Raw genomic sequence first — 56,796 nt, forward strand, 5'->3', positions numbered from 1 at the left:
ATTCAAAGGTGGAAAATTCCAGTTCGCAATGGCCCGAAAATCGGGGGGAAGGTCAAAAAAAACCGGTACGACAGTCAGAACCGGCCCGAAGTCGTCTCAGAGCTCCAGCCAGATACTGGATATCGAAGCAGCCGCAGCGCTTTCAGATGTCTTGCAGAAACGCGCTCCTTACACTGAGCGGCCTAAGAGGTATGTCGGCAATAGAAAGACTGTCCGACCATTCCATCGGGCAGATCCGAAAAGACGCTCAACGTTGCGCCACCTTTGCCCGATTGTAGAGTCTCCAGAACTTCTGCATGTGGTAACACAAAACCCACTTCCTTGGAGGCGGAGAACGGGCGTGGGCTGAAGAGAAATCCAAAAACTTCTACTCCAGTCTCAGTATCGAGTTCAGCTCCGCCATACAGAAGCACACCCGCCTCAATTGGGATCGGTGCAAAGCCGTTCTGGTGAAGCGCATAGCGTCCCGACGCCGATAGCCCGAACATGGTGAGCCAGCCCGGTTCCGTGACTTCAAGTGTGAAGCGTAGTCTGCTGCTGGACATGCATGCGTCGCCGGGTATCAGTTCCGCCCAGCCTTCATTCGCCTCCGCGATTTCTGCGCGCATCATGAGGTAGCCTGCCGGGGCGGCACGGTCTAGAACTGGTATTGGATAAGGCATAATAAGGTTTGCAATGCGCGTCGATGTTGCACCTAATCCTCCGATCCGCGCAACGGAAAAAACAACCACCAACGTGACCAAGATGATGGCAGCGCGAACTGCTAAACCGCTGCTTGCCCACTTGGCGGTCAGCCCCTTCAACACGGTGTCGAAAATACTTTTCAGCATTGCGATCAGCGGTACGCGAGCGGAAAGTCCGAGAAAGCCTTTCCTTCCAATTCGCGGATCGAGGGTTCTTGTTTGGACATGCCGCCTTCGCCCACGCTGTGCTCGACAACCATCTGGCGAGTGTAGTTGTACACTTCGCCGAGATCCACGAAATCGTCTCCGCTCTGTTCGAGCGCCGCGCCACGTAGTGCTTCGATAAGATAATGCGTAAATACCCCTTGTCCGAGTGAGTCATCCTCCCACGAGGTTTGATCACCCCGGCTCGATGTCATTATCACGCGGTTCGTGCTGTTAGAAAGTTGAACGCTCAGCAGTTTGTCCTGATCGACCTGGCCAGGCATTTGCAGGTCCCCTTTTGCTCCCTGGGGAACGAAGCCGCTTCGACAAGCATCTACAATTACAATGATGTGACCCGCCTTGCTGCCCGCTATCCACCGCTCAAGCGTGCGAAAATTGATCCCGGTTGTAGCGTCATCACTCAGCGAGTCGTGAAACATCAGAAAGTGCTCATTCCTTTCAATCGAATCGCGGCTGCCATGGCCGGAAAAAAATACCATAACCACATCGTTTTCGGTGGCATCGAAGAACAGCTTCTTCAAGCTTAGTTGCGCTCGGCGTTGCGCAGCTCGCCCACCGACCAGCAATTCGGTGTCCCAGGTACCCATCCGCCCGGATGCCAGAACGCCAGCGAAGGCGCGCGCATCGTCCTCGGCATAGCTGAGATCGGCCAAAATGCTCTCTGACGACGGTTTGTCTGGAAGCTCAAGATAGTCGTTGACGCCGATCAACAATGCCAACCTGCGCCGGTGCCGCGATAGAACACTTTCGGCTGGCGGTTCGATGTTTCGATAAACACCACCTTTGCTTCCGTCAGATGCCGCCACGTCATATCCGACTTCCAGATTTTGAGTAAGAATATTGTTCAAGCGCGCATAGGTTCGTTCAATCAGAGGGTCCACACCCTGGACGCTTTCGTACTGGGCAAGCCAAGCTACGAGTTCGTCCCGGTCAGGCGTCGGTCCAAGTTGTTCAAATGCCATCGTGGCCTGCAACCGCTTGGACAATTTGACGAGAGGGGGCGTTTTTTCGTCCGGATCATCCGAGGATTGAGATTGCTGTGTGCCATCCGAAGACGCGGATAAAAACGATACGGCGCGCGACATCGAGGCCACGGTGAATGGGATCTGAAGTCCATCGGTTTGCTGCACAACATTTCGACGCACATCCCTGAGGATTTCGCTGACGTCGCGTGCCGGGTCGCGAGAAAGAGCCTCCAGCAATGCCCCCGTGAAGGGGCTGTTGCTTCCACCACCATCTAGTGCGACACCACCCGGCGCCGTCGAGTAAACAAGAAAGCTATCAACTTTTGTACTGTCATACCGGGTCAGACCACCGGTTCCCGCTTCCGTTTCAAAGGGATTATTGCGGCAAGCATCAAAGATCCCAATGAAGACAGCCCCTTCAACATGAAGTGCGTCAACGACTTGTTTCATCGTGACGGCCTGGGCGCTGATCGCAGAGTCGTCGCAGCCATCAACCTCTCCGCATGTCAAATCCACGGGCAGCAAGTAGTTTTCACCGGAAATCGAGACGCCGTGGCCTGCATAGTAAAAAACAACCGTGTCGCCTGGACGAACTACTGCGTTGACCTCTTCGAGCGCGGTTCGGAACTCGGCGTTGCTACTGTTGATCAACAGCGAAACCTCGTGGCCCAGTCGGCGGAATGTGTCGGCGATGTCCTCAGCGTCATTCGTCGTGTTTTGCAACTCCGGGAGCACTTGATAGTCAGCGTTTCCAATTACAAGCGAGACAACACGCGAAGAAGCTGGCGATTGGCTTGCAGATGGCACGATTGCAAGCTTCGCTGCGACTTGTGAGCCGATCAGAACGAACAAGATAGTGAAGTACGAGCAAAGTGTTTTCGCCATAGTAGCCTCGCAATCCGCATGTTTTGAAAATATTGAGTAAGTGCGCATCGGTAAAGGAACTGTATCACACTTTGCCTGTTTTACCCGAAGCGCCATCGAAGGTGACGGCCCAAACCAGTCACTCGACCCAGAACTAAAGTGCTGCGATCGCAGGCCGCACTGCTGCCATTCGTCGTATGCCTAAGACGGAGCCGGGTCGAACTCACCATGATGTGTCGGGACAACCTATGGATAGCGCACTACCGCTTGCATAACCCGCTGCCAAACCCCAGTGAGTACTGGTTTGGACCGATCAATTCGACACTGATTTTTTGGTGAGTCTCTGAATGTCGCTGCCGACATCATCTGTCGTGAGCCACTTCTCTGATTATCGAACACTATCAAAAAAAGCAGCGCTCTCATCATCGGCAGGGAAAAAAAGTTCGATCTTAAGGTCATCGAGTGTCTCATCGGCGACCGTGCTGAACTGCGCGATGGTTCCGAAGAGCGAGAGACGCTGGCCGCCGAAACGATAGACTGTAAAAATAGATGGTCCGTTCACGACATCGCCTGAAGGTCGTGCCTGGGCCGCGAGGACTTGCGCTGCAGACTCCAATTCTGGCAGTCCGCCTGCTGTGGCGCTTTCGGCACGCAGGCGCAGCATCGTATAGTGCGCCACGTCCGGCCAGTTTTCCACGAGTTCCGCCATCAACGGGCTGGTTAGAAGTGTCAGAAGGCTCTGACCTTCTCCAAGGCCCAGCGGCGCAAAAAGCCGTTCGGCAGGGTCGTTCAACTTCACAATGCGCCAAAGGCGATCAAGAACCATCCCGGGGTACGGGGCGTGTTGTTTCAGCGTCCACGCGACCGCATCCCGGATCGGGGCCATGGCTTCATCGTCAAGCGGTGTCTTGGCATAACGCGGAGCGAACCCTTCGGCCCGCATCATCTGATTGCGGGTCTCCAGCGGAACATCCATGACTTCGGATAGGTGTAGGATCATCTCGGGGCTGGGTCGCGATCGACCGGTTTCCAGAAATGAGATGTGGCGCGCACTGACATCTGCCTCGACAGCGAGGTCCAACTGGCTCAGCCTTCGGCGTTTGCGCCATTCTTTCAGAAGATCGGAGTAGGGCATCATGAGACGACCCTAGCCCGGCCCCTGTCAGAAATCACTTACCTCCGAGGTAATTGCTTTGACTCACCTGCAAAGCGCATGACGGATGCAATTACATAGGAGAAGATCATGACCCGACAACAATCTTCAATGCGTTTTTCAGGCGGAATCCTTTTGGGAATAGGCGTGCTTTTTGCCCTTGCGGCGCTGCCATTTTTGCATCCGTTCGCTCGGATCTTCCTTCAGGTGGCCTATTGGCCGATACACAGCGTTCCGAATGATTTGGCGGTTCCGGTCCCCCTGTTGATTGGCATCACCGGCGGGCTGACTGCAGGGCTTGGGGGGATGCTCTGGGCATTGGGAACGCACGTCGCGCCGCTGTCCCCCGATGCTGCCGCCAAAGTGTCCCGGATTGTGGCCTGGACCTGGTTCTGCACCGACAGCACAGCATCCGTTATGGTGGGCGCTCCGTTCAACGTGGTGTTGAACCTGCTGTTCCTGGCCTTGATATTGCTGTCCTGCCGGCCACAACACGACCCTAAGGCCGTGTCGCTTTGAAGAGCTTCAGCGCGGCGCCATGAGACTCATGTGCCGGCCGCAGCACTGCGTCTCAGCTCAAAAACTGCTCAATCACGGAAGCCTGTTGCTTCTTCCCATTCGGATCGAGTTCGGTCTTGAAGCGTGTGAAGTTTTCAGCCCAGTCAGACGTGCGTCGCCGGATCGGAGGCTCCTCAGCCTCAACGCATTCCATGATGACTGCGGCCACCTCATCTGCGGTCTGATAAATGCCGCTACCCGCTGCCCTTGCCTGGGCTCCACCAACATACTTGTGCAAGATGGGCAGATACTCATCCTCAAGCATCCCGCCCGTCGCTTCGACGTGTTTCATGACATTTGCCGCGAATTCCGACTGAATGCCGCCCGGTTCAACCACAGTGAAGTCGATGCCGAAATTCGGGGTGACATAACTGGCCAGCGCCTCTGTGAAGCCTTCGACGGCAAACTTTGCTGCACAGTAGATTTCGTTGAAAGGCTGGCCCACAAGGCCACCGACCGAAGACACGGTGATCACATGACCTGACCGTGCCTTCCGCATATGCGGGATCACAGCCTTGGTGCAGCGCACAACACCGGTGAAATTGACATCCATAACCCAGTTTATCTCGTCTTCGGTCGCCTGCTCGGTGGTGCGAACATAGCCCGCACCCGCGTTGTTGATCAGCGTGTCGATGCGCCCTTCGGCTGAAATCACCCGCTCGACGGCGGCCGTCACACTCTCGCTGTCCTGAACGTCGAGTTGAAGGATGTCGAGGGCGGCACCCGCGTCGGCTGCCGCAACTTCAAGCCCATCCCGCTTCGAGAGATCGCGCATTGTGGCGTAGACTTTGTGGCCCGCCTTTGCCGTCTGAACCGCGATCTGCACGCCGAGACCGGTGGACGTGCCTGTGATGAGAATAATTTTGGGCATGGGCAGTTCCTCCGGATTGTGCATTCGACCTGTTTCGGCAGGAAACGGATTGTTTGCCAGTGGCTAAATCCGTTGCGGCTGTAATTAATGAGCAGTTACTCATTGTCAATGAAATTCGCGATCATCACTGAATGGCCGTCGCCTGTGGTGGCTGATAAGAGTAGAACGCGATCCAGAGGAGGCTGAACTTGGCGCGGCACAAATCAGGCGACAAACCAAAGGATATCCGCAAGGCAACTATTGAAGAAGTGGCGCATATCGGATCGACAGCCATTTCCGTCAACAAGATCGCGGCCCGCGCCGGGTTGAGCGTTGGAACCATCTATCGATATCATCGCAGCAAGGATGATTTGCTGTTTGCTGTCTTCCTAGATGTGAAGCGCGACATTCACTCCACCATGATGGAGGCAGCGGCCGAACATAGAATCGCGGCATCACGCCTTCGGGCGATGTGGTTTGCCTTGGTGGATTACGGCTTTCGTCTACCGAAAGACTTCCAGTTCGTCGAACTCATGAATTCGGAAACCCGCATTCAGTTCAGCGGCAATGAGAAACTCCGGCAAATTCAGGCGGAAGTCTTGGCCGAGATTCAGCAAGGCGTTGATGACGGGACATTGGTCGATGTGAACGTCAGAACCATCGAGACAGTGCTTGCATCACCTGCGATAACGTTGGCCCGACGCGTTGCATTGGGCCGGCAGGGCATTGAAAGCGATGAAGTCGAGAGGATATTCTCGCTGGTCTGGCGCGGCATCGCTCTGTCCGAAAGGCCGCCCCCCAAAGAGTGACCGGCGGTCTCTGTCGCTGTGATGTATCGGCGACTGCGGGAAGCAACGCGGCAAGGCGCCAAAGGCAGTTACCGAGGGTCAGCTATGGTCGCTCTCCCCGTAGCAGGCGGAGCCTGAGACGCCCTTGGTTTTTGGGATTGACGCAAGTCTGGCCTGCGATGTCGAAAAGCGTCGCCCAAAAGTAGGCCGCGTTGAACCTGGATTGCTTGGAGGACCGGACCGGTGCGGATCGGTTCACAACCAATCCGCCGCCGATCCGGCACCAAACATCTAGTTGAACCACCCGTCAACAATGGTCTTGTTTTGCTCCACCCATTTCGCAGCGAAATCCGCCGGGTTCTGCTTTTCGACGGCCAGGGCGAAAGTCATCGCGGTCAACGTGTCTGTGCTCAGGGTGACATTGGATAGCATTGCCGCAACCTCCGGAAGGGTTTCCTCAAGAGAAGTGGCATAGCTCACATGCAGATGCGCTGTGTCCCATGCAACGGCTGCACTCGACTTCTCCAGCCACCCCGGTGTCGGCGACGGCGGCACGATCACCCATTTCTTGGCGTCATGCTCCGGCTCCTTGAGGACGACAAGGTCGTGCGCCGCGAAAATATAATGCGGGGTGTAGCAGAAGAACACGATGTCCTTGTCAGCCGCAACCGCTGCGTCCACTTCGGCCAGCCCGGCAACCTCCTCCATGATTTTCAGCGTCATGGTTTTGTCGTAACCGTAGGATCGAGCGCGTATCTGCTCGATCGGGGTCGAGCCCCAGCCATCAGCACCGATCCACACCTCTCCCTTGCCGTCGCCGTCGGTGTCGAATTTTGCGGCCATCTCGGGATTTCTCAGCTCTTTCAGCTCTGAAATCCCGGTGCGTTCCGCCGTGCCCTTCGTGACGCACATCCCCTGCGTTCCCGTTGCACCGCTGGGATGCATTTTGACGGTCTTCTTGGCGATCACGTACTCGCGCCGCAGGTGATCCACGTTCGGCAGCCAGGCTTCCGGATGCACATGCATGGTTCCCGCATCGATTGCCTCGAAAACCTCGGTGTTGGATCCGTCCTGCAGCTCGACCTCCAGCTCCAGCCGGCTTTCGAGCGCGACCTTCAGGACATGCGCAGTCGCCTGAACGGACGGCCAGTTGGGGACACCAATGACGACATCTGCTGCCATTGCGGTGGAACTGATCGCCGTCATCGCGGCAGCGCAGCTAAATGCCAACAGCTTGCTAGATTGCATGTTTGATTCCTCCATGACAGTGCGCGACGGATAGGCTCAGATTATACACGACCAGGACGCCGGTCATTCAGCCGACACCGTTGGTGACGTAGTCGCGATACCGGCCTTTTCCCGCCGCCCGTCGTTGTAGATCGCTTTGACGATCGCAACGCATTGCAACACCATGACCAGCGAGAATGGCAATGCTCCGATGACCATCGCCGTCTGGATGGCTTTCAGGCCACCCACCAAGAGCAGCGCAGCCACAACAGCACCAAGAGCGATCCCCCAGAAGTAGATATGTGGGCGAGCTTTCGGGCCTTCATCCCCAGCCGCATTGATTGTGTTGACAATCAGAACCGCCGAGTCCGCCGTGGTGACAAGATACGTCATCAATAGGACCACAATCAGAACCGCCATCAGCCACGACACAACCTGGGATATCGGTGAAAGCATATAGTTGGTCATGGCAAAAATCTTGTCGCCATCCGGAGCTGCAAAGATTTCGCTGTCCGTCACCGTTTCAATGGAACCAGAGGCCACCTGCTCCATCGTCAGGTCGATTGCGGTGCCACCGGCCCATGTGAACCAGACAAAGCACATCAGGGACGGTACAATCATCGCGCCAAGGACGAATTCGCGGATCGTCCTGCCTTTCGAGATGCGCGCCAGGAACAGGCCGACGAACGGTGCAAACGCAATCCACCAAGCCCAATAGAAGACAGACCAACCGCCCTGCCAGCCTTCTAGTTTTGTCGCAACGCTATCGGGATTTCCATCGCCAGTCCAAACCCGGAAGCTCATGTCCGGCAGCGCGATCAGGTAATCCCAGATCCCCACGACCAGTGCCTTCAAGCCGAAGAAAGTCGAACCGAACAGCAGGAAGAACGTCAGAAGCGCAATGCTGAGGCCCATGTTGAGGTTGGACAGCCATTTGATGCCTTTGCCCACCCCAGACAATGCCGACAGGGTGGACGCAGCCATAATCGCGACAATTGCCACGAGGATACCCATCGTGTTCGCAGTCCCGGCGTCATTGGTCAGACCCCCGATACCAATCCGGGTCAGGCCCGAGACAAACTGCTCAACCCCGAACCCGAGCGTCTGGGCGACACCCAGGATCGTCGCAACAACCGCAACGATATCGACAATATGGCCGGGCGAGCCGGACAGACGGTTGCCAAACAGCGGGGTCAGAGAAGACCGCATCGTCAACGGCAATCCGCGCCGATAGGTGAAGTAACCCAGCGCTAGACCCGCAATAGCGTAACAGGCCCATGCCCCCAGACCCCAATGCAGGAACGACCATTTATAGGCCATACGGATGTTGTCTGCGGTTCCGCCATTTGTGATCCCTTGGATCACTTCCGGGTTGTTGTTAAAATGATAGACCGGCTCGGCAACTGCCCAGGTCAACATACCAACACCGATACCAGCGCCAAACATCATGGAAAACCACGAGAAATTGGAGAACTCGGGCGCATCATCCTCGGTCCCCAGCTTTAGACGACCGCCCGCAGGCCAGATGGCAAGACCAATGCAAACCAGCACGAACAGAGTGACCGTCCAGATGTACCAGGCGCCAAACGAAGACAGAATGAAGCCATTGATGCCATTCAGGACCGCGCCGGATTGTTCGGGAAAGGCAATGGCCCAAACCACAAGGCCGCCGATGAGAATCTTAGAGCAGATCGTCACCATCCGACTGAAGCCTTCATAGAACCCGCTGTCGGCTGTTGCGATTGGTAGCTCTGTTAGCGCTGGTTTTACGGCCATCCGCCCCTCCTGATGGTTTTCTCACGCCTATCGCGCAGTCGAAGTATATTCCAAGCAATCTCGTTTACAAAACGTGCTACAGATCTCGTGTAGTTTGCAGAGGGTCATTTGTTATGGCTGACATTAATACGGCTAATGGGAAGCTGCATCAGAACCTCCCCAACCTGTTCGCATTTTTTCTTGCTGCTCAGCACGGCAACTTTACCGGAGCGGCCGAGGAACTGGGGCTGACGCAATCGTCGGTCTCGCAGCGGATCAAGGGGCTTGAGGTCGATCTGGGGATTCTGCTCTTCAGACGCGGGCACCGGGGCGTGACCCTGACCAATGAGGGATTGCGCCTTTTGAAGGTCGTCGAACCCGCAATGAAACAGATGCAGAATTCGGTTGCCGCTCTGCTGGAGCGAAAACAAAAACCGCGAGTTCGTATATCGGCCGACTTTGCATTTTCCACGTTCTGGCTCCTGCCACGCTTGTCTCAACTACGCTCCGAATTGCACGACAAGGTAGAGATTCAGATATTGGCATCGCAGGTTCCTCCGCGCAGCGATGCGGATGATTGCGACATCACGATCCACGTCAGCGCCACACGCAACATGAAGGCGGATGACATACTCATACTTGAAGAAAAGGTTGCCGCTGTTTGCAGCCCCGGGTTCCTCAAGAAAAACGGCCCGATCAGATCGTCCCAAGACCTTTTGAAAGCTCAGCTTCTGAGCCTGTCACGCCCACCGTCTGCGGAATGGCAAACTTGGCAGGGGTGGTTTGAGAACCTCCGCATCGCGGACGAGCGCACCCACAATTATCTGAGTTTCAACAACTACGACATGGTCATGCAGGCGGCGGTGGCCGGAGAAGGCATTGCGTTGGGATGGCTTGGGTTGGTTGATGATCTGATAAACCAGGGCTCTCTGGTTCTGGCCTCGAAAGACGTGGTGATCAGCGAAGCCGGCTATGTGATGTCCCGAGACCGCGACAGCACATCCAAAGGCCCGCAAGCGGTGTTCGACTGGATTGTCAGTCAGATAGATGTTGAAAGGCCTTGATAAGGGCTCATGCAACGTGGCCACAAGGCTTGAGTGTCTTTCCACCTTCGATGTTCGGAAATAGCGAAAACCCGTCCCATAACTCACGGCAGCAGTCTTATCGGAAGCTCAGCTTGTCTGATGTCTGTTCTCGGCGCACGCCTATGTTGCATCCGCAAGATCGAATGTGGGTCCATTGCCTCACCAGTCCACGTCGAACTGGGTGACAATGTCCTGGACTGCCTGCTCGCTGAGACGATTGACGTGCAAGCCTTGGGTCAACAGGGTCAATTTGGCGGCTTCCTCCAGTTCTTCGATCGCGAAAGCAACCGCGTCGAGGTCTTTTCCGGCAACTACAGGTCCGTGGTTCGCCAAAAGAACAGCTGACCTTCGACCAGCCAACCCGCGCACCGCATCCCCCATCGCGGCGTCCCCCGGAAGGAAAAACGGCAGGAGCTTAACTTTGCCAAGCCGCATGATGGTATATGGAGTAAGGGGCGGCAGGACATTGTCCGGGTCAAGGTCTGGCAGCATCGACACCGCCACCGAATGCGTTGAGTGAAGGTGCACAACCGCTCCGGTCTGCGCGCGTGTGTCATAGAAGGCAGCGTGAAGCGGTGCCTCCTTCGTCGGCTTGTCCCCATCCAGATACCGCATCCCGGCATCCAGCCGGCACAGCCGCGCGGGTTCCAGAAACCCCATCGAGCATCCTGTGGGGGTCATCAGGAAAGACCCATCCGAAAGCCGCACCGAGATGTTTCCGGATGAGCCTGCCGTCAGCCCCCGATCAAACATGGATTTGGCAATCCTGCAGATGTCCTCGCGTGCGCGTGCCTCTTCGCTCAAAAGCTGGTCTCCATCAGATCAAGTGCTTTCTGGAAAAAATCCCGGTCCCCGAAATTTCCTGACTTCAACGCCAGGGCCATCGGAGCGTCTGCTGCGCGTACAACCGGCACACCCGAGGCAATGCGCGGGCCGATCACAAGCGCATGCACGCCCAGGCCCGAGACCACGGCGCCGGAGGTCTCCCCTCCTGCAACAACGAAACGTGTGACACCGCGGTCTGCCAGAGCAGCCGCACATCCGGAAAACAGGGTTTCGATAGCGTGCGCCGCAAGTTCCCGGCCATATTTGTACTGAGCCTCGCGCACGACATCCGGGTCAGCCGAGGAATAGACCAAAGGCGTGTCCGACTGCATCAAAACCCAGTCCGCCAATCCCTCTGGTGTGACATCGCCGGCAATCGCGGCGTCGGCCGTCACTTCGTATGCCGGGTTCCTTGTGCGAAAGGCCTCGACCTGTTCGCGGGTGCGGCGGGAACAACTGCCCGAGATGACAACGCCCGGTCCGGTGACAGGCTGCCAGTTTGGCGTACGCGCTGATGCGCCGAAGTTGGCCGGCAACCCGAGCGCGATGCCGGAGCCGCCACACAACAGCTTGTGCCCCTTGGCGGCTGCGCCGATGGCCAGAAGATCCGCGTCATGGATCGCGTCAATGATCGCCATCGCCGCCGTGTCAGAAAGGTTTGACCTGATCGCCTGCGCACCCTGAGACACTGCATGCAACGGCACATGCGCGACAGGCCAACTGGTCTGCGCCGCAAGAACGCGGCGAAGATCGGCGTCTGTCATCGGCGTCAGCGGATGATCCTGCATCCCGCTTTCGTTCAGCAACCGGTCGCCGACAAACAGATGCCCCTGGTACACACTGCGCCCGTTTTCCGGGAACGCGGGGCAAACAATAACCTGATCCGCTCCAAGCTCTTCCGCCAGAGCCTCAAGAACAGGGCCAATGTTGCCCTGCGGTGTGCTGTCGAAGGTTGAGCAGACCTTGAAAACGATTTGCTCGGCACCCTGTTGGATAAGCCATCTGCATGCCGCGAGACTGTTTGCCACTGCGTCCGTGACCGGCGCGGTTCTCGACTTCAAGGCGATCACGCCCACGTCCAGCGCCGGGTTCGCTGTGGCCTCGGGAACCCCGATAAACTGGGTCACGGTCATGCCGGCCTCTGCGATCGTCAATGCGATGTCAGAGGCGCCCGTGAAGTCATCGGCGATGACACCCAGCTTCATACCTCGATCTCCGCGATCGGGCCAGGATCGAGGCGATAGATATGTTCGGCCACACCTTGACCAAAGACGCGGCGCACCATCGGGTCGTGGCCAGGGACAATCAATTCCCGGCGGCTGGCCAGGCTTTCCAGCATTGAAAACCCTTTCAGCATGTCCTCAAGATCGACCACGATGGGAAAGGGTTTCCGCAACCACAGGTTTTCATAGTAGTGGGCCGCATCAGACGCGAGCACCATCCAACCGGCCTGAGTGCGCACCCGCACCGCCTGCAAACCACGGGAATGGCCGCCGATGCAGTGCACCGTAACGCCGTCCGCAATCTCGGCATCGCCGTCATGAAAGGTCAGTTTGCCGGAATACAGCCGTCGCACAGCCTCACACACATGTCCCGCCGAAAAGGGCTCTCGCAAGGTATCGTGGCACATGCAGGGACCGGTCGCATATGCCATCTCGGCGGCTTGCAGGTGCAGATGCGCGTTCGGGAACAGGCCAAGCCCGCCGGCATGGTCATAGTGCAGATGCGTCACGATGATCTCGGTTATGTCCTCGGGCACCAATCCCAATGGGGCAAGTGCCGCGCGCGGGTCCAGACGGATCGGGCGGTTCCGCAAAGCGGCTTCGACATCGTCATAGCCTGTGTCGACAAGGATCACGCGATCGCCGCGGCGCAGCAGCCACATGAAATAGTCCATGTCATGCGGGGCATCGTGGTTGTCATCGAAGATGAAACTGTCCTTGCGGGTGCGCGCATTTCTGTCCGCGTACCTGACCGCGTGGATTTCCCAATCGCTCATCGGATCACCTCGCCAAACACCCTGACCTGTTTGTCTGCAACCAAATCTGTCGCCGCCTTGTCGAAGGCCAGAAAGTGCTCGGTCAACAGATGAGCGTCAAACGCGGCCCGGTCATCATAAATCTCGTAGAGAAACACCTCGGCCCCATCGCGGCAAACATCGAACTGCTGACACCCCTGCTCCTCTGCAAGCGAGACACGCGCATTTTCGACCACGAGCGGCAGAAACGCATCCATTCGGCCAGGGTGAACCCGAAAAGTGACGGTTACGGCAAACATCACAGCAGTCTCCGTTTGAGCGATCCGAACATGCGGCGCGCGACGGGAATTTGGCCAAGTATAAGTGCAGCGTTCAGTGCCAGCAGAATGCCGGCGCCCGGCCGGGATACGAATGCGAGCGGATCGCCATCGGACAGATAAAGCGAGCGGCGGAAGGTCTCGTCGAACAGCCCGCCCAAGATGACCCCGATGACCAGTGGCGCAATCGGGTATTTCATGAGGCTCATGAAATAGGCCACAAACCCGACCCCCAGCATCAGGTAGAGATCGTTGATCCCGCCGCCGACAGAAAACGAGCCGATGGTGGTCAGCACCATGACCACCGGCAGAAAGACGGTCTGGGGAATGCGCAGGATCTTGATGAAGATTCGCGCGGTAAACAGGCCGAGAATGAACATGGTCAGCGAGGCCAGCACAAGGATCGCCACGACATGCAGAATGATTGCAGGGTCGATTGTTGGGCCGGGAATCACGTTGTTGATCTTGAACGCGGCCATCAGCGCCGCCGCTGGCGGAGAGCCCGGTATGCCCAGAACCAGCAACGGGATCAGCGCACCTCCGATACAGGCGTTGTTTGCGGTTTCCGATGACAGCAACCCTTCGAGCGAACCCTTGCCAAAGTTCTTGCCATCCTTCGAAACGGTTTTGCCGACACCGTAGCTGACCCATCCGGCAACGTCCTCTCCCACCCCGGGCAGGGCGCCGACGCCGGTACCGATGACACCCGACCGGGTAATGGTTGGAAGGTGCCGCCGGATAGCGGGAAGGTTGGGCAGGATGCGGCCCTGCAATGCGACCGAGCGGCCAAGCTCCATGTGCCGCAAGCCCTCGATGATCTGGGGAACGGCAAAGGCCCCCATCAAAACCGGAACGACCTGAAACCCGGACAGCATGTAAGACCAACCGAACGTATAGCGCGGTTCAGAGAGCAGCGGATCAAGCCCAACCATGGCCATTGCCAACCCGATCAGCCCCGCGATCCAGCCCTTGATCACCAGATCCTCGCTCATCAAAGTGCCCGAGAGCAGTATCCCAAAAAGGGCGAGCAGAGCCTTTTCCGGGCTGGCGATGTTCTGGGAGATGAGCAGCAACACCCAGACAAATACCAGTAGTGCAAAGGTCCCGATCAGGGTGCCGATGAAACTCGCCGTTGTTGTCAGGCCTAGCGCCTCTCCGCCTCTGCCGGATTTCGCCAGCGGGTAGCCATCCATTGCCGTGGCCGCCGAGGCCGCCGTGCCGGGGATGTTCAACAGGATTGACGGGTATGACCCCCCGTAGATCGCGCCGACATAGGCCCCAAGCAAAGCGATCAAGGAATAATCCAGCGGGATCTTGTTGCCGAAAAAGCCGGTCAGGATCGTCACCGCCAGCGTTGCGGTCAACCCGGGAAGCGCACCGAACGTGATCCCGAGGAAAACGGAACTGACCAGATAGAGATAGGTCAGAGGATCCAGAGCAACTGCAATGAAGGCGCCTCCAAAACCGCTGAGCTGGGAATAGACGAACTCCATCTCAGCGGCTCCAGAGCGGTTTCAGCGAAACGTAGTAGTGATATTCGATCTGTTCGAAAATCAGCCCGCCTCGATTGGGAACGTTCTGCCTGAACCCGAAGGCCATCACACAGACGAGGATCAGCGGCGCGGCGACAGCGATAGCTGGAATGACGCGTGCCACCCGGTCGCCACGCCCTTGAACCAGCGCCCAGAGGGTGAGGCAAATCCAAAGCGCAAGTGTCACAAGGTCGTCATCGTGCCGCCCCCAATCGGATTGTGGCAGATTGCGCACCACCGCGTAACTGCCCGCAAATGCGACAACAGCCGCCGCAAGGCTCATTCTGCGCGCATGCCCGTGGTGGTATCCGAAAATCAGGGCGGTGATCAGCAGGCCCGAGGCGAGGATGAAATCCACCCGGGGAACCAACCCGACAATGTAGAAAAAGAGGATCGCCGCCAAGGTTGCGAACCGATGCGCCTCTGCCCGGTTCCAGCCTATGCCCGCCGCAGACAGCGCGCTGCGGGCCCCGCCCTCGCGAATAGAGATCGTGAGCAGAACCAGCGACAGAACCAGCAGACCACCGAAAATCCCGAGCGGCACCAAAGCGGCCGAATTGTACCAGTCCGCGCCGCTTACCCCCGCCCGGTTGTGACCAAAGAGGGGAATGAACGTGGTTCTCCAGATAAAGAAGGCAGCCACCCCAAAAAGAAACAGTGCCGCCCAGAAATCCTGGGCGCGCATCACTGCCTTGTTATCGGATGAATTCACGAAACCCTCCCCTTGAAGTGGAGAGGGCCAGTTCGCGGCCCCCTCCACATCCTTGCCTGCGCGTTCTTAGGGTTTTTCGATGCCCAGGGTTGCCGGATCGACCGTGGCCGCGCCCAGTTCCTGAAGCGTGTAGGCAAATGTGCTTTCCAGCGTCGAGAACAGTTTCTGCGCTTCGGGGCCGTATTGCCCGCCGACATCGTAGTTGTTGGCGGCGGCCCACTCGGCCACGGTTTCAGACGCAATCGCCTGCTCAAACGCAGCGCCCAGCGCGGTCTTCACATCGTCCGATGCAGAGTTATGCACCGCAAACCCGATTGCCTGCTTGAGCGGCAGATACTTGTCCAGCCCGTCGTAAATCGAAAAGGCCGAGGGAACGGTCGTGCCCGCGATCTCCACCGGATCCGGCGTAAGCATGGCCAGCGGTTTGAGTTGCCCGCCTTCGATCAGGGCGGCTTGTTCGGCCAAGGACGTCACGACCAGTGCAACCTCGCCCGCGATTGCGGCCTCTTGTCCGGGCGCCGATCCCTTGTACGGGACAAACTTGAACTCTGCGCCTGACCCATTCTGCAGCGCAAGAAGATTCAGGTGATGAATTGAGCCTGCCCCTGACGCCGCAGCCGGTATAGTCCCCGGTGCCGCCTTTGCGGCCTCCACCAGTGATTCGAGTGTGTCGTAGGGGCTGTTGGCCGGAACCGAAATCAGATCGGGCGAGCCGCCAACGATGAATGGATACCAATAGTCGAATTTCTTGTCCCAGCCGCCCTGGACCGCGGCAGTGACATTGGATTCCGAAAGTCCAACCAGAGTGTAGCCATCGTCCGGCTGGTTCATCACATAGACCATTCCGTTTGACCCGGCGACGCCACCGGTCTGATTGATGACGTTTATCGATACAGGAAGATGTTTCTCCATCTCTGCCATGATCATGCGGTTGATCGTGTCAGTCCCTCCGCCAGCACCCCAAACGACCGCCGTCGTGATGTCGCGATAAGGGTAGTCCTGCGCCATGGCGGCCCCTCCGGTCAGCCCGGTGACCAGTGTTGCCAGCCCCGCAAGCTGTGCAATCGTACGTTTCATTTTTGTCGCCCTCCCGATTTGTGCGTTTATTGTTGCATTCATTTGCGTATGCATTAAGCAATGCATTGTCAATTCGTTTTGACGCGGAGTTGGTTGAAAACCTGCCTGCACGGACATCAGAGAGGGGCGTCGGACATGTCGGGAAACTATAAAATCGCGGTATTCGACGGCGACGGGATCGGCCCGGAAATCACTGAACCGACAGTGAAAATCCTGAAATCAATGTCCGAGGCAGCGCAGAGCTATGACCTGCGCTTCACCTATGCGCCCGCCGGGGCCAGTCACTATGCGGCAACAAACGAATCTCTTCCGGAGCGCTCACTGGAAATCGCCCGACGGGCCGATGCGATTCTGCTGTCTGCCATGGGTCTGCCCGACGTCCGCTACGAAGACGGCACGGAAATTTCCCCGCAGATCGACCTGCGCAAAGCGCTGAAGCTTTTTGCCGGCGTGCGCCCCGTAACAGTACGCACCGGTCAGGCCGGGCCCCTCACCTTGCCGGAGGGCCGGGAGATTGATTTTGTGCTTATTCGCGAAAGCACCGAAGGCCTGTTCCACTCTCAGGGCTGTGGGCAGGTGACAGAAACCGAAGCCCGCGAGACCTTGCTGATCACGCGCGACGTCTCTGAAAAACTGTTTCGGTTTGCCTTCGATCTGGCAGCCGCAAGAAAGAGCAGCGGGCGTGGTCCCGGCCGCGTTACCTGTGTCGACAAGGCAAATGTATTCCGCGCCTTCGCCTTCTTTCGGGGGTTGTTTGACGCGGAAGCCATGCGGCGCCCCTCAATCGTGGCCGATCACGCCTATGTGGACGCCGCAGCCCTATGGATGGTTCAGAAGCCGTGGGATTTCGATGTACTCGTGACCGAGAACATGTTCGGGGACATCCTGTCAGATCTGGGCGCAGGGCTGATGGGGGGGCTTGGACTGGCGCCGTCAGCCGATATCGGGCTCGACCACGCCGTTTTTCAGCCTTGCCATGGCTCGGCCCCGGATATCGCCGGTCAGGGCATTGCGAACCCGTTTGCGATGATGCTCTCGGCTGCCATGATGCTAGACTGGCTCGGGTTGAAACACGGGAACACCGAAATGCAATACGATGGAACCCGGTTGCGGCAGGCCGTCGAAGCCGTGGTGGCAGAAGGGCGGGTCCTCACCCGTGACCTCGGCGGAAATGCCAGCACGCTTGCTGCTGCAGACGCGGTTACTCAGATGATGAGGGCATCATGACCACGCGCCTGAAAGTTGCCTGTGTGGGTGCGGGGTACTTCAGCCAGTTCCACTACGGCAGTTGGTCGCGGATCGACCGGGTCGAGTTGGTCGGCTCGTGCAATCGCGACATCGAAAAGGCGCGGGCGACCGGATTGCCCGCGTATGGCGATCTGGCGACCATGCTCGAGGATAAGCGCCCGGACATACTGGACATCATCTTGCCACCGGTGGCTCATGCGGATGCGATCCGCACCGCCCTGGGCGCGGGCGTGAAAACTCTGATCTGTCAGAAACCGTTTTGCCTCGACAGAGCGGAAGCGCAAGAGATGACGGCCCTCGCTGCCGCGCGGGGTGTGCGCATCGTGGTGCACGAGAATTTCAGGTTCCAGCCGTGGTACAGGGCGTTGAAAACCGCCCTTGACGCTGAGATTCTCGGCGACCTGCATCAGCTGACCTTTCGGCTGCGCCCGGGTGACGGTCAGGGGAGTGATGCGTATCTGGACCGGCAGCCGTATTTCCAGCAAATGCCCCGCTTTCTGGTGCATGAGACCGCCGTTCACTGGATCGACACGTTCCGGTTCCTGCTAGGTGATCCGATCGCCGTTTACGCCGATCTGCGCCGGTTGAACCCCCATATCGCCGGAGAGGACGCGGGTTATGTAATGCTCGATTTTCCAAAGGGCGTGCGCGCCTTGTTCGATGGCAACCGGCATCTGGATCATGCCGCGGACAATCATCGCCGGACAATGGGAGAGGCTCTGATCGAGGGCTCGGACGGAACCATCCGGCTGCTCGGCGACGGATCGCTCTGGCAACGCCCCTTTGGGACCGAGCTCGAGACGTGTCTGCTGCCGCCTGATTGCTGGGACGGATTTGGCGGGGATTGCGTACACGCCTTGCAAAAGCATGTGGTTTCAGGCCTTCTGGATGGATCCCCGATGGAAAACCTCGCAGAAGACTACCTGCGCGTCATCGACATCGAAGAGGCAATCTATACCTCGGCAGAGACCGGACAGAAAATTTTGCTGGAGCCACATTGAAACACCAGGACGTCAAACCGCAGTCGAACACTCAGCGCGCGGTTCAGGAACTGCGGCAGATGATTTTCACCGGCGAGTTGCCAGCAGGCTCGGATCATCTGGAAAGCGAGCTGGCGGTTCAGCTTGGGATGTCACGCACCCCAATTCGCGAGGCCGCGCTCATGCTTGAAAGCCAGGGGCTGCTTGAGCTCCGGCCACGCAAGGGCGTGCGTATTCTGCCCGTGTCGCCCGAAGATATGTGCGAGATCTACGACGTTCTGACCGAGCTTGAAAGCCTAGCCGCTCGACGCGCTGCGGAAAGATCGCCCTCGCCGGCTGAGTTGCAGGCCCTGGCGCAGGCAATCGACGACATGGAAAATGCCCTGACCCAGCACTCACTGGAAGATTGGGCCGAAGCGGACGAGCGGTTTCACCGGGAACTGGTCCGTTTGGGCGGAAACTCCAGGGTACAGTCCATTGTTGCGATGATGAGCGATCAGGTGCGCCGCGCCCGCGCCGTCACACTGTTCATGCGGCCGCTTCCGGTGAAATCCAACGAAGACCATCGCCGCGTTTTCGAGGCCATCCGGTCCGGCCGGGCCGATGAAGCCGCGTTCGTCCATCATGCCCACAGGCAAAACGCAAAAAAACTGATCATTGACCTGCTTGAGAAGCACAAGTTGAGCAGAGTGTGATGTTGTGGGCCGTGGAGCTTGAAAGGCCGCAAGGACGCCGGCGTGCAGACCCTCTCAAAGAAAGCCATTAACCCGCTATCGAGAGGCGCCGGCAATCAGCCCAAGACAGGCGTCATTGCCGGCAGATACCGCTCCCAACTGCTTAACAGCCAATCACCGCGCAAATTCTGTTGCGGTAGGCGGCATTCGCCTCGCTTTCGATGCTGGTCTGTGCTGGCGCGGCCACCGGTCCGCAGCTGAGTTCATAGCTTTCGCTCAACCCCAAATTCACGCATTCCGAGATGCTCCACCCGGGCGGGATATCGTTTAGGTCCACGTCATTCCATTTCGGGTGACCCACTTGTTTCAGGGTCTGGAATTGTTTGACGATGAGGTACGCCATATCTGAGACGGCCTGGCAGCTTTGCCGATGATAGACGTTGCGCCCCGGGTTGTATTCGAAAGTCATCAGAACGGCCTTCACCGCAACGACATCGATGGCTTCCTGCTGGAACGGGTAGGTCCCAGCCTCGATCCGCGAAGGTGTGTAAACCGCTGCCAGTGTCGGATCGGTGATCGGCAACAGATGCAGTTTATCAGGGTCGATCTGGTTGCTCTGGAAAATGTTGGTGGGCGCCCCTGCAACGTAGAAAAACGCGTCGATACTGCCTTCAAGCAGCCTTTGCAGCGACGTGTCGGCATTGATGGTCAGGCGCTCGGCGGGGGTAACCCTGGCGAGATCAAGAACCAGCGAAGCGGTCAGAAAGGTTCCGCTGTCCTCGACACCGACCGCCACGCGGCGACCGTTCAGATCGGCCAATGAAGTGATTTCGCGCTTGGCCAGAATGTGCACCTCTTCGTTGTAAAGCGGGAATGCGATGCGGACGCCGAAAATGGCCCGGGCAATCTCGGGATCTTCGCTGGAATAGGTTTTCAGGTATTCCAGCACATCGCTTTGGACGATGCCCAGTTGGGTGTGGCGGCGTTTGCGCACTCCAAGGAAATTCTCCAGCGATCCTGCGCTTTCGCGGACGTTGAGCTCGATGCCACATGCTGAGGCAATATCACTCATATCACGCCCGATCTGGATATATGTTCCCGTCGGCCCACCTGTCAAAATGTTGCGCTCGAACGCCGAAGCGGACAGCGGCAGTACAAGACCCAAGGCCGCCAAAACCCCGCTTCTGGCAAGGACCTTCCCTAGCTTGATCAAACCCATTTTACCCTCCCTCAGAACAACAAAACCTAACAAATCTCTCCGGACCGAACCAAATGCAGCAGGGTCTGCCGGTTGATCTCTCCGGTGGCCGCTCTCAATGCGTCGGTCGCGCAAGTGCCGCTTGCCAAATCGGCGACAAGGCCATTGATGACTCCCTCGGGCAGGTCGTTCAGGCCCGGCGCACCGATCAGGATCGAACGGACAATCTCGATGGGGACGGCGGCGTTCGATGCAGACGAAGACACGACAGACGGTGTCGAACGCGCCGCCACCGTTGGGCTGGCCGCCTCTGAACCTTCCCGAGGTTGATCGGATTGCGGTGAGACCCGTAAATCGGCTTCGACCGCGCGGCGTTCCAACTCTTCCAGACTCGCCGTAAGGTTCGACAGTTCATCGCGGTAGGCGGCGGTTTGCAGACGCAATGACTCCAACTCGGCCCGCGCAGTCGCCGCGCTCAGCGTCGACTGCGAGAGATCAGCCTGATTGGCTAGGTGTTGCTGTTGAACAGCCTCGATTTCCTGAGTTGCGCTGACCTTGGCCGCTTCCAACTCGGCAAGCTGAGTGGCCGCTGTATCCCGCCGGGACTCGACCTCTGTTGCCTCGGCGGTCAGGCGATCCAGCTCTTCCCGAGCCGGGGCGATATCGCCTTGTATCGCGCGCAATTCGGCTTCGGCTTCTTCAACCTGGGTGTTCACGTCCGCCAAAGCTTGTGACGCCGCCGCGGTCTCGGTGGCGCTCTCGCGGGCTCCTTCAACTTCTGCGGTCAACTGGCCAAGCTCGGTGCGGCGACCATCCAACTGACGCAATAGCGCACTCAGCTCTTCTTCCGCCACCGCCGCGTCGTCGGAGGTCTGCTGAAGCGAGGCTACCACCCGGTCGCGCTCTTCGATTGCGGCTGCAGTCGTGGCCGCAGTATCCGCCTGCCGCTCGTCGAGCGCAGCAAGTTCCGATTGGGCGGTATCGCGTTTGCTGATGATCTCGGCAAGGCTGGCAGCCGCGCTGTCATGCTCAAGGCGAATGTCCTCCAGCTCCTTGGCCAGTTCCGACTTGGCTTGCGTGTCCGCATCGATTGCCGCACGAAGTTCGGCCCGCTGGCCCTCCAATTCGTCCTTCTCGGCATTCAGGTCGTTGAGTGTTGCGGCAGCCTCTGTGATGGAGAGCTGCGACTGCGCCAACTCGTCCTTCGACGTAGCGACTTCGTCTGAGAGACCGTCACGCTCCTGACGCAGTTTGTCGAGCGCCGCCGCCAGATCCTGCCGGGTTTGCTCATCCGCCTGCAGTTCCTCGGACGCCTCCTGAACTTTGGCGGTCAATTCAGCAAGCTCGGCCTCGCTGCGGGTAAGCTCACCGCGAGTGGACGCCACCTCGGATCGCAATGCTTCGAGGCTTTCCTGTGCATTCGAACGCTCCAAGTTCCCGGCGGCGATCTCGGCCCTAAGTCCCAGAAGTTCGTCGCGCGCCTGCACGATACCCTTTTCAACGGCGTTTTTGTCAGCAATCACTTCGCCAACGCTGGCCTCTTCCTGTTGCAGAGCGGCGAGTTCTTCCTGCAGTTCCGCCAAGGCGGTTTCCGCCGCTGCCTTTTCCTCGCCCGCTGTCTGGGCGGCACTTTCGGCGAGCGAACGTTCCGCCGACAATGCTGCAAGCTCGGCGGACAAGGCATCGCGGCGGTCGACAAGCTCGGCGAGCGCATCCTCGGTCTGCTCCGTCTCGGCCCGGATTGCATCAAGGCGGGTCTTGTTGTCCTCAAGCTCCGCTTGCGTTTCAGCAGAGGTAGCGCCAATTTCAGCGGCCTCCTCCTCGGCCAACCGCAGCGCCTCCGAGCGCTCCGCCTGCTCTTTCTTCACTGCATTCAGCGCAGTTTCGGTTTGCTCCAACTCCGACCGTGTCGCGTCCAGTTCCTGTCGCACACCGGCCAGGCTTCCTTCGGCGGCGTCACGTTCCTGCGTCAGTTGGGCCAGTCTCTGGGAAATCGCCTCGGACTCGGCGGCTTCTTCGCGAGCCTTCTCGATTTTTGCGGCAAGGTTCTCGAATTCCTCACGGCGTTTGGCAATCTCGGCGTCTAGTTCCTCATTCTCGGCTTGCGTATCCGAAGAGACACCTCTGGTGTGCTCCGATTCCGCAACAGCAACCGCGACCTGCTCAGCGGGCATTGGCAGACCCTGTTCCGCCTCGGCGATCCTATTCTGCAATTCGGAAATGCTCTCAGCACTTTGGTCAATCCCTTCTTCGACAGCCATTTTCTGGTCGTGCAGGATTTTTAATGCTTTTTCCGCCTCTGAAACACTGGCGTGAAGCGCCGCAATCTCTTCGCCCATCGCTTTCAGATCGGCATCCGCTGTCTCTCTTTGCGCCTGAATCGACTGAATCGATTGCTCTGCCGATGCGATCGCTGCCGCCGTCTCGGCGGCGTCCGTGGACAGGCCGATCTTTCTGGCAATCAGCACCTCCAACTCTTCCCGCAGCCGCGTCTCATCCTCTTGCAACCCGTCCAATGCGTCCTTGGCTTCAGCCTGCAATTCGGCGGCGGGCGCATCGCCGACATCTACACTGTTCTCAGGATCGCCTTCGCCTGCCTTGAACTGCTGAAGGTCGCCAACTTCCGCCTTTGCGGTTTCGATCTGGACGTTGAGTTCTGCAAGCCTAATGTTGGCCGCCTGTGCGCTGGTCTCCAGGTCAACGATCTCGGCTTGCTGCTCGGCCATCTTGGCCTCGTTCGCCTCGATTTCGGCAACCAACTGGCTCTCTGCCTCGTCCAGTTCGGCAATTCGTGATGTGAAACCCTGTCTCTCTGCGTCCACGTCTGCGATCCGGGCGCGCAACGCTGACAGATCGTCATCGGCCTTGGCAATGTCGCCGACCAATTTGTCTCTGTTGGATTGCGCTCGGGCGACGTCCTCTTCCAGCAAGGCAAGCGTTTTTCGCAGCGGGGAAACCGCCTGAGTCGATCCCTCGGAAATTGTCGCAGACTCTTCGGCGCCTTGTGCGAAACCGACAGGCGCCCCAATGCAAAGCCCTAAAACAAAAATAACCAAACAAAACAGCCGAAGCCGGAACATCCCTCCACTCTCCAAGCAGAAAAGGCGACACAAGCTTCTCACAAATTGTTGAAAAAGTCGAATCGTAACCGGATGGGCCGGAGCGTAAGGCGGCCACGAACCCGTGCTGATCCCGTTCATGGAGCCACACAAAAAACGGTCAATTTTGGGTTTAATCGGCGCTTTGAAAGCCCTCTCATCACCCACTGGTGAACACCTTCATGACCAATAATGCTATACCGTTCGGCCAGAAAACCCTCAGAATATGGGATACCGCCGGGCCACAAGAACGAGGTTTCATTTCGCCAGTTGGCAATCTAAGCTCTCGACTCCGGCGCTTACCGCTATTTTGGAGCCACCATGCGCGTCAGCGTAGGAATTGCTGTCACACTGCTCGTTGCCATCTCGATCGGCATGTCGACATCCGTTGTCCATTCGCTGTGGTGGACAACGGCGCGCGAAAACAGCCGGATGCTTGCAGCCGAAATCAACAGCCAGATCGCGAACACTGTCCGGATCGAGGTTGGGCTTACGCTGCGATCCGCAGAAGCCGCCTGGGCCGCTGTAAGAACCGTCTTTGTCCAGAACGTCATCACCACGCGGCAGGCCGACAAGCGAGAGTTCGTGTTTCTGTCGCAATTGCAGGCTCAGCCCAACATTTCGTGGATCGTCTTCGGCTGGCCCGACGGGGATTTCTTTGCCTCCCATCGTCTCGGCGATGACGGTCTTGAGATGATCGAGATCGACGATGAAATCCGGGATCGGATGCTGCGCATGGATCGCTACATCTTCATTCCCGGCGACATCCAGTTCGAAGAGCGGAACTTCTCGCCAACAACCTACGACCCGCGTGAGCACGCCTGGTATGGGAACTTCATCGAACGCGACGCGCCGGATTGGATCGAAGCACGCGGCCTGCCGGGCAGCGACAAGACGGCTTACGCCTTTGCCGGACCCGTCGATGTGAATCGCAGGCGGCAAGGCGTGTTGGCTGTTGTGATCGAAACCGACCGGCTGTCGCGTTTTCTCGCAACGCTGCAACCGGGTGAGTTTGGCGCAGCCTTCATCCTTGACGCGGATGGCGAAGTGATCGCCGTACCCGATCCGAACGCAGACGAAATCACTCCGGCCCGGATGGGAGAGGGTAGCTTGTACGAGGTTGCCAAGATATCCGGCGAGAAGTTGCTGGGGAGGTCAGGCGCACGTGTGGCGGCTAGTTCCACGATCCGGATCGTCAACGATGGCGTGCCCTATGCCGTCGCTTTGACGCCGCTGGGGTTCTATGGCTGGCGGGTTGCCACGGTTATTCCGGAATCGGCCTTCCTGTCGGGGTTCGACAAGACTTTGATGAACCTGATTTACGTGTTGGTTGGCGTGGTGATCGCGGCAACAGGCTTCGCGATCTGGCTTGTTCGGCGGGTCGTCTCAAACCCGCTGGCGCGCATCGTCGAGGACCTGAGCAAAGTCGAACGCTTTGACATTGAGCAGATTGAACGCCGGCCGTCCAAACTGTCTGAACTCGCCAACCTTTCCGCAGCGACGGCGAACATGGCGGCGGGCCTCTCGGCGTTTCGTAAATACGTGCCCACCGACCTGGTGCGGACGCTGGTGTCCGAAGGCATCCACACGCAGCCCGGCGGGGAAATGAAACAAATCTCGGTTCTGTTTTGTGACGTTGCTGGTTTCACGGGTCTGTCCGAAAAGCTCGGGCCGAAGATCGTCCAGTTGATGGAGCCCTTTTTCAGCGCCGCGTCATCTGCCATCGCGCGTAACAACGGCACGATCGACAAGTTCATGGGCGATGCGGTGATGGCGTTCTGGGGGGCGCCACGTGTGAACCCCGATCATGCCGAGAACGCATGCCGTGCCGCCCTGGATCTCGTTGCAGCGGTCGCGGCAACCGGCATCAAGGACGATGCCGGCCAGCCCTTGCGCATCCGGCTTGGGCTCAACAGCGGTGAGGCGCTGGTTGGCAACATCGGCTCGGACCAGCGGCTGAACTACACGGCAATTGGTGACGTTGTGAATGTTGCCAGCCGCCTGGAAGGCGCCAACAAGGCATATGGCACCTCGATCCTGATCGGCCCCGAGACACGGCGCGCCGCGGGCGACACTATTGTTGTCAGGGAACTGGACACGCTCGCGGTTTTCGGCCGAACCGAAGGGCTCGTCATCTTTGAATTGATCGCGATGGCTGATGGCTTCGAAGGGTCCCGCGATTGGATCGCGGCCTATGAAGATGGGCTTGCGCATTATCGGAACAGACGGTTCGACAAGGCGGTTTCGGCCTTTGAGGCGGCGGAAAGGGCACGCGGCGGTGATCCCGCCTCTGCCGTCATGAAAAGACGCGCCTCCGCCTTCCAAACTCAACCGCCACCACATGACTGGACGGGCGTCGCGGTTGCGGACACGAAGTGAACCCTCTTCACCGACGCCAAGGGGGTGTTGGGGCGGACTTCCGTTGGCCTGACCCCATGTCCTCGGCCATTTTCAAGGTCTGGACCTGCAATCGCAGGCGCTCCTCTATCCGAGTACGCCACCCCAGCCGAGGGTCCAGCACGCATTGTGCAGCCATCAGCCCAGCCGTAAGCCGCCGCACCGGTTTCCAATCGGTTCAGCGGACTGGCCACTATGGGTTTCACCACCCTGCCAATGCTACTAAGTTGTGCGCATGACGCCCCTCGCCCATATCCTGGCTCTTCCTGTGCGCGCCTACCGGTTGGTCTTCAGCCCGTGGGTCGGGTTCAATTGCCGATACCAACCCACCTGCTCTGCCTATGCACTGGAGGCGTTAGAAAAACACGGCGCGGTCAGGGGGGTGTGGCTTGCAACCAAGCGGATCGGGCGCTGTCATCCATGGGGCAGTGACGGGTATGATCCCGTCCCCGACAGCAAGGGCAAAGCAGCATCCGAAAGCCCGGATTGACGCGCGGCGCAAGGTTGTGACGAGCCGTCATCCTTGACCCGCATGATACACCCCGGGAAACTTGGATCAGGCAACCCCGAGGGTCCCATGCAATCCAAACCCCGAACCGCTCTTCCAACTCACGAAGTGCAAAACCAGCCGCCGGATCGCGGAGATTGCGACTTGTGGGCCTCGGACCAAGTGCTGCGTGAGAAGGTGACCCTTGCGAACGGTCAGGCGGAACCGCTGGCCTCGCTTGGCCGCACGCTGGGAACCATGGAACTGCGCGAAGCCGGACGCGATGCAAACCGGCATCCACCGGAGCTGAACCTGTTCGACCGGGGCGGGCGGCGACTGGATGAGGTGCGGTTTCATCCCGCCTATCACCGCCTGATGGAGGTCAGCCAGTTCGCGGGATACGCGGCCATCGCCTGGGAGGGGCAGCCGGGCGGGCACGCCACCCATGCCGCGATGGTTTATCTCGCCGGACAGGTCGAACCCGGTCACTGCTGCCCGATGACGATGACCTATGCGGCAATCCCGGCGTTGGCGGCGCAAGGCGGGGTGGCCGACATCTGGCGGGAGAAACTCATGTCCCGCCGGTACGATCCAACCACGCGGCCCATCGCAGAAAAACAAGGCGCCACCCTCGGCATGGCGATGACCGAAAAACAGGGCGGTTCGGACGTGCGCGCCAACACAACGATTGCCGCGCGGGATGGCGATCACTGGCGGCTCAAAGGGCACAAATGGTTCTGCTCGGCGCCCATGTCCGATGGGTTCCTGACATTGGCACAGGCGCCGGGGGGCCTGACCTGTTTCCTGCTGCCCCGCTGGCTCGAGGGTGAGCGTAACGGAATCCATCTCATGCGGCTCAAGGACAAGCTGGGCAACCGGGCCAATGCCTCGTCCGAGGTCGAGTTCCATGATGCGCTCGCCTACCAGTTAGGGGATGAGGGCGCAGGTGTCCGCACCATCATCGAAATGGTGCACCACACCCGCCTCGACACCGCCATGGCGCCAGCGGGACTGATGCGCGCGGCACTGGCCGAGGCACATCACTGGGTGAGCCACCGCAGCGCCTTTCAGCGGCGGCTGATCGACCAGCCGCTGATGCGCGCCGTGCTGGCCGATCTGACGCTGGACTGGGAGGGCGCACTGACCCTCGGCATGCGCGTCGCTCAAGCCTTTGACAGCAACACCCCCGAACAGCGCGCCTTTGCCCGCATCGGCGTGGCACTGGCCAAGTTCCTTGCCAACAAGCGCTGCCCGGTGGTCGTGGTCGAGGCGATGGAGGCGCTGGGTGGCATGGGTTATGTCGAGGATACCCCCCTGCCCCTGCTCTACCGCGAGGCGCCGCTTAACGGTATCTGGGAGGGGTCGGGCAATGTGATCTGCCTCGACATCCTTCGCAGCCTGGCCCGCGATCCCTTGGCCGCCGACGCGCTGCACGCCGAATTCCAGGCTGCCACCGGCACCGACCGCCGCTATGATACTGCACTGAAAGCGCATCAGGAACGCTGGCCCGGCCTTCCGCCAGAGAGCGAGGCGCGTTGGTACGTCGAACGCACCGCACTGCTGCTTTCGGGCTCACTTCTGCTCCGAAATGCCCCCGGTCCTGTTGCAGACGGGTTCATCACAACACGAATCGCAAATGACAGCGGCCGTATTTCAGGGTCTGTGTCCGGGCTCGATACCGATGCAGTCCTGTCGCGACTGACGGCGTGACGGTTTCACGGTTTTTCGAACACGATGACGACTTCGCCAAGTTCCACGCCGTATTTCTTCATATAGGCGCGGTTTAGAAGACGTCGGTCGGACAATAGCCACATCCAGTCGTCGAAAGCGACCCGGATGGTCCCGTCCGGCACTGGCAAGTCGATCCGGTATTGCCAGTTGAAGACATCGCCGCGCTCTTCGCCGCGCGCAACACCCAGCACTCCGGGCGCTGTCCCCTCCCAGGTTTCATCGCCCGTTTTGGTCAGCGTCCAGACCCGCTGTTCGGTCAGTCCGTCATGATAGGTAAAGTCCTCGGTTAGTGTCAGAACCTCGCCGTCCCACTCACCCAGAATGTCGACCTTGAACCGGCGCGACACGTTCCCGAAACGGTCCTGAAACTGGCCGTAAGCGGTTGTCCGGCCTTTAAAAAACTCTTCCAGGTTAAGCTCGCGCTCCGACAGTTTGGGATCGTCGAGTGACGGTTTTCCAATACAGGCAGTCAACAGAAACAGGGCGGTCCAGATGAGGTGGCGCATATCGTCCTCTTTCTTGCTGATACGCACAAACACGCCGGACGGTTCAATTCCCAGCGCCAGACCGGCCCTTGCCCGGTTTCGGCAAGTCTAGTACAGGCGGACCATGTTCGACGAACCCGAAGATATCCACCCGCTTTTCGCCGGCGCGCCCTCGACCACCGAGTTCAAGAAGCTGCGCAAACGCATCGTGCGCCAATCGCGCGAGGCGATCGAGCAATATGGCATGGTGGAACGCGGCGCGAGGTGGCTGGTCTGCCTGTCGGGTGGCAAGGACAGCTACACTCTGCTGGCGGTTTTGCACGAGCTGCAATGGCGTGGATTGCTGCCGGTGGAACTGCTGGCCTGCAACCTCGATCAGGGCCAGCCGGGGTTCCCGGCCACCGTGCTGCCCGAGTTTCTTGAACGCATGGGCGTGCCGCACCGGATCGAGTATCAGGACACCTATTCCATCGTCGTCGACAAGGTGCCACAGGGGCGAACCTACTGCGCGCTCTGCTCGCGTCTGCGGCGCGGCAACCTCTACCGGATCGCGCGCGAGGAAGGATGCTCCGCCGTGGTGCTGGGCCATCATCGCGACGACATCCTGGAAACCTTCTTCATGAACCTGTTTCACGGTGGGCGCCTTGCTACCATGCCACCAAAGCTGGTCAACGAAGAGGGCGATCTGTTCGTTTACCGGCCCCTTGCGCATGTGGCCGAATCGGATTGTGAGAAATTCGCCACCGCGATGAACTATCCCATTATCCCCTGCGATCTCTGCGGCAGTCAGGACGGGCTGCAGCGCCAGCAGGTCAAGCAGATCCTCGATCAGTGGGAAAAGAACGCACCAGGCCGCCGTCAGGTCATGTTCCGAGCCCTGATGAACGCCCGCCCGTCACATTTGCTGGACCCGAAACTCTTTGACTTTCAGGACCTTGCCCTGCAACCCGGCAAAAAAGACGAAAATTCCGACCAAATTCCGCATCTGCGTTAACGTCTGACTCAGACTGGTTTCCTAGGGTCGCTTGTGCGTGCTCACCGCCCAAGTGAAAGGCCGATGAAACCGATGCGGAAACACTCGCTGCTGACCCGATTTCGCCATCAGATCGTTCCGGTTCTGACCGGGCCACCGATCCTCGCCTTTCTGCCGGCAATCTCGCTGGGGGCGTTCTGGATTGGCGGTGAAGCGGCACTGCTGGGCGTTGCGCTGGGTCTGCCCCTGCTCTTCGCGCTGGCCGGGGCGCTAGGGGCATGGCCTGCGGAACGGCGCGTTCTGCGCGACAGCGTGACCGGGCTGATGCTGCGTGACAGTTTCGGAACGGTGATGGAGGACATGCACGATGAGGCCCGCGCAACAGGGCGCAAATCCACCTGTTTCGTGATCGAACTGGACGATTACCGCGACCTGGTGAACCGGCATGGCCAGAGCGCGGGCGATATGGTCGCCCAGCGCAGTGGTGAGCGGATTCTGGGCGCGGTTCGGGACAATGACGTGGTCGCACGTTTGGGCGACAGCCGCTTTGCCGTCTGCCTGTCACCTGTGCCGCAACTGGACCTGGAGCTTTGCATCCAGCTGGCGGGCCGTATTCAGAGCGCGGTTGAGGATCCGATCTCGCTGGATGGCACTGCTATTTATGTGTCTTGCTCGGTCGGGTTCTGTCAGCATGGCCGCGCTCCGACTTCCGGCGGTGCCGGTTGGCTGCAAGCAGCCTCTGCCGCGCTGATTGAGGCGCAGCAGCACGGCCCCTCTGCCATCCGCGCCTTTTCACCCGATACCCCGCGCCGGGCCCGATCTCAAAGCGATTTACGCACAGAAGTGTCGATGGCGCTGGAAAACGGGCAGATCCAGCCATGGTACCAGCCGCAAATTTCTACTGACACCGGCAAGGTGACCGGGTTCGAGGCGCTGGCGCGCTGGTCGCACCCGGTGCGCGGTATCCTGAGCCCCGACACCTTTCTGCCGTTGATCGAAGAGGCCGGTCTGATGGAGCGGTTGGGACAGGTCATGCTCTACAATGCACTGACCGCACTCAAGGCATGGGACAGTGCCGGAGTGGACGTGCCGCGCGTCGGCGTGAACTTCGCCTCGGACGAGTTGCGGAACCCGGGGCTGGTGGACCGCATCCGGTGGGAATTGGACCGGTTCGACCTGACACCCGACCGGCTGGCGGTCGAAATTCTGGAGACCGTTTTCTGCAATTCGCCTGACGATGTTATCGCCCTGAATATCTCGGGGCTAGGGGCGCTGGGATGCCGTATCGACCTGGACGATTTCGGAGCAGGCCACGCCTCGATCGCGTCGATCCGCCGTTTCGACATCTCGCGCATCAAGATTGATCGGTCCTTCGTTATGAAAGCAGACCGCGATCCGGAGCAACAGCGCATGATCGCGGCCATTTTGACGATGGCCGAACGGCTGGAGCTGGAAACGCTGGCCGAAGGGGTCGAGACCGTGGGTGAGCACGCGCTGCTGGCCCAGCTTGGATGCGATCACGTGCAGGGCTTCGGGATCGGCAAGCCGATGCCTTTCGACCAGACCCTCGACTGGATCGCGACCCATCAGGCAAAACTGCACGATACACCCCGGATCGGACGTGAAACCGGCTGAGCAATGTGGTTTGGCGGCAAAACCGCACGTTTTGCCCCAGGCCATCAGGGCGAATCCCCTTGACCTTTGGGCCCGCACTCTGTTGAACCCACCCTTGTCTCTTAATGCACAAGGTGGCTGTCCCCGATGGACGATCAGAACAAGAATCTCATCCTCGCAACCGCGCTCAGCTTTCTCGTGATCCTTGTCTGGTTCGTCTTGTTCCCGCCGCCGGAACCTGAGCAGGCACCACAGGAAACAGCTGTGACATCGACCGAGGGTGAGGTGGCTCTTGCGCCCAGCGCCGCCGACACGACCGCCGCCGGAACCACCGCCGCGTTGGAGGCCGAGGTCGAGGCAGAGGCCGAAGCGCCCCGGGTTAAGATCGACACCCCCCGCCTGACCGGCAGCATCTCGTTGCTGGGTGGGCGCATCGACGATCTGTCGTTGAAGGATTACCGCGTTTCGCTGGCTGAGGATGCAGAAATCGTCAAGCTTCTTTCGCCGGTGGGTTCGCAATCCGCCTATTACGCGCTTTACGGCTGGGCGCCGAGCGCCGGGCTGACCGGTCAGGATGTCCCGGGCCCTAACTCCGTATGGGCTCTGGAGCAAGGCGAAACCCTTGGGGTTGACAACCCCATCACACTTGCCTGGAGCAACGACAACGGCCTGACTTTCCGCCGTACCATCTCGGTTGACCCCGATTACATGTTCTCGGTGACGCAATCGGTCGAAAACACCTCGCAGGCGGGCGCCAGCATGGCCCCTTACGGCATCCTGGCCCGCCACGGAATGGGTGAGGATGCGGATCTGCCGGAGCTGAAGAACTTCTTCATCCTGCATGAAGGCGTCATCAACATGACCGACGGTACCCTGACCGAGATCGATTATGGCGATGTGCGTGACTTCGACATCGACCCGAACGAGCGCGCGCAGGCCGAGGTGTTCCAGGTCAAGGAAAACGGCTGGATCGGGTTCACCGATCACTACTGGATGACCACACTGATCCCGGCCGAGGGCGGCAACTTCAAATCCGCCGCCAAATACGATGCCCATCGCAAGATCTATCAGGCGGAAACGGTACTGCCGACGCTCACCGTCGCACCGGGTGAAACCGCCGAAGTCACCACCCGCCTGTTCGCCGGCGCCAAGGAATGGGAGACCATTCGCGAGTATCAGGATGAGGGCGTGCAGAAGTTCATCGATAGCATCGATTGGGGCTGGTTCTTCTTCCTGACCAAACCGATCTTCTGGCTACTGCACAACATTAACGTTCTGATCGGCAACATGGGCTGGTCGATCATCGGCCTGACGCTGATCATCAAGGCGATCCTGTTCCCGCTGGCGTTCAAATCCTACGTCTCGATGGCCAAGATGAAGGAACTCCAGCCGCAGATGGAGGCCCTGAAAGAGGCCGCCGGCGACGACCGCCAGAAGATGCAGCAAGGTATGATGGAGCTCTACAAGAAGGAAAAGGTGAACCCCGCCGCGGGCTGTCTGCCGATCCTGCTGCAGATCCCGATCTTCTTCTCGCTATACAAGGTGATCTTTGTCACCATCGAACTGCGCCAGGCCCCTTGGTTCGGTCCCTTCCGCGATCTGAGCGCGCCTGACCCAACCTCGATCCTGAACTTCTTCGGCTGGCTGCCCTGGGCGGGCCCGCAGCCCGAAAGCCTGATGGCGCTGATCTTCATCGGCATCCTGCCGCTGTTGCTGGGCATCTCGATGTGGCTCCAGCAAAAGCTGAACCCGGCTCCCACCGATCCGACGCAGGCGATGATCTTTGCCTGGATGCCGTGGGTGTTCATGTTCATGCTGGGCAGCTTTGCCAGCGGACTGGTGGTCTACTGGATCGCCAACAACACCATCACCTTCACCCAACAGTACCTTATCATGCGCAGCCAGGGCTATACGCCGGACGTGTTCGGCAACATCAAGTCCGGCTTCAAGCGGACGCCGAAAACCGACGACAAATGAGCGGTTCTGTCACCAGTCTCTGGCGGCATCCGATCAAGGCGCATGGCCGCGAAGCGCTGGACAGCGTAACCCTGATCCCCGGGCAGTGCATGCCCGGGGATCGCGTTTGGGCCGTGGCGCATGAGGCATCCAGTGCCACGGGGGCCGAATGGGCGCGGTGCAGCAACTTCACCCGCGCCGCCGGTGCGCCGCAGTTGATGGCGATCTCGGCCCGCAGTGAGGGCGACAAGCTGGTGCTGACGCATCCCCAGCGCCCCGAACTGGCCTTCGATCCCGAAATCGAAGAGGCCGCGTTCATCGACTGGGTCAAACCGTTGATGCCCGAAGGCCGCGCGATGCCGGTCCGGCTGGTCGGTGTGCCCGGCGTCGGCCTGACCGACAGCAGCTGGCCTTCTGTTACCCTGTGCAACATGGCCTCGCACCGGGCGGTCGAACAGAAGCTGGGTCGTCCCCTGTCGATCCACCGCTGGCGCGGCAATATCTGGTTCGACGGGCTGGCGGTTTGGGAGGAATTCGATTGGATCGGGCGCGAGGTGCGGATCGGTGAGGCAGTGCTGAAGGTGCACGAACGCACCGAGCGCTGTCTGGCCACCACTGCCAACCCGGAGACGGGCCAACGCGATGCCGATACGCTCGGCACGCTTGAGACCTGGGGCCACCGGGATTTCAGCGTCAAGGCCGAGGTGATCCGGGGCGGCGAGATCCGCGTCGGCGACAAGATGGAGCTGTCATGAACGCCCTACCCTTTCCTCTCGCCGATGCTCCCGAACCAGATGCCGCCGAGGCTGGCCGCAAGCTGTTTGCCGGGCCGTCGGAATTCGTCAAGGGCGTGGTCGCCATGTCCGGCCTGCCCGCGCCCGACCGGCTTGAGGTCTGTTTTGCCGGCCGCTCAAATGTGGGCAAATCCAGCCTGATTAACGCACTGACCGGCACCAAGGGGCTGGCGCGCGCCTCGAACACGCCCGGACGCACGCAAGAGATCAACTTTTTCACCCAAGGTCCTGATCTATATCTGGTCGACCTGCCCGGCTATGGCTATGCCAACGCGCCGCTGAAGGTGGTGGAGAAATGGCAGAAGCTGCTGAAGCAGTATCTCAGCGGGCGTCAGACCCTGCGCCGGGCCTTTGTCCTGATCGATGCACGCCACGGGGTGAAACCGGTGGATGACGAGATCATGAAGCTGCTGGACACCAGCGCCGTGACCTTTCAATGCGTGATGACCAAGGCGGACAAGGTCAAGGCCAACGAGCGGCAGAAGGTGCTGGATCAGGTGCGCGCAGCGTTGACCAAACACCCGGCGGCCTTCCCCGAGATCGTCCTGACCTCGTCCGAGAAGGGGGACGGCATTTCCACTCTGCGCTCGATCATCGCGCATCTGGAATAGCATCTTCGGCACGGACCCCACGCATTTCCCGCGCTGCGGTCTTGGCAGCCCGGCACAAAGGCCCTAACACGGGTCGCCAGAGGGACACTGGCATGAAGAAACAGAACATGAACCGGGATTGGATCGCGACCGCTGCAACGCTGAGCAGCGCCCTACCCTATCTGCAGCGCTATGACGGGGCCATCGTAGTCATCAAGCTGGGCGGCCACGCCATGGGCAGCGACGAGGCGATGGAGAGCTTTGCCCGCGATGTAGTGCTGTTGCGCCATGTGGGCGTGAACCCGGTGATCGTGCATGGCGGCGGGCCGATGATCAACGCGATGCTGGACAAGCTGGACATTCAGTCCGAGTTTGTGAACGGCAAGCGGGTGACCGACACCGCCACGGTCGAAGTGGTCGAAATGGTGCTCTCGGGCGTGGTCAACAAGCGGATCGTGCAGGCCATTAACGCGCAGGGCGGCACGGCAGTGGGGTTGAGCGGCAAGGACGCGCATCTGATGACGTGCGAGCAGACCGACAGCTCGCTGGGCTTTGTCGGCACCCCGTCGCAAATGGACCCCAAGCTGCTGCATGATCTTTTCGCCAATGACGTGATCCCGGTGATCGCACCCCTTGGGGCGGGCCGGAACGGGGAGACCTTCAACGTAAATGGCGATACCGCCGCCGGGGCGATCGCCTCGGCGCTCAAGGCTGACCGCCTGCTGCTGCTGACCGATGTATCGGGCGTCAAGAACGCTGCTGGCGAGGTGGTGACCGAACTCAAGGCCGGTCAGATCCGCCAGATGACCCGCGAGGGCACAATTGCGGGCGGCATGATCCCCAAGACCGAAACCGCACTGGACGCGCTCCACAGCGGCGTGCGAGCTGTTGTCATCCTGGATGGCCGCGCACCCAACGCGGTGCTGCTGGAGCTCTTTACCGAACACGGCGCCGGCTCGCTGATCCGCCCGGATTGACGGTTTCGTGACACAGGCAGGCTTGCGTCCGGCATTCACATGCCCAACTGTGAATGTATGGAGAACGAGCCCCTCATCCGCGTCGGCATCTTTCTGAGCCTGTTTGCCGCCTTTGCACTGGCCGAAACACTGGCTCCGCGTCGGCAGCGCCTTTATGCACGACCTCGGCGCTGGGTAACGAACCTGTCCATCACGGTGCTGAACACACTCGCCCTGCGCGCGCTGGCAGTGGGGTTGCCGCTGCTCTCGGTTGGCGCGGCACTGGATGCGGGGCGGAACGGCTGGGGTCTGTTCAACCATCTGGGCTGGCCGGTGTGGATCGAGGTGACCTTGTCGGTCCTGATCCTCGATTTCGCCATCTGGGCGCAGCATCTGATCACCCATAAGGTGCCGCTGCTCTGGCGACTGCACCGGGTTCACCACGCGGATCGCGACATCGACGTGACGACGGCGATCCGGTTCCATCCCATCGAGATCGCTTTGTCGATGCTGCTCAAGATCGGGCTGGTTTACCTGCTGGGCCCATCCGCACTGGCCGTGGTGCTGTTCGAGATCCTGTTGAACGGGACGGCGATGTTCAACCACTCCAACGTCAAACTGCCGCTTGCAGTGGACGCGATCCTGCGCAAGGTTTTGGTAACGCCTGACATGCACCGCGTCCATCACTCGATCCGGCGTGAGGAGCATGACAGCAATTATGGTTTTGCCTTGTCGATCTGGGACCGGCTGATGGGAACATACGTGGCGCAGCCCGCCGAAGGACATGACGAGATGACCGTGGGCCTGCAATGGCAGGACGATCGCCCCACGCGGCTTCGGTGGAGCCTGCTGCTGCCGTTTCAGCGCAAATGACCTATGCGCGGGTGGAAAAGGCCGCCAGTGAGGCCGGGTTGAACGTGATGGGCGCGCAGCATCCACGGCTGAGCGGGGCGAAACAGCTCGACGGCGGCACGTTGATCCTGCTTGGCGCGGGGGCCGAGTTCTGGCCGACCCTCGAAGCCGCGCCTGAATGGCGGGATGGTGAGGCCGATCCGGTGGACCGCTGGTCGACCCGGATCATCGGTGCGATGGCCGACGCACTGACGGCGCACGCCTATTTCCCCTTCGGCGGCCCACCCTACACGCCCTTCATCGACTGGGCGCTGAAATCGGGGCGGGCGTTTCTCAGCCCCGTCGGCGCGATGGTGCATGACCGCGTGGGCATGATGATCTCATACCGTGGGGCCCTCCATTTCGCTGAGGAATTTGCCATCCCCGAGGCAACCGGCACCTCTCCCTGCACCTCCTGCCCTGCCCCGTGCACCACCGCATGCCCAGTCGGCGCGCTGAACGCCGAGAATTTCTATGACGTAAGCGCCTGCCGCAGTTATCTGGACACGTTCCCCGGCCAGTCCTGCATGACCGGGGGCTGTAAGGTGCGGCTGGCCTGCCCGCTCAGCGCCGGAGCGGGACGCGATCCGGAACAATCCGCCCACCATATGAAGGCCTTTCACCCATCATGAGCCGTACCCTGATCCTGACCCGCCACGCCAAATCCAGCTGGGACCACCCCGGCCTCGATGACCACGCCCGTCCGCTGAACAAGCGCGGGCGCAAGTCAGCCAAGGCCATCGGCGCATGGCTGGCGGAGAAGGGGTGGGAGCCGGATCAGGTGCTCAGCTCCTCGTCAACGCGGACGCGCGAGACGTGGGAGCGGATGGGATTGGACGCGCCGAAGGTCAGCTTTACTCACGACCTCTACCATGCGTCTGCGGCACAAATGTTGCGGCTGCTGAGCGAGGCAAAGGGCGCGACGGTACTGATGCTAGGACACAACCCCGGCATTGCGGATTTCGCCGAGGAGATTGTGGCTGAGGCACCGCCGCATCCCCGGTTTTTCGGCTATCCGACCTGTGCGACGACGGTGGTCCGGTTCGATATCGACGACTGGCGCGACGTGACCAGGGGCAGCGGCGAAGTACTGGACTTCATCATCCCGCGCGAACTGCTGGAATAGGAAAGGCGGGGTAGAACCCCGCCCTGCCCTTCGTTCGGATGTAGGATGGGGTTTCACCCCATCCTCTGTTCAGTGCCCCAGTATCTGGCTGAGGAACAGCTTGGTCCGTTCGCTTTGCGGGTTGTTGAAGAACTCCTCCGGCTCGTTCTGTTCCACGATCTGACCGGCGTCCATAAAGATCACCCGGTTGGCGACCTGACGGGCAAAGCCCATCTCGTGGGTCACGCAGAGCATGGTCATGCCTTCCTCTGCCAGCTCGATCATGGTGTCGAGCACCTCCTTGATCATCTCGGGGTCCAGCGCCGAGGTCGGTTCGTCGAACAGCATGATCCGCGGCATCATGCAGAGCGAGCGGGCGATGGCCACACGCTGCTGCTGACCACCCGAAAGCTGGCCGGGATATTTATCGGCCTGTTCGGGGATCTTCACCTTTTCAAGGAAATGCATCGCGCGCTCTTCGGCCTCTTTCTTGGGCGTCTTGCGCACCCAGATCGGGGCCAGCGTGCAGTTCTCCAGAATGGTCAGGTGGGGAAACAGGTTGAAGTGCTGGAACACCATGCCAACCTCGGACCGGATCTTGTCGATGTTCTTCAGGTCATTCGACAGTTCCGTGCCGTCCACGATGATCGTGCCCTGCTGGTGCTCCTCCAGCGCGTTCAGGCAGCGGATCAGGGTGGATTTACCCGAGCCCGAAGGACCGGCGATGACGATCCGTTCGCCCTGGTTCACGGTCAGGTTGATGTCGCGCAGCACGTGGAAAGCCCCGTACCACTTGTTCATGTTGGTGATTTCAATCGCGACCTCATCCGAGACTTGCATCTTGGAGCGGTCGATTTCGCGGTCGATAGCCAGTTCAGACATATGTTGAACTCCTTAACGGTGGCCAGTCTGAAGCTTGCGCTCCAGATACATGGAATAACGGGACATGGAGAAGCAGAAGACGAAGAACAACAGGGCGATAAACCCGTAGATCTCCCACACAATGCCGTTCCAGTTGGCATCAGCACGGATTGCGTTGCTCAGACCCAATGGATCCAGAAGCCCGATGATCGAGACCAGAACGGTGTCTTTGAAAACGCCGATGAAGGTCGAGACGATACCCGGGATCGAGATCTTGAGCGCCTGCGGCATGATGATCAGCCGTTGTGCCTGCCAGTAGTTGAGGCCAAGCGAATCCGCCCCCTCATACTGACCGCGCGGCAACGCGGCGAGGCCACCCCGGATCACCTCGGCCATGTAAGCGGCCGAGAACAGGGTCACCATGATCAGAACCCGCAGGATGATGTCAAAGTTTGTACCCGGTGGCAGGAATAGGTTCAGCAGGGTCGACGCCACGAACAGCAACGTGATCAGCGGAACACCCCGGATAAACTCGATAAAGCCCACGCAGAGGTATTTGACGATCATCAGGTCGGACTGACGGCCCAGCGCCAGGACGATGCCCAGCGGAAGCGAACAGGCGATGGCCACGACGCCGATGGTGATCGACAGCATGAAGCCCCCGAATTTGCGGCTTTCAACGACCTCAATGCCAATGGCGGCAATGGAATCCATTGCGCCGACGAAATAGCCAGACAGTGCCAGCCACCAGATCAAAGCCGCAAGAACGCCAAGAATGATGCCAAACAGGTTGCTTATTGCCTTGCTGACCGCCGTGTAAACGAACCAGCCCAGAACAAAGCCCAGCAACGCCGAGAGCGGCCCCCAAATCGTTCCACCCCAAAGCAGCCAAGGGAAGATAAAGGGATAGAGCGCGGTAAACGCGAACAACTTCGAAGGCACCTTGTCCGAGAACAGAACCGGAGCCAGCGCCACACCCAACAGGATGAAGGCGGCAATCGGACGCCAGTAGAGCTCTGACGGATAGAACCCGAAAATCAGCTGAATCCAACGTTCATTGATCACGCCCCAACACGCACCTGCATAGTGACCTTCACGGCCCAGCGCGTGCAGGATTTCCCGACATTCGGACAGCGAACCGGCGTTCCAAGTCGGAGAAAGTATCCAAGGGACGAGACCTGCCAGAACTTTGAAGACAAAATAGATTGCCAACAGTGTCAGGGCAGAATTGAACCAGTTCGAAAACAGGTTGTGCCGCATCCAGCCGATCGCGCCGACTTCGGATGCTGGAGGCTCCTGTTCAGGGAGCATTTCGGTGCGGACAAATCCAATGTCAGTCATCTCAACGCTCCTTCAGTTTAACGGATTCGTTGTACCAGTTCATGACCGCCGAGATGGTCAGCGAGATGGCCAGGTACACCAGCATCAGCAGCAGAACACATTCCAGCTCGCGCCCGGTCTGGTTCATGGTGATGCCGCCCAGCGTGCCGGTGATGTCCATGTAACCCACGGCAATCGCTAGTGACGAGTTCTTGGTGAGGTTGAGATAGTTCGAGATCAGTGGCGGAATGATCACCCGCAGTGCCTGTGGCAGGATCACCAGATTCATGATCCGGTTCTGGCGCAGACCCAGCGCCGCCGCGGCCTCAGTTTGGCCTTTCGAGATGGCCATGATGCCTGCGCGAACGATTTCCGCGATGAAGGCCGCGGTATACAACGACAAGGCGATCCACAAGGCAATCAGCGAATTGCGCATATGCGTGCCACCCTTGAAGTTGAAGCCCTTGAGCTCCGGGTAGCCAAGATGGAAGCCCAGCGCATAAAGCAGGATGCCCAGCGGCACGACGAAAACGGCCACCCTCTGCCACCAGGTGACGGGCCGGTCACCGGTCTTTTCCTGAACGTGGTCCGCGCGGTGTTTGATCCACCTGGAAGCCCAGATCGCGCCGCCAAGCACAATCAGAAATGCGACGAGGTCCAGGCTGACGTCAAAACGCAGACTTGAAGTTCCAAACAGATGGATGTCGCCCAAGCTGTTCGAGAACAAAAATTCGGGAACATAGACCCCGCGGTTGGTCACTGCGACACTATCACCCAGTATCATGCCGGCTTCCGGGTTCTCGCCCCTGAAAGCCCGCGGCGCTGGCAGTGTTTCGATCAGGATCGCCATGATGAACACGATCCAGAGCAGCACCGGCACGTTGCGGAACATTTCGACGTACACGGTCATCAATCGCGCGACGATCCAGTTGTGTGACAGGCGCAGCACGCCGATGATCACGCCAAGAATTGTCGCCGTAACGCAGCCCAGAACCGCAACCACCAGCGTGTTAAGAAGCCCGACAAAAGCGGCCCTCAGATGTGTGTCGCGTGATGTATATTCCAGCAGTCGCTGGTTGATGTCATAGCTGGCCGGCTCGCCAAAGAAACCGAATTCGACCGGCTTTCCAAGCGCCGCAAGGTTGTTGATGGTATTGGAAATAATCCAGGCTGCCAGAAGCATAAAGCCGATCAGTGCTATGACCTGAATGGTCGCTGATCGATACCGCGTATCGTAAAGGAGCATCGACAGCCGGAACTGCTCCTTCGGCGGGTCAGTGAGTGTCGTCATGACCTATGTAAATCCCCGTGACATCCCGGCTTTTCATTCTGGCGGGGTTTCCCCCCGCTCCCACGTGCCGGGCATGTTGTTTGTAAGGATGCAAAAAGGGCGCAGGTTGCCCTGCGCCCTTTCCGCGGATTTTTAGCGGAACGGCGGCGAGTAGAGAAGGCCGCCTTCGGTCCACTGTGCGTTCAGACCGCGCGCCAGACCGATCGGGGTTTCTTCACCGATGTTCTTGGCAAAGACTTCACCGTAGTTGCCACCCGCCTTGACGGCACGGCGTGCCCACTCGGCGTCCAGACCCAGCATCTCGCCCAGGGTGCCTTCGCTACCCAGCAGACGATTGACCTCGGGGTTGTCGGTTCCGCCTGCCATCTCGTCGATATTGGCCGATGTGATGCCCAGCTCTTCGGCCGAGATCATCGCGTTCAGAGTCCAGCGAACGATGTCGCCCCACTCGTTATCGCCGTGACGGACCAGCGGGCCCAGCGGCTCTTTCGAGATGATCTCGGGCAGCAGGACGTGGTCACCGGGGTTTTCGAACGTGGCGCGGGTTGCAGCCAGGCCCGAGGCGTCGGTGGTGTAAACGTCACATGCGCCAGCCAGGTACTGCTGCTGCGCTTCGGCGTTGGTTTCGATCGGAACCGGCTCGTAGCTGATGTTGTTCGAGCGGAAGAAATCCGCCAAGTTCAGCTCGGTGGTGGTGCCGGTCTGGATGCAGACGGTTGCGCCGTCCAGTTCCTTGGCCGAGCTCACGCCCAGCGATTTCGGAACCATAAAGCCCTGACCGTCATAGTAGTTCACGCCCACGAATTCGAACTTCAGGTCGACGTCGCGGCTGAAGGTCCAGGTGGTGTTGCGGGCCAGCATGTCGATTTCGCCCGACGCCAGCGCGGTGAAACGGGTCTTGCCGGTGGTCGGAACGAATTCGACCGCGCTGGCATCGCCCAAAACAGCGGCTGCAACCGCGCGGCACACGGCCACGTCGAAACCTTGCCACTCCCCATTGGCATCCGGCGCAGCAAAGCCAACCAGACCGGTGGTCACGCCGCAGTTCAGCTTACCACGGGCCTTGATGTCGTCCACGGTACCTGCCGCTGCAGCGCCCGCTGCCAGACCGGCGACCGTGGCCGCGCCCAAAATTACGGATTTTTTCATTTTTACCTCTTCCTGATTTTCCGTCCCCTGACGAAACGGTTCGTCCGGCACGATGCGCGTACCGGAAAGGTTACCGAAAAGGGTCTCCCCTTCAGTGCGCATAAGTTTGGGCGCATTCATAAACAAACGTCAAGGGTTGGATCAGCGAAATAGATGGCTCCCCGGAAAAGGTTGACTTGGGGTCACCCGCTTCAGCGGCCCCGTCCGTATCATCCTGAGACGTCGTAGAACCGTTTTGCGTGCAAAAAAGCCTGACGTTTCAACTCGGCCTGTTCGCGTGCCTCCTCGTCCTTGCCCCATTGCTCTTCCTGCCAAAGCTCGTCCAGACGCGAAATGCGCCAGATGGCGTCCGCTTCGCGCCAATTCATGGCAGCGGCGAAACCCAGGATCAGCGAGCCGGACAAGCTGACAAGATCGTGAAACGCCGCCAGGTGAAAATCGCTCATGTCGTGAACCCGGGCTCTAAGCCGCTCGAGCGGGGCCACGGGTTGTGGCTGATGGACCACTCCTGACACTGGGAGCAGCCGCGCCTCCAGCGTTTCCGCCGCCCAATCCAGCGCCGGATTCCAGTGTTCGGCCTGCCGTTCGGTCAGCGCGGCGGGATGTTCGGCCCGGTAGCACAGCAAATCCGAATCGCCATAATCCGCCAGCAAGTCCGCCACCTCGCCATGCTGGTGGTGCACCTTGTCGATGGCGGCATTGGCCGAGCGGGTGTAGGGCATGGTGGCCGGGTCGACCACTTTGTCTTGCGTATCCCATTCCTGTGCCACCGCCTCGGCCATCACCCGGGTCGGCAGGATCAGCGCCGCCTTTGCCGGCGTCTTCACCCGGCGGCCATCCAGTTCGACGGTAAAGCCGTCCCCAGCCTCGACCACGGCGCTGTCTTTCCAGAAGCGTTTTGGTTTCCAGTCACTCATATTGTCAGGTCCAGATTTGCTCCAGCGCCGGTGGCAGCTGTTCAAACGTGTCGATCACATGCCTCGCCTGCGTCAGGGACGATGCGGCATGATAGCCCCAGCTCACGCCAATTCCGGTCACACCGGCAGCAGCGGCCATTTCCATGTCGAAACTCGTGTCGCCGATCATCACTGTGGATGCGGCCTCCACGCAGGTCTCGGCGCGAGCGGTGTCGATCATCGAGGGGTGCGGTTTCGACGGGTGGTGGTCGGCCACCTGCCGGGTGATGAAAAAGCGCTCCAATCCGTGCGCCTCCAACAGGCCTTCAAGGCCACGCTGGGATTTTCCGGTCGCCACGCCCAGCAGGTTTTCGGGCACCGCATGTAACTTTTGTAGCATCCCCAGCGCACCGGGATAAAGCGGCGAATGCGCCGCGCCCTGGCTCAGGCGCTGGTCGTGATAGCCGGCCTTATAGGCCTCGACCAGTTGAAGCTGTGTCTGCACCGATTGCTCGGGCGCCAGCCGGGCCATGGCCTGCGGCAGCGAAAGCCCCACGATCGACAGGATCGCCGGGCGGTCCGGCACCTGCAGGGACAGCGCGTTAAAGGCCGTTGTCATCGCCGAGACGATGCTGCCCTGGCTGTCTACCAGAGTGCCGTCGACATCAAAGAGGATCAGGCGCAGCGGGGCGCTCATTGCAACTCCTCGAACGGATCGTCGGCGGCCAGATCCTCGGTCCAGCCAAAGGTGTTCCAGCTGTCTTTCATGTGATCGGGCAGCGGCGCGGTGATCGTGACCGGCTTGCGGGTCGCGGGATGTTCGAAGGACAGGCGCCGCGCGTGCAGGTGCAGTTTCTTGCTGATGATCCCACCCAGTTGCGCGCCCCAGCCATCGCCGAGGTTTTCCTGACCCGAGCCGCCATATTTGCCGTCGCCAATGATTGGATGCCCCATCCCGGCCATATGCGCACGCAACTGATGGGTGCGCCCGGTGACCGGCTCCATCGCCACCCACGAGGCCCGCCCGGCCACGCGGTAGAGCGTGGCGTAGAGCGTATGCGCACGTTTGGCGCCCGGCGTGTCGTCGACCTCGCTGGGGTGAATGGCGATCATCTTTTCGCCTTCGCCGTGCTTGCCATGACCCGGCGCCTTGACCAGCCCGGTCTTGATCTCGCCCAGATACGGCGTCGGCACACCGGCGACCAGCGCCCAATAGATCTTGCGTGTGTTGCGGTGGCGGAAGGCAGCGGTCAGGCCCTTGGCGGCCTCGCGCGTGCGGGCCATGACCAGAACGCCCGACGTGTCCTTGTCGAGCCGATGCACCAGCCTTGGGTTTTCGTCGTAGCCAAACCGCAGCGCCTCGGACAGGCTGTCCACATGGCGGCTCTGCCCGCTGCCGCCCTGCACCGGCAGGCCCGACGGTTTGTTCAGCGCCAGCACGTGATCATCACGGTAGATCACACAAGACTGGATCATCTTCGCGTCCGCCTCCGAGACGCGCGGTTTCGGATCGGCAGGTTTGTGGTCGGCATCCGGCAAGGGTGGCACGCGCACCGTCTGCCCGGGCTCCAGCCGGGTCGAGGCCTTGACGCGGCCGCCATCCACACGCAGTTCGCCCTTGCGGCACATCTTCTCGATCCGGCCCTGGCCGACATGCGGGAACATCCGGCGCAGCCAGCGGTCCAGGCGCTGATCGCCATCATCGGCGCCCACGGTGATCATCTGCACACCGCTCATGCCCACACGCTCCGCGCCAGGTAAACACCCAGGACAAGCGCCGCCAGAGACAGGCCAACAGACAGCGCGACATAGAGCACCGCGTGCCCCACCGCGCCGCGTTCGTAGAGGGTTACCGCCTCCAGCGAAAACGCCGAGAAGGTTGTGAAACCACCCATCACTCCGGTCATGACGAAGGGGGACAGATGGTGCAGGCCCCGATGGACTGCGGCCACGACAAAGACACCCATCAGGAAGGACCCGATGACATTGACCAATATGATCGCCACCGGAAACTCCTGCGGGCCGAACGCCCGCAAGACGCCCAAGCCGGTTAGAAACCGGAGCGCCGCCCCGATCGCGCCGCCAAGCGCCACATGTAGAACCGAAGAAAACATGGGCGGTCTCTCGCGCGGGCGGGCGGCGATGTCAAGTTATGCGCGGCGTGAGGTCAGATATTGCTGAAATCCCCGTGCCGGCCCACCCCATCGCGAAACCGCCCGGCGCCAGCGGTGCCCTCTTTGCGGATCGCCTCAAGCCCGTTGGCCCATTCGAGCTTCAGCGCCTCGCGCACTGGCATCCCCCGGGTTTCGATGATCGAGCGGCGGTCGGCCCGAACCGCCTCTTGCGGGAAACGCGCGATCTCATGCGCCATGGCCTCGGCAGCGGCGCGCGCCTCGCCATGCGGCACCACTTTTTCCGCAAGACCGATAGCATGGCATTCCCCGGCCCCGACCTTTCGCCCGGTCAGCGCGATCTCCAGCGCCTTGCCCTGCCCAACCAGCCGGGGCAGCCGCACCGAGCCGCCATCCATCAGCGTGATCCCCCAGCGCCGGCAATAGACGCCCTGATAGGCGGTTTCGGCCATCACCCGGATGTCGCACCACAGCGCCAGCTCCATGCCCCCGGCGACCGCCGCCCCCTCGACGGCACCGATCACCGGTTTCGACAACTCCATCCGCGTCGGACCCAGCGCCCCGGGCCCCACTGGCGCCGAGCCAACGGGAAATGAGTGAGCCTCGAAATAAGCCTGACGCTTTGCCGGATCAGACAGCGACGCCGCCAGTTTCAGATCCCAGCCCGCGCAGAAATTGCCGCCCTTGCCCCAGAGAACGGCCACTTTAGCCGGGCCGTCCTCGAAGGCCTGGAAGGCCTCCACCAGCGCATGGGCGTGCTCGGTATCGACGGCGTTCCGAGCCTCGGGGCGGTCGTGGATGATGGTCCAGACATCGCCGGTCTTGTCGATTGTCACGGTCATGAAGGCCTCCCTCTGCCAAACACATGACCCGAGGGAAGCCGGTTTAGCGCGCCGCGTCATGTCCGACGCGGCGGCACCGGCGAAACTGACCCTGCGTTACTGGGAGTTCCGCTGCTCCCGCAGCTTGGCAAAGTAATCCAGCCGCTTTTTCAACTCGCGCTCAAAGCCGCGCTCGACGGGCTGGTACAGCACGGGCCGCTTCATGCCCTCGGGGAAGTAGTCTTGGCCGGAAAACCCGTCCTCGGCATCGTGGTCATAGGCATAGCCCGCCCCGTAGCCCTGATCCTTCATCAGCGAGGTCGGGGCGTTCAGGATGTGTTTTGGCGGCGGCTCGCTGCCCGATTGCCTGGCGAGTTTCATTGCCGCCTTGTAGCCGACATACGCGCCGTTCGATTTCGGCGCGAGCGCCAGATAGACCACCGCCTGCGCCAGCGCTAGCTCACCCTCGGGACTGCCCAGCCGCTCATAAGTCTCCCAGGCATGCAGGCACAGCGATTGCGCCTGAGGGTCGGCCAATCCGATATCCTCGACCGCCATCCGCGTGATCCGGCGCGCCAGATATCGCGGGTCCTCGCCCCCGGTCAGCATCCGCGCGAACCAGTAGAGTGCGGCGTCCGGATCGGAGCCGCGCACCGATTTGTGCAGCGCCGAGATCAGGTTGTAATGCTCGTCCCCAGACTTGTCGTATTTGGCCGCCCGCCGCATGAGCCGGGCAGACAGGCCCCCGGTGTCCAGCGGCGCGTCGACATTCCAGGCCGTAACCTGCTCGATCAGATTGAGCAGTGCCCGCCCGTCGCCATCGGCCATCTCCTGCAGCGCGTCCCGCGCGGCGGGGGTCAGCGGCAGCTTGCGGTCTAGCTCCTTCTCGGCGCGTTGGGTCAGGCGTTCCAGATCAGCCAGACTCAGCCGCTCCAGCACCAGCACCTGCGCGCGGCTCAAAACAGCGGCGTTCAGCTCGAACGAGGGGTTCTCGGTTGTCGCCCCCACCAGCAGGATAGTGCCGTCCTCCATATGCGGCAGGAACCCGTCCTGCTGCGCCTTGTTGAAACGGTGAACCTCATCCACGAACAGCAGCGTCCCCTGCCCGTTCTGGCGGCGGATCTTGGCGGCCTCGAACACCTTTTTCAGATACTGAACGCCGGTAAAGATGGCGCTGATCTGGACGAAATGCAGGTCCGTCTCCTGCGCCAGCAGCCGGGCGATGGTGGTCTTGCCCACCCCGGGCGGGCCCCAGAAGATCAGGCTCGACAAGCTGCCCGAGGCCAGCATCACACCCAGGGGCGCGTCGGGGCCCAGCACCTGCTCCTGTCCGATCACCTCGCTCAGCGTCTGTGGGCGCAGGCGGTCGGCCAGCGGGCGGTGCGGTTCTGCAACCGGTTCCTTGGTGCCGCTGTCGAACAGGTCGGCCATGGCTCAGACCCGGAACCGCAGGGACACCCATTGTCCCCTGCGCTGAAGGTCGATCCGCACCCGGCGACCCGTCTCAGACAGCGCCCTGCGCAGATCGGCGGGGTGCGCGATCTCGACCCCGTTCACACGGCCCAGAACATCGCCCGGTTTCAGCCCGGCCCGCGCACCATAGTGCCCCGGGTTCAGCACAACCACGCCGGTTGACGAGACCGGCAGCCGCAGCCGCGCGATCACCGCCGGATTGGCCCGCGCGACGGTCAGGCCGGGCAGCGCCGTGCGGTCGCCCATCACAGTTTCCTCCGCAGGAGGATCGTCCGGGGCCTCGATCATTGCCACTTCGATCTGTTCACGTTCTCCGCCCCGCAGGCGGGTCATGGTCGAGATGCCTCCGATCCCGGTGATCGACATGCGGAACTTCATCTCGGCGGGCGAATTCACTTCGACCGCATCGACATGGGTGACCACATCGCCCACGCGAAACCCGGCCTTGCCGATGGGACTGCGGGGATGCAGGTCCGAGATCACCACACCTTGCGGCAGGTCCAGCCCCAGCGAGTCGGCGATATCGGCGGTCATCGGTTGCCCGGAAACACCAGCCCAGGGCCGCACGAAATAGCTGTTGCCGTCGCGCGCCTGTCGCAGGAATTCGGCCACAAGATTGGCCGGGATGGCAAAGCCGATCCCGTTCGACCCGCCTGAGCGGCTGAGGATCGAAGTGTTGATACCGATCAGATCGCCGTTGACGTCAATCAGCGCACCGCCCGAGTTGCCCGGGTTGATCGGCGCGTCGGTCTGGATGAAATAGCCGCGCGCATTGCCGGTGGCCGTGCCCGAGCGGGCCAGCCCCGAGACGATGCCGCTGCTGACCGTTTGCCCCACTCCGAACGGGTTGCCGATGGCGAGCGTCAGTTCTCCCACCTCGACCTGATCCGAGTTGCGCAGGTTGAGATAGGGCAGGCCCTGGACATCCTCGATGCGCAGAATGGCAATGTCGTTTTCCTCGTCAGCCAGCACCACTTCCGCGGTCAGTTCGCGCCGGTCGGTGGTGACCACCCGGATCTCGGAGGCCATGCCGACGACATGGTAGTTCGACACGACATAGCCGTCCTCGGACAGGATCACGCCCGAACCGAGTGAGTTCTGTACCCGCGGCCGGGGCGCGCCCAGCGCATCGCCGAAGAACTCCTGAAAGAACGGGTCGGAAAACAGCGGATTGACACGGCCCTGACGGATGATCTTGGCGTAGATATTGACCACGGCGGGTGAGGCCTGTTTGACCACCGGGGCGAAGCCGAGTGAGATTTCGGCCTGCGACTGCGGCACGCGGGTGTCGGCGGCGGCAAGTGAGGCCGTGATGAGCGAAATGGCAATGACTGTTGCGCGAAGCATCGTTTGTCCCGTGCATTCTGAACTGTTTGGGATATGCGGCGCGGCGGTCCGGTTTGCAAGCTTGGTGTCGGATGGGTTTGGTTAATACCGGACTCAAAAGGCCGTTCGAACGGCCTTTTCAACGCGATTTGCAAATCGCGTGACAAGCGCCTTCAAAGGCGCTTTTGCAAGGCGTTTCGAAAGGCCTTGGTGCGATCTCCGAGCTTTGTTCCGGGCCAGGATGATCCGCCTGCCACTCAACGAAAAACCCCCGCTCGGAACCGAGCGGGGGTTTTTTTCCGGCCCGGATGGGCGGCATGATTATTCGTCTGCAGCTTCTTCAGCGGCAATGCGGGCCTTGTCGGCGGCACCTTTGGCGTCGACATCGCGGTCGACGAATTCGATGATCGCCATCGGGGCCATGTCACCATAGCGGAAGCCGGCCTTCAGGATGCGGACATAACCGCCCTGACGCTCGGCGTAGCGGGGGCCCAGAACGTCGAACAGCTTGGCGACGTCCTTGTCTTCTTTCAGCTGTGCTGCGGCCTGACGGCGGGCGTGCAGGTCGCCTCGCTTGCCGAGCGTGATCAGTTTTTCAACGACCGGGCGCAGTTCCTTTGCCTTGGGCAGGGTCGTCTTGATTTGCTCATGCTCGATGAGCGAGCCAGCCATGTTCGCAAACAGAGCCTTGCGGTGCTCATGGGTACGGTTCAGGCGGCGGTAACCACTTTTATGGCGCATTTTTTAGTTCCTTTTTTCACGTTTTGCTTTGTCCGACCGGCGATGCGTGTCACCGGCTCTCCTTGGGGCGGGATTGCCCATTTCTTCCATTCTGTACGCCCCGCACGGGGCGGAGCGTCCGTTTTGTACAGGCCGTAGGATGGGGTTTCACCCCATCCCTGCCTCAAAAGGCGTCTTCGAATTTCTTCGCCAGATCCTCGATGTTGTCGGGCGGCCAGTCCTCGACATCCATGCCAAGGTGCAGGCCCATGCCGGACAGCACTTCCTTGATCTCGTTCAGCGACTTGCGGCCGAAGTTCGGGGTGCGCAGCATCTCGGCTTCGGTCTTCTGGATCAGGTCGCCGATATAGACGATGTTGTCGTTCTTCAGGCAGTTTGCCGAACGCACCGACAGTTCCAGCTCGTCCACTTTCTTGAGCAGCAGCGGGTTGAACTCGAGACCATCGTCCTCGTCCTGGCGGCCGGCGGCTTCGGGCTCGTCGAAGTTGACGAAGATCGACAGCTGATCCTGCAGAATACGGGCGGCAAAGGCCAGGGCATCGTCAGGGGTGATCGAACCGTCGGTTTCGATTTTCAGGGTCAGCTTGTCATAGTCCAGAACCTGACCTTCGCGGGTCGGCTGAACGTCATAGGCGACCTTTTTGACCGGCGAGTAGATCGCGTCGATCGGGATCAGACCGATGGGAGCGTCCTCGGGCTTGTTCTTTTCAGCCGAGACGTAACCCTTGCCTGTGTTGACGGTCAGTTCCATGAACAGGTCGGCGCCATCGTCCAGGTGGCAGATGACGTGGTCGCGGTTCAGAACCTCGATACCGGCGCTTTCGCTGATGTCGCCTGCGGTGACAACTGCCGGACCCTTGGCATTGATCGACAGGCGCTTGGGGCCTTCGACTTCCATGCGCAGGGATACACCCTTGAGGTTCAGGATGATGTCGGTGACGTCTTCACGCACGCCCGCAACCGAGCTGAACTCGTGCAGCACGTTGTCGATCTGGACGCTGGTGATGGCCGCGCCCTGCAGCGAGCTCATCAGCACGCGGCGCAGCGCGTTGCCCATGGTCAGGCCAAAGCCGCGTTCCAGCGGTTCCGCGACGAGGGTTGCCTGACGTGCGGGATCGTTGCCCGGCTTGCCGTCAAGCTGGGTCGGTTTGATCAATTCTGCCCAATTCTTGTGGATCATGTAATCCCTCCATTCCTGCCTGCGCCCCATGACCAACAAGGTGCAGACGCCCGAGGTTTCAAAACGGCGAACCGGGGCCGTGCGAAAACACGGCCCCAGCCTGGTAATTCTGTCGCTTAGACGCGGCGGCGCTTCGGCGGGCGGCAGCCGTTGTGGGCAATCGGGGTCACGTCACGGATCGACGTGATGTTGAAGCCCACGGCAGCCAGCGCGCGCAGTGCCGATTCACGGCCCGAACCGGGGCCCTGAACTTCGACTTCCAGCGTCTTGACGCCATGTTCCTGCGCCTTCTTGCCTGCGTCTTCGGCAGCCATCTGAGCGGCGTAGGGGGTCGATTTCCGCGACCCCTTGAAGCCCATGGTGCCGGCGGACGACCACGAAATGGCGTTGCCCTGCACATCCGAGATCAGGATCTTGGTGTTGTTGAAGGTCGAATTCACATGGGCGACGCCCGATGCGATGTTCTTACGCTCTTTGCGCTTTACGCGTGTCTTGTCACGTGCCATCGGTCAGACCCTCCTTACTTCTTCTTGCCCGCGATCGGCTTTGCGGGGCCTTTGCGGGTACGAGCGTTGGTGTGGGTGCGCTGACCGCGAACCGGCAGGTTGCGGCGGTGACGCAGACCGCGGTAGCAGCCCAGGTCCATCAGGCGCTTGATGTTCATCTGCACTTCGCGGCGCAGGTCGCCTTCGACGGTGTAGTTGGCGTCGATATGTTCGCGGATGGCCAGAACTTCGGCATCGCTGAGCTCATTGACGCGGCGGGCCGCGTCGATGCCCACGGCTTCGCAGATCGCGTTCGCCGAGGTGTTGCCGATACCGGTGATATAGGTGAGGGCGATGGGTACCCGCTTGGCAGTCGGGATGTTTACGCCGGCAATACGTGCCACGTGTCACTTTCCTTTTTCGTTGCGGTTCCGTAACTCCAGAACCTTTTTTCACAACGCTTGACCGTGGCAGTGCCGCCAGTGGGTCTAGCATTATTTCGAGGTAGTCGTTGCACGCGAAACGAATCCCGCGCGCGCGGTTGATTCCCCTTGGGGATGTGGGTGCGTAGTGGAAGATTAAAGCTTGGTCAACCGAATAATTGACAGCAATGTCGACCGTGCTTTGGGCCGTCAGAAACAGGAGGCGCGCCGGGCCTCAAAATCCGAGATGAACCGAGGGCTTGTCTCATCGCGGCAAAAATCAGTTTTTGTGCTGATGTCTCCAAAAGCAAGCCCAAGGAACCCTCCGAAGAGAAATCCAATGAGCCCGCCAATTGCGATACCTGTAAGCAGAGATATTGGTCTTGATAGCCAGATTTTCGACCACAAGGGGACCAACACACTTACCCCAGAATGGCCCCGATCGACGCCCGCACTTCCTTGATGTCAGCCAGGCCGTTGACCGGGCGCAAGTCGCCCTTGGCGTAGTAATAGCCGATCAGCGGCGAGGTCTTTTTGTAGTATTCCATCAGGCGGGTGCGCAGGCTTTCCTCGTTGTCGTCGGCGCGGCGCACGAACTCTTTTTTCTGACCGCAATTGGTGCAGACGCCATCGGCGGGGATCGGCTTGGTGTGGTCGTTATAGACCTCGCCGCAGCCCGAGCAGGTCGAGCGCGCGGTGATCCGGTCGACCAGCGCCTCGTCGTCGACGCGCATCTCGATCACGGTGTGCAGCGACTGGCCCAGCTTGGCCAGCAGGGCCGCCAGCGCGTCGGCCTGGGACAGGGTGCGCGGGAAGCCGTCAAAGATGAAACCGGCGCCTTTCTCGGTCGTCAGTTTCTCTTCGATCAGGCCGATCACGATCTCGTCGGTGACCAGTTTGCCCGCGTCCATGATGGCGGCGACCTTCTTGCCCATCTCGGTGCCCGAGGTGCGGGCCTCGCGCAGCATGTCGCCGGTCGACAGCTGGATCATGCCGCGCGTCTCGACCAAGTGCCGCGCCTGGGTGCCTTTGCCCGCACCCGGCGGGCCCAAGAGAATGATGTTCATCGACGAGAGGGTCCCTTCCTGCTGCGTTTCTTACCCTTGCCGCGCAGCTGGGACTTTTCGATCAGCCCTTCGTATTGATGCGCGAGCAGGTGGCTCTGGACTTGCTGGATCGTGTCCATGGTCACAGAGACGATAATCAGAACCGAGGTGCCGCCGAAATAGAACGGGATGGCGAACTGGCCGCGCAGGATCTCGGGCAGGAGGCACACGGCGGCCAGATAGCCCGAGCCTAGCACGAGCACGCGGTTCACCACGTATTCCAGATATTCCGAGGTCTTCTTGCCCGGGCGGATGCCGGGGACGAAACCGTTCTGGTTCTTCAGGTTCTCAGCCACGTCATCGGGTTTGAACGAGACGTTGAAGGTGTAGAAATAGGCGAAGAACACGATCATCGAGGCGAAGAACAGCAGGTAGAGCGGCTGGCCGGGGCCGAAATTTGCCAGAAGCCAGGACATCACCGGCCCGCTGGCCGCGCCCGACGAGAAGGTCGAGATGGTGACCGGCAGCAAGAGCAGCGAGCTGGCGAAGATCGCCGGGATCACGCCCGCGGGGTTGACCTTGACCGGCAGGTGGCTGGAGCCGCCGTCATAGACCTTCATCCCCACCTGACGGCGCGGATACTGGATGTGGATCTTGCGCAGGGCGCGCTCCATGAACACCACGAAGGTGATCACCACGATCACCATCAGGATGACGCCGACGATCACGGCGGGGCTGATGGCGCCGGACCGGCCGGAGGCGAAGAACTGGGCCAGAGCGGCCGGAACCTCGGCGATGATGCCGACGAAGATGATCAGCGAGATGCCGTTGCCGATGCCGCGCGCGGTGATCTGCTCACCCAGCCACATCAGGAACATGGTGCCGCCGACCAGCGTGATCATGGTCGAGAAGCGGAAATAGAGCCCCGGATCGGTGGCCAGATCGCCCGATTCCAGCGAAACGGCCAGACCATAGGCCTGTACGGTGGCCAGCGCCACGGTGCCGAAGCGGGTATACTGGTTGATCTTCTTGCGGCCCTGCTCGCCCTCTTTCTTGAGTTGCTCGAGCGCGGGCACCATGGCCGTCAGCAGCTGCACGATGATCGAGGCCGAGATATAGGGCATGATGCCGAGGGCAAAGATGCCCATCCGCCCCAGCGCCCCGCCGGTGAACATCGAAACCATGCCGCCGATGCCCTGCCCCGCCTGTTCCATGAACTCGCGCAGGGCCTGTCCGTCGATCCCCGGCACCGGAATGAAGGTGCCCAGGCGATAGACGATCAGCAGACCCAGCGTGAACAGGATGCGGTTGCGCAGATCGGTGGCTTTGCCAAGGGCGGACCAGCTTGTGTTGGCCGCCATTTGTTCTGCTGCTGATACCATAAATCGGTCTCTCTTATGAAAACGCCGCCCGGAACCGTTTTCCGGCTCGGACGGCGTCTTGGAAAACTCTGGTGGTCTATGTAAGCGGGTCGGGGCCCGCTCACAAGCGCTTACTCTGCCGCAGCAGCTTTTGTGACCGTCAGTGAGCCGCCCGCTTTCTCAACTGCCTCGATGGCAGCTTTCGAAGCACCGGTGACTTCCAGGTTCAGCTTGGCGCTGACCTCGCCCTTGGCCAGAACGCGGACACCGTCCAGCTTGCGGCGCACCAGACCGGAGGCGACCAGCGCGTCCTCGGTGATCGCTGCCTTGGCGTCCAGCTTGCCGGCATCGACGAATTTCTGGATCAGGCCCAGATTGACGACGGCGAATTCCTTGCGGTTGGGCTTGTTGAAGCCGCGCTTGGGCAAACGCTGATAGAGCGGCATCTGGCCGCCTTCGTAGCCGTTGATGGCCACACCCGAACGGGATTTCTGGCCCTTGATACCACGGCCGCCCGTTTTACCTTTGCCCGAGCCGGGGCCCCGGCCAACGCGGGTTTTCTTGGGTGTAGCGCCGGGATTGTCGCGCAGTTCGTGCAGTTTCATGTCGCTTCTCCTAAGCCGGATGTGACCCCCGAAGCGTGATGGGCCAACCACGGCGTTTCTTGGTTTTGATTCTTGCGGCGCAGTCGGCCACCGGCTGCGTGTACATCCAAGTGCGGTGCAGTTCAAGGGCGTTGACGGACCGACCGCCGGGGACGCCCATTCGAAGGCGTCCGAGCGCGGAATCACCGGTCATTTGCCTGAAGCCCGGAGCGCAATCCAGGCAAGCGGGCGCAGCGGAGGTCCGATCAGGGGCACACTGGACGAAACCGCCAGCAGCAATGTGCCAGAATGGTCGATCATGCGCCGGTTCGCGTGGCGGTCATTGAGCGGAATAGCGTGTTGGTTTACCGTAGCGCAGCAAACTCAGTGCAATACCCAATCGTCCGATGAGGAGCCCGTAGCATGATTGCCTACCTCACCGTTGGTGTTGACGACATCGCTCGCGCAAAGCGGTTTTACTCTGCGTTCCTGCCAGCCCTTGGTTACGGACTTGAGGAGGGTCCTGAGGGCCTGAGCTTTGCGCTGCAGGTTGAACCGGGCCAGCCTCCCATTCTGCCTGAGTTTTACGTTAAACCGACCTTCGATGGACGTCCGGCTTCGGCCGGAAACGGTTCCATGGTCGCATTCGACGCGCGCAATCAAAAGCAGGTTCGTGACCTTCACGCCGCCGCGCTTGCCGCAGGCGGCGTTGACGAGGGCCCACCGGGCTTTCGTGACGCATACGGACCTCATTTTTATGTCGGCTACCTTCGCGACCCCCAAGGCAACAAGATCGCACTGTTCTCCTCCGATCCGAACGAACCCGGACGAGACGGATAACGCGGGTTACGCGGGCGCCGAAAGCATATGGTTCGCATGCCGGACCCAGAAGCCGCGCCGCAAGGAGATCGGTCAGATGGGCTCCAAGCTGACATGCGCGCCCTGGCACCCAGTCTCAGGCCAGCGACCGAAATGCTTCACCTTGCAACCCGTTGGACCGGCTTCCACAGCATGAGTTGACAATCCTCGCAATTACGACCATATGCGCCCCTAATGTGCCTGCGGCGTGAGCGGGCCGCGCGCCGGGCGAGTTCGAATTACTCTGAGCGCAGCTAATCTTTCTGAACATCCTGATACCCAGATCACGCGGGGGTCGGCGTGATGACGCAGCCGCAGGCAATCCGGCCGGGCAGCAGAGCATCGCGCAACCACGTAACGCAACGCGGCTCGACCCGAGTCGCGACACGACATTTTGCGCGGCCATAGATGGCTGCCCCGCCGAAAAGGAACGGCTTTTGGAATTCAACATGCTGGGGCTGACGCCCCGCCTTATCACCAATCTCGAAACGCTCGGAATCTCGGACCCCACCCCGATCCAGAAACAGGCGATCCCGCATGCCATGAACGGGCGCGACGTCATGGGGCTGGCACAGACCGGCACCGGCAAGACGCTGGCCTTTGGCCTGCCGCTGCTGAGCGCGCTGTTGCGGATGGAGGGGCGCCCTGCCCCGAAAACCGTGCGCGGCCTGATCCTGGCGCCGACGCGCGAGCTGGCCAGGCAGATCGTTGACAACCTCAAGGCCTATGCCGACGGCACCTCGGTGCGGGTCGGGCTGGTGGTTGGCGGCGCCTCGATGGGGCCGCAGATCAACCGGCTGCAGCGCGGCACCGACCTGCTGGTGGCAACGCCGGGCCGTCTGATCGACCTGCTGGACCGCAAGGCGGTGCGGCTGGACGAGACCCGTTTCCTGGTGCTGGACGAGGCCGACCAGATGCTGGACCTCGGGTTCATCCACGCCCTGCGCAAGATCGCGCCGCTGCTGTCGGAGGAGCGCCAGACCATGCTGTTCTCGGCCACGATGCCGAAACAGATGGCCGAGATCGCGTCTGCCTATCTGAGCGATCCGGTGCGGGTAGAGACCGCGCCTCCGGGCCGC

54 protein-coding genes (1 of these 54 only partly in view) are annotated in these 56,796 nt (G+C 60.4%); 20 read left to right on the forward strand and 34 right to left on the reverse strand.

What is annotated here, in order from left to right:
• Positions 1-182: 182 nt before the first annotated feature.
• From GOX53_RS20430 to GOX53_RS20440, 3 genes are all read right to left on the reverse strand, one after another.
• On the reverse strand, positions 183-830 hold the full coding sequence (locus tag GOX53_RS20430; RefSeq protein WP_171179654.1) for a hypothetical protein: 648 nt from the start codon (positions 828-830) through the stop codon (positions 183-185).
• Positions 831-835: 5 nt separating this feature from the next.
• Complete coding sequence (locus GOX53_RS20435; protein ID WP_171179656.1) at positions 836-2,758, reverse strand: caspase family protein; 1,923 nt, start codon at positions 2,756-2,758, stop codon at positions 836-838.
• A 367-nt stretch (positions 2,759-3,125) separates the two neighbouring features.
• A complete protein-coding gene (locus GOX53_RS20440) occupies positions 3,126-3,875 on the reverse strand; it encodes a helix-turn-helix domain-containing protein (protein WP_171179658.1) in 750 nt (249 codons plus the stop codon).
• Between the two features lie 105 nt (positions 3,876-3,980).
• Here GOX53_RS20440 and GOX53_RS20445 point away from each other — a divergent pair, with 105 nt between their 5' ends.
• Positions 3,981-4,409, forward strand: a complete 429-nt coding sequence (locus tag GOX53_RS20445; RefSeq protein ID WP_171179660.1) for a hypothetical protein — start codon at positions 3,981-3,983, stop codon at positions 4,407-4,409.
• Positions 4,410-4,461: 52 nt separating this feature from the next.
• Here GOX53_RS20445 and GOX53_RS20450 read toward each other — a convergent pair whose 3' ends face one another.
• Positions 4,462-5,319, reverse strand: coding sequence for an SDR family oxidoreductase (locus GOX53_RS20450; protein WP_171179661.1), 858 nt, complete (start codon positions 5,317-5,319; stop codon positions 4,462-4,464).
• Between the two features lie 188 nt (positions 5,320-5,507).
• Between GOX53_RS20450 and GOX53_RS20455 the strand changes: the two genes are divergently transcribed.
• A complete protein-coding gene (locus tag GOX53_RS20455; protein WP_171179663.1) occupies positions 5,508-6,107 on the forward strand; it encodes a TetR/AcrR family transcriptional regulator in 600 nt (199 codons plus the stop codon).
• Between the two features lie 270 nt (positions 6,108-6,377).
• Here GOX53_RS20455 and GOX53_RS20460 read toward each other — a convergent pair whose 3' ends face one another.
• Positions 6,378-7,334: a glycine betaine ABC transporter substrate-binding protein gene (locus GOX53_RS20460; protein ID WP_254446671.1), complete on the reverse strand. Its 957-nt coding sequence runs from the start codon at positions 7,332-7,334 to the stop codon at positions 6,378-6,380.
• Positions 7,335-7,397: 63 nt separating this feature from the next.
• Positions 7,398-9,089 (reverse strand): BCCT family transporter, encoded by a 1,692-nt coding sequence (locus tag GOX53_RS20465; protein WP_171179665.1) that lies wholly within the window; start codon positions 9,087-9,089, stop codon positions 7,398-7,400.
• On the opposite strand from GOX53_RS20465, the gene GOX53_RS20470 reads away from it, so the two are divergent.
• A complete protein-coding gene (locus tag GOX53_RS20470) occupies positions 9,056-10,132 on the forward strand; it encodes a LysR substrate-binding domain-containing protein (RefSeq protein WP_171179667.1) in 1,077 nt (358 codons plus the stop codon). The two genes, GOX53_RS20465 and GOX53_RS20470, sit on opposite strands and share 34 nt — an antisense overlap.
• Before the next feature lie 180 nt (positions 10,133-10,312).
• Here GOX53_RS20470 and GOX53_RS20475 read toward each other — a convergent pair whose 3' ends face one another.
• The 7 genes from GOX53_RS20475 to GOX53_RS20505 all read right to left on the reverse strand — a co-directional run bounded on the left by GOX53_RS20475 (position 10,313) and on the right by GOX53_RS20505 (position 16,594).
• Positions 10,313-10,957, reverse strand: a complete 645-nt coding sequence (locus tag GOX53_RS20475) for an aldolase (RefSeq protein WP_171179669.1) — start codon at positions 10,955-10,957, stop codon at positions 10,313-10,315.
• Complete coding sequence (gene otnK, locus GOX53_RS20480; protein WP_171179671.1) at positions 10,954-12,183, reverse strand: 3-oxo-tetronate kinase; 1,230 nt, start codon at positions 12,181-12,183, stop codon at positions 10,954-10,956. Before otnK ends, GOX53_RS20475 begins: the two co-directional genes overlap by 4 nt.
• On the reverse strand, positions 12,180-12,977 hold the full coding sequence (locus GOX53_RS20485) for an N-acyl homoserine lactonase family protein (protein ID WP_171179673.1): 798 nt from the start codon (positions 12,975-12,977) through the stop codon (positions 12,180-12,182). Before GOX53_RS20485 ends, otnK begins: the two co-directional genes overlap by 4 nt.
• Positions 12,974-13,255, reverse strand: coding sequence for a putative quinol monooxygenase (locus GOX53_RS20490; RefSeq protein WP_171179675.1), 282 nt, complete (start codon positions 13,253-13,255; stop codon positions 12,974-12,976). Before GOX53_RS20490 ends, GOX53_RS20485 begins: the two co-directional genes overlap by 4 nt.
• Positions 13,255-14,766, reverse strand: a complete 1,512-nt coding sequence (locus tag GOX53_RS20495; protein WP_171179677.1) for a tripartite tricarboxylate transporter permease — start codon at positions 14,764-14,766, stop codon at positions 13,255-13,257. Before GOX53_RS20495 ends, GOX53_RS20490 begins: the two co-directional genes overlap by 1 nt.
• A gap of 1 nt (position 14,767) precedes the next feature.
• Complete coding sequence (locus GOX53_RS20500) at positions 14,768-15,517, reverse strand: hypothetical protein (protein WP_217351863.1); 750 nt, start codon at positions 15,515-15,517, stop codon at positions 14,768-14,770.
• A gap of 66 nt (positions 15,518-15,583) precedes the next feature.
• Positions 15,584-16,594, reverse strand: a complete 1,011-nt coding sequence (locus GOX53_RS20505) for a tripartite tricarboxylate transporter substrate binding protein (RefSeq protein ID WP_171179679.1) — start codon at positions 16,592-16,594, stop codon at positions 15,584-15,586.
• 135 nt (positions 16,595-16,729) lie between these two features.
• Between GOX53_RS20505 and GOX53_RS20510 the strand changes: the two genes are divergently transcribed.
• From GOX53_RS20510 to GOX53_RS20520, 3 genes are read left to right on the forward strand one after another with little or no spacing between them, the layout of a single operon-like run.
• The gene (locus GOX53_RS20510; RefSeq protein ID WP_171179681.1) at positions 16,730-17,821 is read left to right on the forward strand and encodes an isocitrate/isopropylmalate dehydrogenase family protein; all 1,092 of its coding nucleotides are present in this window, start codon (positions 16,730-16,732) and stop codon (positions 17,819-17,821) included.
• Entirely contained in the window at positions 17,818-18,843 is a 1,026-nt protein-coding gene (locus GOX53_RS20515; protein WP_171179683.1) for a Gfo/Idh/MocA family protein, read from the forward strand. The genes GOX53_RS20510 and GOX53_RS20515 overlap by 4 nt, the downstream gene beginning before the upstream one ends.
• Positions 18,840-19,517 (forward strand): GntR family transcriptional regulator, encoded by a 678-nt coding sequence (locus tag GOX53_RS20520; protein WP_254446673.1) that lies wholly within the window; start codon positions 18,840-18,842, stop codon positions 19,515-19,517. The genes GOX53_RS20515 and GOX53_RS20520 overlap by 4 nt, the downstream gene beginning before the upstream one ends.
• A 142-nt stretch (positions 19,518-19,659) precedes the next feature.
• Here GOX53_RS20520 and GOX53_RS20525 read toward each other — a convergent pair whose 3' ends face one another.
• Complete coding sequence (locus tag GOX53_RS20525) at positions 19,660-20,829, reverse strand: TAXI family TRAP transporter solute-binding subunit (protein WP_254446676.1); 1,170 nt, start codon at positions 20,827-20,829, stop codon at positions 19,660-19,662.
• Complete coding sequence (locus tag GOX53_RS20530) at positions 20,742-23,579, reverse strand: hypothetical protein (RefSeq protein WP_171179685.1); 2,838 nt, start codon at positions 23,577-23,579, stop codon at positions 20,742-20,744. The genes GOX53_RS20525 and GOX53_RS20530 overlap by 88 nt, the downstream gene beginning before the upstream one ends.
• A 534-nt stretch (positions 23,580-24,113) precedes the next feature.
• Between GOX53_RS20530 and GOX53_RS20535 the strand changes: the two genes are divergently transcribed.
• The 3 genes from GOX53_RS20535 to GOX53_RS20545 all read left to right on the forward strand — a co-directional run bounded on the left by GOX53_RS20535 (position 24,114) and on the right by GOX53_RS20545 (position 28,386).
• On the forward strand, positions 24,114-26,171 hold the full coding sequence (locus tag GOX53_RS20535; protein ID WP_171179687.1) for an adenylate/guanylate cyclase domain-containing protein: 2,058 nt from the start codon (positions 24,114-24,116) through the stop codon (positions 26,169-26,171).
• A 253-nt stretch (positions 26,172-26,424) separates the two neighbouring features.
• Entirely contained in the window at positions 26,425-26,679 is a 255-nt protein-coding gene (gene yidD, locus GOX53_RS20540; RefSeq protein WP_171179689.1) for a membrane protein insertion efficiency factor YidD, read from the forward strand.
• A gap of 87 nt (positions 26,680-26,766) precedes the next feature.
• Complete coding sequence (locus GOX53_RS20545; RefSeq protein WP_171179691.1) at positions 26,767-28,386, forward strand: acyl-CoA dehydrogenase family protein; 1,620 nt, start codon at positions 26,767-26,769, stop codon at positions 28,384-28,386.
• Positions 28,387-28,391: 5 nt separating this feature from the next.
• Here GOX53_RS20545 and GOX53_RS20550 read toward each other — a convergent pair whose 3' ends face one another.
• Positions 28,392-28,913, reverse strand: a complete 522-nt coding sequence (locus GOX53_RS20550; RefSeq protein WP_171179693.1) for a DUF3833 domain-containing protein — start codon at positions 28,911-28,913, stop codon at positions 28,392-28,394.
• A gap of 103 nt (positions 28,914-29,016) precedes the next feature.
• Between GOX53_RS20550 and ttcA the strand changes: the two genes are divergently transcribed.
• The 9 genes from ttcA to GOX53_RS20595 all read left to right on the forward strand — a co-directional run bounded on the left by ttcA (position 29,017) and on the right by GOX53_RS20595 (position 37,792).
• Positions 29,017-29,886, forward strand: a complete 870-nt coding sequence (ttcA, locus tag GOX53_RS20555) for a tRNA 2-thiocytidine(32) synthetase TtcA (RefSeq protein ID WP_171179695.1) — start codon at positions 29,017-29,019, stop codon at positions 29,884-29,886.
• 72 nt (positions 29,887-29,958) lie between these two features.
• Positions 29,959-31,500, forward strand: coding sequence for a bifunctional diguanylate cyclase/phosphodiesterase (locus GOX53_RS20560; RefSeq protein WP_171179792.1), 1,542 nt, complete (start codon positions 29,959-29,961; stop codon positions 31,498-31,500).
• A gap of 126 nt (positions 31,501-31,626) precedes the next feature.
• Positions 31,627-33,456 carry a membrane protein insertase YidC gene (yidC, locus tag GOX53_RS20565; protein ID WP_171179697.1) on the forward strand — a complete coding sequence of 610 codons (1,830 nt, stop codon included), beginning with the start codon at positions 31,627-31,629 and terminating at the stop codon, positions 33,454-33,456.
• A complete protein-coding gene (locus GOX53_RS20570) occupies positions 33,453-34,190 on the forward strand; it encodes an MOSC domain-containing protein (RefSeq protein WP_171179699.1) in 738 nt (245 codons plus the stop codon). The genes yidC and GOX53_RS20570 overlap by 4 nt, the downstream gene beginning before the upstream one ends.
• Positions 34,187-34,840, forward strand: coding sequence for a ribosome biogenesis GTP-binding protein YihA/YsxC (gene yihA / locus GOX53_RS20575; RefSeq protein ID WP_171179701.1), 654 nt, complete (start codon positions 34,187-34,189; stop codon positions 34,838-34,840). The genes GOX53_RS20570 and yihA overlap by 4 nt, the downstream gene beginning before the upstream one ends.
• A gap of 92 nt (positions 34,841-34,932) precedes the next feature.
• Complete coding sequence (argB, locus tag GOX53_RS20580; protein WP_171179703.1) at positions 34,933-35,796, forward strand: acetylglutamate kinase; 864 nt, start codon at positions 34,933-34,935, stop codon at positions 35,794-35,796.
• A 57-nt stretch (positions 35,797-35,853) separates the two neighbouring features.
• Entirely contained in the window at positions 35,854-36,648 is a 795-nt protein-coding gene (locus tag GOX53_RS20585) for a sterol desaturase family protein (protein ID WP_171179705.1), read from the forward strand.
• Positions 36,645-37,298, forward strand: a complete 654-nt coding sequence (locus GOX53_RS20590; RefSeq protein ID WP_171179707.1) for a ferredoxin — start codon at positions 36,645-36,647, stop codon at positions 37,296-37,298. Before GOX53_RS20585 ends, GOX53_RS20590 begins: the two co-directional genes overlap by 4 nt.
• Positions 37,295-37,792, forward strand: a complete 498-nt coding sequence (locus GOX53_RS20595; RefSeq protein ID WP_171179709.1) for a histidine phosphatase family protein — start codon at positions 37,295-37,297, stop codon at positions 37,790-37,792. Before GOX53_RS20590 ends, GOX53_RS20595 begins: the two co-directional genes overlap by 4 nt.
• 69 nt (positions 37,793-37,861) lie before the next feature.
• Here GOX53_RS20595 and GOX53_RS20600 read toward each other — a convergent pair whose 3' ends face one another.
• The 18 genes from GOX53_RS20600 to rplO form a co-directional block, all read right to left on the reverse strand.
• Positions 37,862-38,653, reverse strand: coding sequence for an amino acid ABC transporter ATP-binding protein (locus tag GOX53_RS20600; RefSeq protein WP_171179711.1), 792 nt, complete (start codon positions 38,651-38,653; stop codon positions 37,862-37,864).
• 12 nt (positions 38,654-38,665) lie between these two features.
• Positions 38,666-39,973, reverse strand: a complete 1,308-nt coding sequence (locus tag GOX53_RS20605) for an amino acid ABC transporter permease (RefSeq protein WP_171179713.1) — start codon at positions 39,971-39,973, stop codon at positions 38,666-38,668.
• Position 39,974: 1 nt separating this feature from the next.
• On the reverse strand, positions 39,975-41,243 hold the full coding sequence (locus tag GOX53_RS20610) for an amino acid ABC transporter permease (RefSeq protein ID WP_171179715.1): 1,269 nt from the start codon (positions 41,241-41,243) through the stop codon (positions 39,975-39,977).
• Positions 41,244-41,375: 132 nt separating this feature from the next.
• Entirely contained in the window at positions 41,376-42,392 is a 1,017-nt protein-coding gene (locus GOX53_RS20615) for an amino acid ABC transporter substrate-binding protein (protein ID WP_171179717.1), read from the reverse strand.
• 209 nt (positions 42,393-42,601) lie between these two features.
• Positions 42,602-43,309 carry an ATP12 family chaperone protein gene (locus GOX53_RS20620; RefSeq protein WP_171179718.1) on the reverse strand — a complete coding sequence of 236 codons (708 nt, stop codon included), beginning with the start codon at positions 43,307-43,309 and terminating at the stop codon, positions 42,602-42,604.
• A 4-nt stretch (positions 43,310-43,313) separates the two neighbouring features.
• On the reverse strand, positions 43,314-43,985 hold the full coding sequence (locus GOX53_RS20625) for an HAD-IA family hydrolase (RefSeq protein ID WP_171179719.1): 672 nt from the start codon (positions 43,983-43,985) through the stop codon (positions 43,314-43,316).
• Positions 43,982-45,025 (reverse strand): RluA family pseudouridine synthase, encoded by a 1,044-nt coding sequence (locus GOX53_RS20630; protein ID WP_171179720.1) that lies wholly within the window; start codon positions 45,023-45,025, stop codon positions 43,982-43,984. The genes GOX53_RS20625 and GOX53_RS20630 overlap by 4 nt, the downstream gene beginning before the upstream one ends.
• Entirely contained in the window at positions 45,022-45,402 is a 381-nt protein-coding gene (gene crcB, locus GOX53_RS20635; RefSeq protein ID WP_171179721.1) for a fluoride efflux transporter CrcB, read from the reverse strand. Before crcB ends, GOX53_RS20630 begins: the two co-directional genes overlap by 4 nt.
• Positions 45,403-45,455: 53 nt before the next feature.
• The gene (locus GOX53_RS20640) at positions 45,456-46,262 is read right to left on the reverse strand and encodes a crotonase/enoyl-CoA hydratase family protein (RefSeq protein WP_171179722.1); all 807 of its coding nucleotides are present in this window, start codon (positions 46,260-46,262) and stop codon (positions 45,456-45,458) included.
• 96 nt (positions 46,263-46,358) lie between these two features.
• A complete protein-coding gene (locus tag GOX53_RS20645; RefSeq protein WP_171179723.1) occupies positions 46,359-47,672 on the reverse strand; it encodes a replication-associated recombination protein A in 1,314 nt (437 codons plus the stop codon).
• Between the two features lie 3 nt (positions 47,673-47,675).
• Positions 47,676-49,061 carry a trypsin-like peptidase domain-containing protein gene (locus GOX53_RS20650; RefSeq protein WP_171179725.1) on the reverse strand — a complete coding sequence of 462 codons (1,386 nt, stop codon included), beginning with the start codon at positions 49,059-49,061 and terminating at the stop codon, positions 47,676-47,678.
• Positions 49,062-49,361: 300 nt separating this feature from the next.
• Positions 49,362-49,781: a 50S ribosomal protein L17 gene (gene rplQ / locus GOX53_RS20655; RefSeq protein ID WP_171179727.1), complete on the reverse strand. Its 420-nt coding sequence runs from the start codon at positions 49,779-49,781 to the stop codon at positions 49,362-49,364.
• 163 nt (positions 49,782-49,944) lie between these two features.
• On the reverse strand, positions 49,945-50,961 hold the full coding sequence (locus GOX53_RS20660; RefSeq protein WP_171179729.1) for a DNA-directed RNA polymerase subunit alpha: 1,017 nt from the start codon (positions 50,959-50,961) through the stop codon (positions 49,945-49,947).
• Between the two features lie 116 nt (positions 50,962-51,077).
• Positions 51,078-51,467, reverse strand: a complete 390-nt coding sequence (rpsK, locus tag GOX53_RS20665) for a 30S ribosomal protein S11 (RefSeq protein ID WP_008757289.1) — start codon at positions 51,465-51,467, stop codon at positions 51,078-51,080.
• Positions 51,468-51,481: 14 nt separating this feature from the next.
• Positions 51,482-51,850: a 30S ribosomal protein S13 gene (gene rpsM, locus GOX53_RS20670; RefSeq protein ID WP_171179731.1), complete on the reverse strand. Its 369-nt coding sequence runs from the start codon at positions 51,848-51,850 to the stop codon at positions 51,482-51,484.
• A gap of 440 nt (positions 51,851-52,290) precedes the next feature.
• Complete coding sequence (locus GOX53_RS20675; RefSeq protein ID WP_171179733.1) at positions 52,291-52,935, reverse strand: adenylate kinase; 645 nt, start codon at positions 52,933-52,935, stop codon at positions 52,291-52,293.
• Entirely contained in the window at positions 52,932-54,296 is a 1,365-nt protein-coding gene (gene secY, locus GOX53_RS20680; RefSeq protein WP_171179735.1) for a preprotein translocase subunit SecY, read from the reverse strand. Before secY ends, GOX53_RS20675 begins: the two co-directional genes overlap by 4 nt.
• Positions 54,297-54,406: 110 nt before the next feature.
• Positions 54,407-54,880 carry a 50S ribosomal protein L15 gene (gene rplO, locus GOX53_RS20685; protein WP_171179736.1) on the reverse strand — a complete coding sequence of 158 codons (474 nt, stop codon included), beginning with the start codon at positions 54,878-54,880 and terminating at the stop codon, positions 54,407-54,409.
• A 402-nt stretch (positions 54,881-55,282) separates the two neighbouring features.
• On the opposite strand from rplO, the gene GOX53_RS20690 reads away from it, so the two are divergent.
• A complete protein-coding gene (locus GOX53_RS20690; protein ID WP_171179738.1) occupies positions 55,283-55,699 on the forward strand; it encodes a VOC family protein in 417 nt (138 codons plus the stop codon).
• Positions 55,700-56,166: 467 nt separating this feature from the next.
• On the forward strand, positions 56,167-56,796 hold the 5' portion of the coding sequence (locus GOX53_RS20695; RefSeq protein WP_171179794.1) for a DEAD/DEAH box helicase. Its footprint extends 570 nt past the window's final position; 630 of the gene's 1,200 nt are visible here — the first part of the coding sequence; the start codon lies at positions 56,167-56,169; its stop codon lies beyond the right edge, outside the window.

It is taken from the genome of Ruegeria sp. HKCCD8929 (genome assembly GCF_013031405.1).
Lineage (GTDB): Bacteria > Pseudomonadota > Alphaproteobacteria > Rhodobacterales > Rhodobacteraceae > Ruegeria.

What these genes read in the sequence shown, in the direction of transcription:
- GOX53_RS20430 (WP_171179654.1), bottom strand. Translation starts at nt 830, where the DNA reads ATGCTGAAAAGTATTTTCGACACCGTGTTGAAGGGGCTGACCGCCAAG.
- GOX53_RS20435 (WP_171179656.1), bottom strand. Translation starts at nt 2,758, where the DNA reads ATGGCGAAAACACTTTGCTCGTACTTCACTATCTTGTTCGTTCTGATC.
- GOX53_RS20440 (WP_171179658.1), bottom strand. Translation starts at nt 3,875, where the DNA reads ATGATGCCCTACTCCGATCTTCTGAAAGAATGGCGCAAACGCCGAAGG.
- GOX53_RS20445 (WP_171179660.1), top strand. Translation starts at nt 3,981, where the DNA reads ATGACCCGACAACAATCTTCAATGCGTTTTTCAGGCGGAATCCTTTTG.
- GOX53_RS20450 (WP_171179661.1), bottom strand. Translation starts at nt 5,319, where the DNA reads ATGCCCAAAATTATTCTCATCACAGGCACGTCCACCGGTCTCGGCGTG.
- GOX53_RS20460 (WP_254446671.1), bottom strand. Translation starts at nt 7,334, where the DNA reads ATGCAATCTAGCAAGCTGTTGGCATTTAGCTGCGCTGCCGCGATGACG.
- GOX53_RS20465 (WP_171179665.1), bottom strand. Translation starts at nt 9,089, where the DNA reads ATGGCCGTAAAACCAGCGCTAACAGAGCTACCAATCGCAACAGCCGAC.
- otnK (WP_171179671.1), bottom strand. Translation starts at nt 12,183, where the DNA reads ATGAAGCTGGGTGTCATCGCCGATGACTTCACGGGCGCCTCTGACATC.
- GOX53_RS20485 (WP_171179673.1), bottom strand. Translation starts at nt 12,977, where the DNA reads ATGAGCGATTGGGAAATCCACGCGGTCAGGTACGCGGACAGAAATGCG.
- GOX53_RS20490 (WP_171179675.1), bottom strand. Translation starts at nt 13,255, where the DNA reads ATGTTTGCCGTAACCGTCACTTTTCGGGTTCACCCTGGCCGAATGGAT.
- GOX53_RS20495 (WP_171179677.1), bottom strand. Translation starts at nt 14,766, where the DNA reads ATGGAGTTCGTCTATTCCCAGCTCAGCGGTTTTGGAGGCGCCTTCATT.
- GOX53_RS20505 (WP_171179679.1), bottom strand. Translation starts at nt 16,594, where the DNA reads ATGAAACGTACGATTGCACAGCTTGCGGGGCTGGCAACACTGGTCACC.
- GOX53_RS20510 (WP_171179681.1), top strand. Translation starts at nt 16,730, where the DNA reads ATGTCGGGAAACTATAAAATCGCGGTATTCGACGGCGACGGGATCGGC.
- GOX53_RS20515 (WP_171179683.1), top strand. Translation starts at nt 17,818, where the DNA reads ATGACCACGCGCCTGAAAGTTGCCTGTGTGGGTGCGGGGTACTTCAGC.
- GOX53_RS20535 (WP_171179687.1), top strand. Translation starts at nt 24,114, where the DNA reads ATGCGCGTCAGCGTAGGAATTGCTGTCACACTGCTCGTTGCCATCTCG.
- yidD (WP_171179689.1), top strand. Translation starts at nt 26,425, where the DNA reads ATGACGCCCCTCGCCCATATCCTGGCTCTTCCTGTGCGCGCCTACCGG.
- GOX53_RS20545 (WP_171179691.1), top strand. Translation starts at nt 26,767, where the DNA reads ATGCAATCCAAACCCCGAACCGCTCTTCCAACTCACGAAGTGCAAAAC.
- GOX53_RS20550 (WP_171179693.1), bottom strand. Translation starts at nt 28,913, where the DNA reads ATGCGCCACCTCATCTGGACCGCCCTGTTTCTGTTGACTGCCTGTATT.
- ttcA (WP_171179695.1), top strand. Translation starts at nt 29,017, where the DNA reads ATGTTCGACGAACCCGAAGATATCCACCCGCTTTTCGCCGGCGCGCCC.
- GOX53_RS20560 (WP_171179792.1), top strand. Translation starts at nt 29,959, where the DNA reads ATGCGGAAACACTCGCTGCTGACCCGATTTCGCCATCAGATCGTTCCG.
- yidC (WP_171179697.1), top strand. Translation starts at nt 31,627, where the DNA reads ATGGACGATCAGAACAAGAATCTCATCCTCGCAACCGCGCTCAGCTTT.
- GOX53_RS20570 (WP_171179699.1), top strand. Translation starts at nt 33,453, where the DNA reads ATGAGCGGTTCTGTCACCAGTCTCTGGCGGCATCCGATCAAGGCGCAT.
- yihA (WP_171179701.1), top strand. Translation starts at nt 34,187, where the DNA reads ATGAACGCCCTACCCTTTCCTCTCGCCGATGCTCCCGAACCAGATGCC.
- argB (WP_171179703.1), top strand. Translation starts at nt 34,933, where the DNA reads ATGAAGAAACAGAACATGAACCGGGATTGGATCGCGACCGCTGCAACG.
- GOX53_RS20585 (WP_171179705.1), top strand. Translation starts at nt 35,854, where the DNA reads ATGGAGAACGAGCCCCTCATCCGCGTCGGCATCTTTCTGAGCCTGTTT.
- GOX53_RS20590 (WP_171179707.1), top strand. Translation starts at nt 36,645, where the DNA reads ATGACCTATGCGCGGGTGGAAAAGGCCGCCAGTGAGGCCGGGTTGAAC.
- GOX53_RS20595 (WP_171179709.1), top strand. Translation starts at nt 37,295, where the DNA reads ATGAGCCGTACCCTGATCCTGACCCGCCACGCCAAATCCAGCTGGGAC.
- GOX53_RS20600 (WP_171179711.1), bottom strand. Translation starts at nt 38,653, where the DNA reads ATGTCTGAACTGGCTATCGACCGCGAAATCGACCGCTCCAAGATGCAA.
- GOX53_RS20605 (WP_171179713.1), bottom strand. Translation starts at nt 39,973, where the DNA reads ATGACTGACATTGGATTTGTCCGCACCGAAATGCTCCCTGAACAGGAG.
- GOX53_RS20610 (WP_171179715.1), bottom strand. Translation starts at nt 41,243, where the DNA reads ATGACGACACTCACTGACCCGCCGAAGGAGCAGTTCCGGCTGTCGATG.
- GOX53_RS20615 (WP_171179717.1), bottom strand. Translation starts at nt 42,392, where the DNA reads ATGAAAAAATCCGTAATTTTGGGCGCGGCCACGGTCGCCGGTCTGGCA.
- GOX53_RS20620 (WP_171179718.1), bottom strand. Translation starts at nt 43,309, where the DNA reads ATGAGTGACTGGAAACCAAAACGCTTCTGGAAAGACAGCGCCGTGGTC.
- GOX53_RS20625 (WP_171179719.1), bottom strand. Translation starts at nt 43,985, where the DNA reads ATGAGCGCCCCGCTGCGCCTGATCCTCTTTGATGTCGACGGCACTCTG.
- GOX53_RS20630 (WP_171179720.1), bottom strand. Translation starts at nt 45,025, where the DNA reads ATGAGCGGTGTGCAGATGATCACCGTGGGCGCCGATGATGGCGATCAG.
- crcB (WP_171179721.1), bottom strand. Translation starts at nt 45,402, where the DNA reads ATGTTTTCTTCGGTTCTACATGTGGCGCTTGGCGGCGCGATCGGGGCG.
- GOX53_RS20640 (WP_171179722.1), bottom strand. Translation starts at nt 46,262, where the DNA reads ATGACCGTGACAATCGACAAGACCGGCGATGTCTGGACCATCATCCAC.
- GOX53_RS20645 (WP_171179723.1), bottom strand. Translation starts at nt 47,672, where the DNA reads ATGGCCGACCTGTTCGACAGCGGCACCAAGGAACCGGTTGCAGAACCG.
- GOX53_RS20650 (WP_171179725.1), bottom strand. Translation starts at nt 49,061, where the DNA reads ATGCTTCGCGCAACAGTCATTGCCATTTCGCTCATCACGGCCTCACTT.
- rplQ (WP_171179727.1), bottom strand. Translation starts at nt 49,781, where the DNA reads ATGCGCCATAAAAGTGGTTACCGCCGCCTGAACCGTACCCATGAGCAC.
- GOX53_RS20660 (WP_171179729.1), bottom strand. Translation starts at nt 50,961, where the DNA reads ATGATCCACAAGAATTGGGCAGAATTGATCAAACCGACCCAGCTTGAC.
- rpsK (WP_008757289.1), bottom strand. Translation starts at nt 51,467, where the DNA reads ATGGCACGTGACAAGACACGCGTAAAGCGCAAAGAGCGTAAGAACATC.
- GOX53_RS20675 (WP_171179733.1), bottom strand. Translation starts at nt 52,935, where the DNA reads ATGAACATCATTCTCTTGGGCCCGCCGGGTGCGGGCAAAGGCACCCAG.
- secY (WP_171179735.1), bottom strand. Translation starts at nt 54,296, where the DNA reads ATGGTATCAGCAGCAGAACAAATGGCGGCCAACACAAGCTGGTCCGCC.
- rplO (WP_171179736.1), bottom strand. Translation starts at nt 54,880, where the DNA reads ATGAAACTGCACGAACTGCGCGACAATCCCGGCGCTACACCCAAGAAA.
- GOX53_RS20690 (WP_171179738.1), top strand. Translation starts at nt 55,283, where the DNA reads ATGATTGCCTACCTCACCGTTGGTGTTGACGACATCGCTCGCGCAAAG.